Origin of the sequence: Pseudomonas helleri (assembly GCF_045830615.1) — a bacterium.
Lineage (GTDB): Bacteria > Pseudomonadota > Gammaproteobacteria > Pseudomonadales > Pseudomonadaceae > Aquipseudomonas > Aquipseudomonas helleri.
Window position 1 is genome coordinate 224,596 of the sequence record NZ_CP174501.1, and the last position, 55,134, is coordinate 279,729.

Consider the following 55,134-nt stretch of genomic DNA (forward strand, 5'->3'; position numbering starts at 1 on the left):
GCCAAAGGGTGGCGCTTAGACGTGAAGGCATTAGTCATGTTTTTTCTCCGGCCTTGGCATGTAGGCGGCGCTGAAGCGGTTTTCGGTGAGGTAGGTCGTGGCCAGTTGCTGGATGTCAGCAGGCGTCAGGGTTTGCAGGGCTTGTTCCTGTGCGTCGAGGGTCGACCAGGGCAGCCCGATGCTTTCCAGTTCACCTATTTCGCTGGCCTGCTTCTCGATCTGGTCGTGGGCGTACAGGCGTTTGGTGATGATCCTGCGCTTGGCGCGGTCCAGCGTTTGCGCACTGACCGGGGTGGTTTTGAGCGCTTTGAGCTGTGTCCAGATCAAGGCTTCAACGGCCTCCGGTGACTCGGTGCGTGACGGGCTGATTTCGGCCCAGATTCTGAGCAGGCCATCGCCCCGGTTCAGCAGGTCGTAATGGGAGTACGTCCCGGCCAGCACGCCTTGTTGATGCATCAGGCTGGCTTTGATGAGCGAGCTGTCGCTGCTGGCCAGCAGTTCGTTGAGCAGCAACAGGCCAAAGGCGGTTTGCGGGTCTTGTGCGGTGTTTAAACTGGGCACATTAAAGGCCATCACCAGCTTTGCATTGGGGCTGGGCAAGCGAAGGTGCAGCCCGCGTCGGCCCAGATGGGTCAATTCAATGGGGCGCTTGACCGTGGGCAAGGGGCGCGCAGCGATTGCGCCGAACTGTTGCGTCACCAGTGCTTTGGCCTGCTCCAGCGTCACATCGCCGACGATGACCAGCACGGCATTGTTGGGTGCATACCAGTCTTGATACCACTGCATGAGCAGCGGGTTGTTCAGCCGGTTGATGTCATGCATCCAGCCCAGCACAGGGTTCTTGTAGGTACTTGCCACATGACCAATGGTTTTGACCCGCTCATTGAGCAAGTTCCACAGGTTGCTGTCGACTGTCGAACGGCGTTCTCTCTGGATGATCAGCCGTTCGATGTTTAATTGGGCGTCACTCCAGCGTGCGCTGACCATTTGGTCTGCAAGGATTTCGAGTGACACCGCAAGGCGGTTGGTGGCCTGCAACTGTGTGTAAAGCGTTGCATCGGGGCGCGTGATTGCGTTGGCGCTGACGCCCAGCGATTCAAGCACTTTTAACGCTTCGCCCCGGGGCAGTTTGCTGCTGCCTTTGAACACCATGTGTTCCAGAGCATGGGACAAGCCGGTTTGCCCTTCCTGCTCATAACTGGCGCCGACTTTGTACCAAAGCTGCGAGGCCACCACGGGAGCGCGGTGGTCCTCGCGAACAATGACCTTTAGGCCGTTGTCGAGGGTAAACGTGTGGGTAACCGGTGCCGCGTGGGCGCAGGCGGTCGCTGGCAACCACAAGGTGATTAGCCAGCGAAACAAAAGAGAGGATTTCATCCGCAAGGATCCTTGAGTGTTCTGTGAATAAGGTCAGAACAGGTTGGATCAAGGCGGGTACTGCAAGGCGGTATATACGTAGCGCGCCTGGAGCATTCGGGTATCAGGCTTCGCGCGGCAAGCTGTGTGCGACGCTCAGGCGCTCCGGGCTGAAGTAGGTGTTGGCCACGCGCTGGATGTCATCTGCCGTGACGTTGTGGATCTGCCCGGCTTCGCTGTCGATCAGCGTCCATGGCAGGTCGATGGCGGCCAGGTTGCCCAGGATCGAGGCTTGTATTTCGAGGGTGTCTTGTTCTTCCAGGCTTTCAAGGGCCTGCTGTTGTCCGTACTTCAAGGTCTCGGCATCCAGTGCATGGGTTTTGAGTGATTCCAGCAGTTGTTTGATTTCCAGCTCTACCTGTTGCACCGACAGCAAGGTGTCTACGCCCAGGGTAGCCGCCAGCAGAAAGAGGTCATCGTTTCGGCGATAGGCCGGAAGACGGCTGATCACGCTGGACAGCGTGTGCTTGTCTTCAGACAACCGCAGTGGCAGCCATGCCTGCGGGCCTCTGGTCAGCAGGGCGCTGATGACTTGCAGGGCGCGGATGTCGCCGATGGCGCCCGGGGTTGCGAGGCTTGGCGTGTTAAAGGCCATTTGCAACCGTGGCAGTGGCGTATCGAGGTGTTGCACCAGCCTGCGTTCGTCGCCCGAAAACGAATGTGCGGGCTGCTCTGCCGGGGCAAAACCTTCGAAAGGTGCGAGGTCGGCAAACAGGTGCTGGATCAGCGGCTGGACGTCATCGAGCGCTATATCGCCTGCAATGACCAGAATCGAGTTGTTGGGTGCATAGCCTTCTTCATGCCAACTCAGCACGTCGGCCACCGTGATGCGTGCAAGGTCGTCGACATTGCCGAATTTGTACACGGTGCGTGCCTGGGGAAAAATCAGCTCCTCGAATGTCGAGGTAATCCAGTAATCGGAGCTGAAGTACGGTTCGCTTTCTTCGAGCTTGCAGGCGTGTTTAATGCCTTTATCGAGGCGCTCCTGGGACAGTGTTTGAGGCTCCATTCGGGCAGCGAGCAATTGCAGCACGGTGGCAAGCTCGGCACTGGGTGCTTCGAGGCTGTAGGCGCTGAGGTGGTAATCGATCCAGCCATTGGCAGTGGCGCCGATTTTTCGCTCAAGGTCTTTGTCCTTGAAGGTCGCGCCACCGGCCAGGTACGCCAGCCCGCGCTGGTTTGCGTGTTCATGGTCGGTGCCCGCCTTGTGGAACAGCGAGGCGCAGATGCCTGGCGTACGGTGGTCCTGGCGCAGGATCACCTGAAGGCCGTTATCCAGTGTGTAGGCGTGAGTGGGTTTTTCAGCAGTAATGGTCATGTTTCACATTCCGTTGTTTTTGAACACGCCAGCCGATGTGCGGAGGCACACGGGGCGAATGATCAGTGAGAACGGACAGAATGCGATGGCGCAGGGCGCGGGGTGCGGTACATAGATAGAGCAAGGGTGTGTGCAATCGTTGCCGTAATGCGCGGCAACGATTGCACAGATCAGCGGTTCTTATTGCGCTGCGGGTGCCTGAACCGCATCGCGCTGCCACAGGGCGTAGTTCACGCCTCCGGCTTTTTGCTCGCGGTGCAGACGCCAGTTGCCGGGCAAGCCCAACTCGGACGGGCGCAGCTCGCTTTCGGTGTAGATCCAGGCGTCATCTGTCAGCCAGCCACGCTGCTCCAGCAGGTCGCAGGCAGGCTTGAGCAGCTCTTTGTTAAACGGTGGATCGAGGAACACCACGTCAAAGGTATCGCTCGGGGTCGCGTCCAGGTAACGCAGGGCGTCCGTTTGCTGCACCTGGCCGGTGGTGCAGCGCAAGATGCCCATGTTTTCGCGGATGTTGGAGATGGCCTCACGGTTGCTGTCCAGGGCCAGGCCCTTGGCCGCACCGCGTGACAGGGCCTCCAGAAACAGTGCGCCGCTGCCGGCGAACACGTCCAGTACCCTGGCACCCTGAATGTACGGCGCGAGCCAGTTGAACAGCGTTTCACGAACACGGTCTGGCGTTGGGCGCAGACCTTCTACATGGGGGAAGTCGAGTTTGCGACTGCGCCATTCCCCGGCAATGATGCGTAGTTGACCTGCACCTGAGTGCGATGTGTTTTTTGGCTTTGCCATTAATGCTCCGGAACCCCAAGAGGTTGCTCTGAAGGTTTGTCGGTAGGAGGTGGCAGTGGTTTTTGCGGCACGGTTGGGCCGGCGGTCACTACGACCATTTTGTCGGCGCTCAAGTGCTTGCTCATGGCGTTCTTGACTTGCTCGGTGGTCAGATTCTGGGACTGCTCGCGGAGTTTTTCCAGGTAATCCAACGGCAGGTCATAGAAGCCTATCGCGCCCAGTTGGCCGACGATGGCGGCGTTGCTGGCGGTCGACAGCGGGAAGCTGCCGGCAAGCTCACGCTTGGCATCGTCGAGTTCTTTTTGTGTCGGGCCGTTTTTCAGGTAGTCAGCCAGGATGTCTTCGACCAGTTTGAGCGTGCCCTCGCTCAATTCGGCACGGGTTTGCAGATTGATCTGGAACGGGCCGCGGGCCTCCATCGGGCTGAAGTTGGAGTACACGCCGTAGGTCAGGCCGCGTTTTTCACGCACTTCGGTCATCAGGCGCGTCCCGAAGCCACCGCCACCCAGAACCTTGTTGCCCAGCACCAGCGCCGGGTAGTCAGGGTCATCGCGGCCAACGCCCAGTTGGGCCAGCAGCAAGTGGGTCTGCTTGGACGGGAACTCGATGTGGTTGACGCCTGCTTTGGGCTCAACCGGCTCGGCGATCTTGGCCACGGCCGGGCCTTTTGGCAGGGCTGCTGACACTTGCGACGCCATGGCCTCGGCCTCGGCACGGGACAGGTCTCCCACAATCGCAATCACCGCGTTACCTGCGGTGTAGGTCTTGTTGTGGAAGGCCTTGATCTGGTCGAGGGTAATGGCCGAGATGCTTTGCGCAGAGCCATCCGTTGGATGGGCGTACGGGTGGTTGCCGTACAGGCGGCTGAACAGCTCATTGCTGGCCAGTTTGCCGGGGTTTTGCTTCTGGACTTCAAAACCGGCCAGCAGCTGGTTTTTGATCCGCGCCAACGAGTCGGCCGGGAACGTCGGTTTGCCCACCACTTCGGCAAACAGGTTAAGCGCCGGGGTGCGTTTGTCTTTATCGCTCAGGCTGCGCAACGAGGTGATGGCCATGTCGCGGTAGGCGCCATTGCCAAACGCTGCACCGAGGCCTTCAAAGCCTTGGGCAATGGCGCTGACGTCTTTGCCGGCCACGCCTTCGTTAAGCATGGCGTTGGTCAGCACGGCGATGCCTGGCGTGTTGCCATCCTGGCTGCTGCCCGCCGCGAAGGTCAGGCTCAGGTCGAACATCGGCAGTTCCCGAGCTTCGACGAACAGCACTTTGGAGCCTTCGGCGGTTTGCCAGGTCTGGATGTCCAGTTTGCGGTTGGTCGGCGCCTTGCCGTCGAGTTCTGCCAGAGACTCAAGCTTGCGCTCGGTTTTGGCTGAATCCAGGGTTGGGCCGGCAACCGACTCGCTCGGGCTGATGAAGGAGTAGCCGAGTGCACCCACCAGAACCGCCGTGGTCAGGGCCAGCAGGGCGAAGCGTGGACCTTTACGCTCACTCATGGGTTTTCTCCTCGGGCAGTACGTGCGCAACGCTCAGACGGTCGCGAGTGAAATAGGTGCGTGCGGCCTGCTGAATATCGGCCGGGGTGACTTTTTGCAGGTCAGCCAGTTCGCTGTCCATCAGCTTCCACGACAGACCAACGGTTTCCAGTTGGCCAATCGAGGTGGCCTGGTAGGTAATGGAGTCGCGCTCGTACACCAGGTTGGCAATGACTTGAGCGCGCACACGCTCCAGTTCTTCGGCTGACGGCGGGGTCTTTTTCAGGTCGTCCAGCAGGCGCCACACACCGGCTTCTGTCTGGGCCAGGGTGACTTTTTTCTGGCTGTTGGGCATGGCTGTAATCAGGAACAGGCTGTCGCCACGGGTGAAGGCGTTGTAGTTGGACGAGGCGCCCGACACCAACTCCTCTTTGCGCTCAAGCTGCGAGGACATGCGCGCGCTGTAGCCGCCGTCCAGCAGCGCCGCGATCAGGCGCAGCGCGTTGGCGCTGAGCGGGTCTTTGGCGGTTGCGATACTCGGCACGTTGAAAGCCATCATCAGGCTCGGCAATTGAGTCTGCACGTTGATCTTGAGCAGGCGTTCGCCGGGCGTGGCCAGTTCAAGCGGCACTTTGGCAATCGGGATGTCACGTTTTGGCACCGGGCCAAAGTAGCGCTGGGCCAGGGCTTTGACTTCATCCGGGGTTACGTCGCCGACCACCACCAGGGTGGCGTTGTTGGGGGCGTACCACTCTTCGTACCAGGCGCGCAGTTCGGCAACGTTCATGCGCTCCAGGTCAACCATCCAGCCGATGGTAGGCGTGTGGTAGCCGCTGGACGGATAAGCCATGGCGCTGAAAATTTCGTACGCCTTGCTCATCGGCTGGTCGTCGGTGCGCAGGCGACGCTCTTCTTTAATCACCTCGATTTCGCGCTTGAACTCTTCGGGCGGCAGGCGAAGGCTGGCCATGCGGTCGGCTTCGAGCTCAAAGGCAACGCCCAGGCGGTCGCGGGCCAACACCTGGTAATACGCGGTGTAGTCATCGCTGGTGAAGGCGTTTTCCTGGGCGCCGAGGTCGCGCAGGATCAACGAGGCTTCACCGGGGCCGACTTTATTGCTGCCTTTGAACATCATGTGCTCAAGGGCGTGGGACAGGCCGGTCTTGCCGGGCGTCTCATAACTGGAACCGACTTTGTACCAGACCTGCGATACCACCACGGGTGCGCGGTGGTCTTCGCGCACGATGACCTTAAGGCCATTGTCCAGACGGAACTCATGGGTGGGTTGCGCATCGGCGGCAAAGGCCGATAGCGGGAGCAAAACGGTGCTGAGCAACAGGCCAGCAGCGCAGCGGGCGAGATGATTCATTCGTTTTTAAACCTGTTGGGCTGCCCGCTTGGCCTTAGCGTCTGCGGGGGAGGAGGTGCTAGGATACTGATCCGTTTTACTGGCGGCCACGCCTATCAAGCCCGCCACGATCAGACAACCTGTGATCGGGCAGTATAGGAGCCGACTTGGAAGTGTGGAGGTATCCCGGTAAATTTCCTTTTTTTGCCGTATTTCCCGTTCCATGTCCGAGATAAGACGAAGTTATAGAGGTGTTTCTTTACACCCTGAATAAGCTGTGTGCGAACGAGCTGACAAAAAAACAGTCTTTTTCACACCGAATATTATTTGCCGGGGCGCCACAGTGGCGCGTCGCTACGATGAGATAGCCGTCCTCCATGTTTGGTTCCAACGACGACAAGAAGAACCCAGCTGCGGCTGGCGAGAAGAAAGGCCTGTTCGGATGGCTGCGCAGAAAACCGCAGGAAACCGTCGTTGAACAGCCAGCGCCTGCGCCTGAAGTCACCCCCGAGCCGTTGATCGAAGCCACACCGGTGGTGGTCGAGCCCGTGCCAGAAGTGGTCGCTGCCCCTGTGGTTGAAGCGGCCAAACCTGAGCCATGGCCGCCGTTGCCGGTGCCCGAGGAGCCGGTTGCCCTGGTCGAAGACGTGGAAGCGCCGCACATCGTGCCGCCGATTCCAGAGCCAGAGTCTGTGGTTGCGGTGGTTGAAGTCGTTGAGCCGGTGCTTGAGGTGGTTGAGACCCTGCCTGAGCCTGAGCCTGAGCCGGTTGCTCCAGCTCCAGCTCCAGCTCCAGCGCCTATTGCCGCTCCGGTTGCCGTGGTGGCTGCACCTGCGCCTGTGGTCGAGCCGCCTGCACCTGCTCCTGTGGCAGAAGCCAAAGTTGGTTTCTTTGCCCGCCTTAAACAAGGTTTGTCCAAAACCAGCGCCAGCATTGGCGAAGGCATGGCCAGCCTGTTCCTCGGCAAAAAAGTCATTGATGACGACCTGCTGGACGAAATCGAAACCCGTTTGCTGACGGCCGACGTGGGCGTTGAAGCGACCTCGGTGATCATCAAAAACCTGACGCAGAAGGTCGCGCGCAAGCAACTGACCGACGCCGACGCGCTGTACAAGTCGTTGCAGGACGAGCTGGCCGCCATGCTCAAGCCGGTTGAGCAACCGCTGAAAATAGAAGCCCGCAACAAGCCGTTCGTGATTCTGGTGGTCGGCGTCAACGGTGCGGGTAAAACCACCACCATCGGCAAGCTGGCGAAAAAACTGCAACTGGAAGGCAAAAAAGTCATGCTGGCGGCCGGTGATACCTTCCGTGCCGCAGCGGTCGAGCAGTTGCAGGTCTGGGGCGAGCGTAACCACATCCCGGTGATCGCCCAGCACACGGGCGCCGACTCGGCCTCGGTGATCTTTGACGCGGTGCAAGCCGCCAAGGCGCGGGGCATCGACGTGTTGATCGCCGACACCGCCGGTCGTCTGCACACCAAAGACAACCTGATGGAAGAGCTGAAAAAAGTCCGCCGGGTGATCGGCAAACTCGACGAAGAAGCGCCGCACGAAGTGCTGCTGGTGCTCGACGCCGGTACCGGCCAGAACGCTATCAACCAGGCCAAGCAGTTTAACCAGACCGTGGCTTTGACCGGCCTGGCGCTGACCAAGCTCGACGGCACGGCCAAAGGAGGGGTGATCTTCGCCCTGGCCAAGCAGTTCAACATCCCGATCCGTTTTATCGGCGTCGGTGAAGGCATCGATGATTTGCGTACCTTTGAGTCCGAACCTTTTGTTCAGGCTCTGTTTGCGGAGCGGGAGCGTCCATGATTCGTTTCGAGCAGGTCGGTAAACGCTATCCAAATGGACACGTGGGCCTGCACGAGCTGAGCTTCCGGGTCCGTCGCGGCGAGTTTCTGTTTGTCACCGGCCACTCCGGCGCGGGCAAAAGCACGCTGTTGCGGCTGTTGCTGGCGATGGAGCGCCCTACCAGCGGCAAATTGCTGCTGGCGGGCCAGGACCTGAGCCAGATCAGCAACGCGCAGATTCCTTTTTTGCGTCGCCAGATCGGCGTGGTCTTCCAGAACCACCAGTTGTTGTTTGATCGCACGGTGTTCAACAACGTCGCGCTGCCGTTGCAGATTCTGGGCTTGTCCAAGCCGGAAATTGCCAAGCGCGTCGACTCCGCGCTGGACCGCGTGTCGCTGTCGGACAAAGCCGAGCTTTACCCCGGCGACTTGTCCACCGGCCAACAACAACGCGTCGGCATTGCCCGAGCCATCGTCCATCGTCCAGCCTTGCTGCTGGCAGATGAACCTACCGGCAACCTCGACCCGCGTTTGGCGGCGGAAATTATGGGCGTATTTGAAGACATCAACCGTTTGGGCACCAGCGTACTGATTGCCAGCCACGACCTGGCGCTGATCGCGCGCATGCGCCACCGTATGCTGACCTTGCAGCGTGGCCGATTGATTGGCGACGGGGAGGCCGGGCAATGAGTGCCACTCGCAGTTCCAAGGTGTCCGAACGCGTGGCACCCAAGGCGGCCGATCCACAGCCGCCGAAAAAGAAAAAACACGACGAAGACGACGGCCCCAGCTTTGGGATGTTGTTCCATGCTTGGGTCGAGTCGCACCGCGCCAGTCTGCTGGACAGCTTGCGCCGCTTGGGCAAGCAGCCGATTGGCAGCTTTTTTACCTGTTTGGTGATGGCCGTCGCCCTGAGCTTGCCGATGGGCTTGTCGCTGTTGCTGAACAACGTCGAGCGCCTGGGCGGTTCATGGCAGCGCGCCGCGCAAATTTCGCTGTACCTGCAAATGGACGCCAGCAACTCGCAGGGCGAGCAATTAAGCAATCAGATAAAAGGTATGCCGGGGGTCGCGGACGCTGAATTCATCAGCCGCGAAAAGGCTCTGGATGAGTTCCAGCAGCAGTCTGGCTTGGGCGAAGCGCTCAAAGAGCTGCCGGACAATCCGTTGCCGGGTGTGGTGCTGGTGACCCCCAATGAGGTCGATAAAGCCACCCTTGAAGCCCTGCGCGAGCGCCTTTCCGAGTTGCCGAAAGTGCAACAGGCGCAACTTGATCTAGTCTGGGTCGAACGCTTGGCGGCGATCCTCAAGCTGGGTGACCGTTTTGTGTTCGGGTTGACCGTTTTGCTGGTCTCGGCGTTGCTGCTGGTGATCGGTAACACCATTCGTCTGCACATCGAGAACCGTCGGATCGAAATTGAAGTGATCAAGCTGGTCGGTGGTACAGACAGCTACGTGCGTAGGCCGTTTCTGTACATGGGCGCGCTTTACGGGTTTGGCGCCGGGATTCTTTCCTGGGGGGTGTTGGCATTCGGTTTGAACTGGCTCAACGACGCGGTTGTCGGGCTGGCGGGATTGTATGGCAGCGATTTTGCGCTGGCCGGAGTGCCGGTAGCCGATGGTCTGTCGCTATTGCTTGGCGCGGTGCTGTTAGGGTATATCGGTGCATGGATTGCAGTCGCACGTCACTTACGTGAGCTTTCGCCTAAGTAATTGCTTTATACATGTTGACCTTTTCAGCTTTTTTCGGAACTTTTTTCACAGTTTCCGGTCAACTTTCGCAGTGCTGAACTGCACGAGTTATGTGAGACGGAGGTTTATTCGTATGACCACTTCTTTGCAACCTGCGTATGCGTTGGTCCCCGGTGCGAACCTGGAGGCCTATGTCAACACGGTGAACAGTATTCCACTGCTGACACCCGAGCAGGAGCGTGAACTGGCCGAGAGTCTCTACTATGAGCAGGATTTGGGGGCGGCTCGGCAGATGGTGCTCGCCCACCTGCGTTTTGTTGTACACATTGCCCGTAGTTACTCGGGTTATGGCCTGGCTCAGGCAGACCTGATCCAGGAAGGTAACGTCGGCCTGATGAAGGCGGTCAAACGCTTCAACCCCGAAATGGGTGTGCGTCTGGTGTCGTTCGCCGTGCACTGGATCAAGGCAGAGATCCACGAGTTCATTCTGCGTAACTGGCGGATCGTGAAAGTCGCGACCACCAAGGCCCAGCGCAAACTGTTCTTCAACCTGCGCAGCCAGAAAAAACGTCTGGCCTGGCTGAACAACGAAGAAGTCCATCGCGTGGCTGAAAGCCTGGGCGTAGAGCCTCGCGAAGTGCGCGAAATGGAAAGCCGCCTGACCGGTCAAGACATGGCCTTTGATCCGGCAGCAGAAGCTGACGACGACAGTGCATTCCAGTCGCCAGCCAACTACCTGGAAGACCACCGGTACGACCCGGCGCGTCAACTGGAAGATGCTGACTGGACCGACAACTCCAACACCAACCTGCACGAAGCGCTGGAAGTGTTGGACGACCGTAGCCGTGACATTCTGTATCAGCGCTGGTTGGCTGAAGAGAAAGCCACGCTGCACGACCTGGCGCAAAAGTACAACGTGTCTGCAGAGCGTATTCGTCAGCTGGAAAAAAGCGCGATGAACAAGCTCAAACTCTCGATCGCCGCTTAACGCGACTGTCAAAAAAACGCCCCGATCTGATCGGGGCGTTTTTGTTTGTGGGCAAATACCCTGTAGGAGCGAGCTTGCCTCGCGATCTTTTGATCTTGATCTAAGACGCCTCTCACCACGCCTCTCCCGAAGGAGAGGGAACCGATTGGGGGATGCTGAAGATATTCGGTAGCCTGTTTGCTGCGCGACAGCGCGGCGTCGAAGACGGTGCGGCAGTTCCAGTTGTTTTACTCCGCCCAGGGCTTGTCGCTGCGGGAGGTGTTCAGGGTGGTGAGGTAATTGTCGCCGCCCAATTGGCGCATTTGCTGGCGAATCCAGGCAGCGCGGCTGGCCACGTAGGGCGTCGGGTGGCTGGCGCTCCAGTTACGCGGGTTGGGCAATACGGCAGCCAGCTGGCTGGCCTGCTGGCGCGAGAGGTTTTTGGCGTCGACGCCAAAGTGATGCTGCGCCGCGGCCTGTGCGCCAAACACCCCTTCATCCCATTCGGCGCTATTGAGGTACACCTCAAGGATCCGCTGCTTGGGCCACAACAGCTCAATCAACCCGGTAAACCAGGCTTCGAGCCCTTTGCGCAGCCAACTGCGGCCCGACCACAAAAACAGGTTTTTCGACACCTGCTGGCTCAGCGTGCTGGCGCCGCGCACGGTGCCGCCCTTTTCGTTATGCACGAACGCCGCCCTGATCGCGCTGAAGTCAAAGCCCCAGTGCTCGGCGAATTTCTGATCTTCGCCGGCAATCACCGCCACTTTCAGCTCGTTGGAGATGTCATCCCAAGGCCGCCAGTTGCGTTGCAGGTCAATGGGCTGGCCGTCGAACCACGATTCAACCTTGCGCTCGACCATCAGCGCGGTGCCCGGCGGCGGCACCCAGCGGAAAATCAGCACCAGCAACGCACTGCCCGCTGCAAACCACAGCAGGGCTTTAAGGACGCGATGTAGAAGATTACGCAGCATAGATGGCTTGGCCGAACCCGTTGAGCGGGCCATTATACAGACCCTGCGCTATTCGATGACCCTGAAGGGAGTGAACCATGTTGCGTGTTTTCCTGATGTTGGCCGCCTTCTTTGGCTTTACCGGCGTTGCCCTCGGCGCATTCGCGGCCCATGGCCTGAAAGGCCGCCTGAGTGAGCAATACCTGGCTATTTTTCATACCGGTGTGACCTATCAACTGGTTCATGCCTTGGCCTTGATTGGCGTCGCGCTGCTGGCGACGCAACTGCAAAGCCGCTTGGTGACGTGGGCCGGTATCTGTTTTGCGCTGGGCATTGTGCTGTTCTCCGGCAGTTTGTACGTGCTGACAATGACCGGCATCAGCAAGCTGGGGATGATCACCCCCATCGGTGGCCTCGGCTTTTTGGCGGGCTGGTTATGCCTGGGGCTGGCCGCCTGGCGCGTTAGTTAAGTCTGTAGGACGAATGGCTTGGGTCGCCCTGACTGATCGGGCTAGAATGCTGACCCCTAAAAATGATGGCAGCGTCGCGCATGCACATTCAGTTGAACGGTGAATCCTTTGAACTGCCGGACGGCGAGACCGTCGCTGGCTTGTTGGCCCTCCAGGAACTGACAGGCCGCCGTGTCGCCGTCGAGCTTAACCTGGACATCGTGCCGCGCAGCCAGCATGGCGAAACGGTGCTCAAAGAAGGCGATCAGGTCGAAGTGGTTCATGCCATCGGTGGCGGCTAGTCAGCTGGCCCCGCTTCACCCCTGTCCACAGAGCACACAATCAGAAGAGGATTCCCGATGAGCAATGTTCGCAGCGACAAGCCTTTCGTGTTGGCCGGCCGTACGTACCAGTCGCGTTTGCTGGTAGGCACCGGCAAATACCGTGACCTGGAAGAAACCCGCCTGGCCATCGAAGCCTCGGGCGCAGAAATCGTCACCGTCGCTGTGCGTCGTACCAACATCGGGCAAAACCCCGGCGAGCCGAACCTGCTCGACGTGTTGCCGCCAGATCGCTACACCATCCTGCCGAACACCGCCGGGTGCTACGACGCGGTTGAAGCCGTGCGTACCTGCCGACTGGCCCGTGAGCTGCTCGACGGCCACAACCTGGTCAAACTCGAAGTGCTGGCAGACCAGAAAACCCTGTTCCCTAACGTGATCGAAACCCTCAAGGCCGCCGAAGTGCTGGTCAAGGACGGTTTTGACGTGATGGTGTACACCAGCGATGACCCGATCATCGCCCGCGAGCTTGAAGCCATGGGCTGCATCGCGGTCATGCCGCTGGCGGGCCTGATCGGCACGGGGTTGGGCATCTGCAACCCGTACAACCTGCGGATCATTCTGGAAGAAGCGAAAATCCCGGTGCTGGTGGACGCGGGCGTAGGCACTGCCTCCGACGCCACCATCGCCATGGAAATGGGCTGCGAAGCCGTGCTGATGAACTCAGCCATCGCCAACGCCCAGCATCCAATCATCATGGCCGAAGCCATGAAGCACGCCATTGTGGCGGGCCGTCTGGCGTATCTGGCCGGGCGCATGCCGAAAAAACTCTATGCCAGCGCCTCCTCGCCGCTGGATGGTCTGATCAAGTAAGAGCCACTGATGACTGAATCACTCGACACCCCAACCCTGGAAGAAGGCGACGACCGCCAGCACCGCCGCATCAAGAGCTTTGTGATGCGTGCCGGGCGCATGACCGAAGGCCAGCAACGCGGCCTGGATCAAGGCGCGCCGCTGTACGTACTGCCGCTGGCCGATGCGCCGGTCGATTACGACCAGGTGTTTGGTCGCTCGGCACCGCGCACCCTGGAAATCGGCTTCGGCATGGGTCACTCCCTGCTGGAAATGGCGGCGGCTTCGCCTGAGCAAGACTTCATCGGGGTCGAGGTTCACCGTCCGGGTGTGGGCGCGCTGCTCAACGGCGTGCTGACCCAAGGCCTGACCAACCTGCGGGTTTACGACTGCGACGCGATCGAAGTCCTGACCCGCTGCGTGGCTGACAACAGCCTCGACCGCCTGCTGCTGTTCTTCCCGGACCCATGGCACAAGAGCCGTCACCACAAGCGCCGCATCGTCCAGGCATCGTTTGCCGAACTGGTGCGTTCCAAGCTGAAAGTGGGTGGCGTGCTGCACATGGCGACCGACTGGGAACCGTATGCCGAGTACATGCTGGAAGTCATGAACGTCGCGCCGGGTTACCGCAACCTGGCCGAAGACGGCCAGTGCGTCCCACGCCCGGCCGAGCGCCCGGTGACCAAGTTCGAACGCCGTGGCGAACGTCTTGGGCATGGCGTGTGGGATTTGAAGTTCGAGAAGTTGGCGTAAGGATTTATTAAAGTGCCGGTTTCCCCCTGCTTGGAGGCCGGTTTCTAAGCCAAACGTAACGTGATTGCCCCGATTGCAATCACGCAAACGGACACACAACGCACGATCGTGATGTGTTCTTTCAGAATCAGCCACGAAATCACGGCTGAGAACAAAATTGACGTTTCACGCAGCGCGGCCACGACGGCTACGGGGGCCTGAGTCATTGCATATAAGGCCAGCCCATAAGAAACCAGAGTGCCAAGACCTCCGACAGCACCCAAGTGCCAATTGAGCCGCAGATAGTGACGCGTCTGCGACCATTGAGTGAGTGTTGCCCAGCAGACAATAGATGCGCCAGTAATCAGAAATATCCAGAGCGTGTAAGACGCTGGTGCTGCGGATAACCGTACGCCAATACCATCGACTAATGTGTAGCTGCTAATAACCAAAGCGTTTAATAGGGCGAGTATTAAACCTTCCCGACTCTTTTGCCCCCCGCTCCAGAGCATTATTAAAATACCCGAACAGATAATACAGACACCCAGCCAGGCAGGGCTGGACAAGGTTTCGTCGAGGAAAAGGGTACCGGCGAGAGCAACAATAAGCGGTGCCGCACCGCGCATTATTGGGTAAGTTTGGCTCATGTCTGCAATGCGATAGATCCTTGCGATCAGTGCAAAATAGACGATTTGCAGTGCTGCAGACAGCGCAATATAGGGCCAGCTTTCTGGGCTTGGGGAAGGAAGGACAGGCAGTAAAACAACAGCCCAAAGCGCCGCTGAAGCGGTCACCAGCACCATGGTTAATACCGTGTTCTTGCCAGCTTTAACAATGGCGTTCCATGACGCGTGTAGAACGGCGGCTACGATGACTATTTCAAATACCGTTAGTGACATAACTAAAGCCCGTGACTGCGTAAATTACGGAAGTTTGTCTGTTCAGTAGTGCTCTTTAACTTTGGCCATGGCGTGTGGGATTTGAAGTTCGAGAAGTTGGCGTAAAAAACGCAATCCTGTGTAGGAGCGAGCTTGTCTCGCGATCTTTTAAAAGATCAAAAGATCGCGAGGCAAGCTCGCTCCTACAGGGGGGCGGGGTTATCCGCGGCGATCTGCGACTACGCCGATCAACACCAGTACCACCAACAACACCGGCGCAAGGCTGTAGTTGTTGAATTGGCTCAGGCCGCGCTCAACCCATGGGGTGGCGTAGATCAGGGCGGCGCCGCTGCCGATCAGGCACAGCAGGGCCATCAAGGGAACGCGCAAGGCACCGGCGATGCTGCCCAGACGCTGTTCAACCCACCCTTTAAAGTCCGCACCAAACAGCACCAGCAGGCAGCCAATCAGGGCCAGGGATATCTCGGAGAGATGGCTGCGGCTCCAGCGTGACACGGTGGCAAGCAGGTCAAGTACCAAGTCCATTCGCGTTCCTTAGATCAGAAAGTGCTGTAACAAGTCGTTGAGAAACAACTGCCCTCGGGCGGTCGCCGCCAAGCGTGTCGGTTCGACCTGCAATAAGCCGCTTTGTTCTGCCGCCTGCCGTCCCTCGTTCAAACTCTCAAGAGGCAAACCGGTGCGCTGCGGGTAGAGCGATGAGTCGACGCCGTCGGTAAGACGCAAGGCGTTCATTAGAAACTCAAAAGGTAGCTCTTCCGCTGTCAGGGTTTTCTCACCGGCTTGAAAGTTTTTGGCTGGATTGAGGTAGTCCTTTGGAAGACGGGTCTTCCAGGTGCGGACAATTCGGCCATCAGGATGGCTCAATTTCCCATGAGCGCCAGCGCCAATACCGATAAAGTCACCAAAGCTCCAGTAGTTCAGGTTGTGCCGCGCCGGGCGACCCGGCTGGGCGTAGGCCGACACTTCGTACTGGGCGTAGCCGTGTTCGGCGAGCAACGCCTGGCCCGCTTCCTGGATGTCCCACAAGGTGTCGTCTTCGGGCAAATCAGGCGGCTTGTTCCAGAACACCGTGTTGGGTTCCAGCGTCAGTTGATACCACGACAAGTGTGTCGGTTTGAGGGCAATGGCCTGGCGCAAGTCGCTCAGGGCGTCTTCCAGGCTCTGATCGGGCAAGCCGTGCATCAAGTCGAGGTTGAAGTTATCAAAGCCCGCCTGACGCGCCATCCCGGCGGCGCGCACGGCTTCGTCACCGTTGTGGATACGGCCCAGTGCCTGGAGTTTTTCTTGCTGAAAACTCTGGATGCCAATCGACAGGCGATTGATCCCCAGTTGGCGGTAGGCCACAAACTTTTCTTGCTCAAACGTGCCGGGGTTGGCTTCGAGGGTGATTTCGATGTCGCTGGCAAACGGGATGCGCGCTTCGACCCCCTTGAGCAAGCGGCCCAGCGCCTGGGCGCTGAACAGGCTCGGCGTGCCGCCGCCAAAAAAAATCGAGCTCAGCTCGCGGTCATAGACCGCGTGCAGGTCTTGATCGAGGTCGGCCAGCAGCGCGTCGACGTATTCTTCTTCGGGCAGCACCGGGCTTGCAGTGTGCGAGTTGAAGTCGCAGTACGGGCATTTGCGCACGCACCACGGAATATGGATGTACAGCGACAGGGGTGGCAGTTGCGTCAGCGGCGCGCGCGGCGCCTGCTGAGTAAAGCCAGCCGCACCCAGATAGAGCGGCTGTGAAGGGGTGTCATGGGTCATTTCAGGCCCAAACGCTGACGCAGCAAGTCCATGGCGCGGGCGCGGTGGCTCAACTGGTTTTTCTCGGCCGGGCTGAGCTCAGCGCTGGAGCAGTTGCGCTCCGGCACCCAAAACAGCGGGTCGTAACCAAAACCGTGCTCGCCGCTGGCCGCGTGCAGGATGCGGCCGTGCCACAAGCCTTCGCAGATAATCGGCAGCGGATCGTCAGCGTGACGCACTAATGCCAGCACGCACACAAATTGCGCGCCGCGCTCGGCTTCTGGCACGTCTTTCAAGGCGTCGAGCAGCTTGGCGTTGTTTGCCGCATCGCCTTTGCCGTCGGCATAACGGGCCGAGTAGATGCCCGGTGCCCCCCCGAGAAAATCCACCGCCAGCCCCGAGTCGTCTGCCAGTGCCGGCAAGCCGGAGATACGTGCCGCGTTGCGCGCTTTAAGAATCGCGTTTTCAACGAACGACAAGCCGGTTTCATCCGGCTCGACGCTGTTGAATTCTCCAATCGAGCGCAACTGCACCGACTCGCCGAGCATGGCCTGAAGTTCTTTGAGTTTGCCGGCGTTGTGGCTAGCCAGGACCAGTTGCGTAAGGTTAATCATTGGAGCGGAGCGACCTCTTGGGAAAATTCGATGTCTTTGGTTTCGCCGTTGACCTTAAGCTCAATGGCGAACACATAGACTTTAGCGGGCTGGACCGGGAACTGGGCGAAGTAATCAATCGCCCCCTGGTCATTGATCACCTGTTTGAAGGTGAGCGGTTTAGCTTTTTTATCACCGGTTTCGCGGTAAGTGCCCTTGATCGTGCTGGCTATTTTTTGATCATCTTTGGACAGGTTGAAGTTCAGCGCACCCAGTCGCTCACTGCGTTGTAGGCCATACCTGGCGGTGATCTCAGGGCTCAGGAAGTTGGTCATGAAGGCGTTGTAGTTGACCACGGTGCCGCCCACCTGGGTGGCCCCCGCAGCCATCGCCTGAACGGCGAAGCACATCGACAGCAGCAGTAATCCAATCCGTCCCATAGCCCTTCTCCTTGTGAACCCTGATTTAAACCGCGATTTGATGATCCTGCAGGCCAGGACTGCTGACACGGTAAATGCCAATCTCACCCAACAGGTTAGGCCATAACTTACTCGCCCATCCGTGCCGGTGTTGTTGATCTACAGCAAGGCGGTTGATCACGCGGGCTTCGCGCTCACGGCACAGCTCTTCAAAGTCTTCGAAGGTGCAGAAGTGAATGTTCGGCGTGTTGTACCAGGTGTACGGCAGAAATTCGGACACGGGCATGCGGCCTTTGCTGGCCAGATACCAGCGGCAACGCCAGTGACCGAAGTTCGGAAAGGTGATGATGCACTGGCGCCCGACGCGCAGCATCTCGTCGAGGATCCGGTCAGGGTAGTGCACCGCTTGCAGCGCCTGGGTCATGACCACGATGTCAAAGCTGTTGCTGGCAAAGTTGCCCAGCCCTTTGTCCAGGTCTTGCTCGATCACGTTGATGCCTTTGGCCACGCACTCGGCGATGTTGTCCGGGTCGTTTTCCAGGCCGTAACCGGTGACTTGCTTGTTGTCGCGCAGCCAGCTCAGCAGTTCGCCATCACCACAACCGAGGTCGAGTACGCGGCTGCCAGCGGGGATCCAGTCTTGGATGATTTCCAGGTCGGCTCTCATGGCGTTCTCACAGGTCTATTCGGTTCATGTAATTGCTGAAGGCTTGCAGGTAACGCGGGATCGGAATCAGGAAGGCGTCATGGCCTTGCGGTGCATCGATCTCGAGGTAGCAAACGTCTTTTTTCGCCGCCATCAGCGCATCCACCAGCTCACGCGAGCGCGCCGGCGAGAAGCGCCAGTCGGTGGTGAATGACATCACGCAAAAGCGTGCCTTGGCCCCGGCAAAGGTTTTGGCCAGGTCGTCGTTGTAGTTGGCGGCCGGGTCGAAGTAGTCCAGCGCCTTGGTCATCAACAGGTAGGTATTGGCGTCGAAACGCCCGGAAAACTCCTCGCCTTGATAGCGCAGGTAGCTTTCTACCTGGAACTCGACGCTGTGGAAGTCGTAGTTGAGGTTTTCGTTCTTCAGGCCACGGCCGAATTTCTCGCCCATGGAGTCATCGGACAGGTAAGTGATGTGCCCGACCATGCGCGCCAGCATCAGGCCACGCTTGGGGATCACGCCTTGTTCCTGGAACGAGCCGCCGTGGAACTCAGGGTCGGTGAGGATGGCCTGACGCGCCACTTCGTTGAACGCGATGTTCTGCGCGGACAATTTGGGCGCCGAGGCAATCGCCAGGCAATGGCGCAGGCGATCCGGGTAGCTGATGCTCCACTGCAACGCCTGCATGCCGCCCAGGCTGCCACCGATTACGGCAGCCCACTGGTTAATGCCCAAACGGTCGGCCAGACGGGCCTGGCTGTGCACCCAGTCTTCCACGGTCAGCACCGGGAAATCGGCGCCAAACGGGCGGCCGGTTTCGGGGTTGAGGCTGCTTGGGCCGGTAGAGCCATTACAGCCGCCAAGATTGTTGAGGCTGACCACGAAGAACTTGTTGGTGTCGATCGGCTTGCCGGGGCCGATGCAGCTGTCCCACCAGCCGGGCTTGCGCTCGTCGGCACTGTGGTAACCGGCGGCATGGTGATGCCCGGAAAGCGCGTGGCAGATCAGCACGGCATTGCTGGCCGTGGCATTGAGCTGGCCATAGGTTTCGTAAATCAGATCATAGGCAGGCAGTGAACGGCCACAGGCTAACGCCAGCGGTTCGCTGAAGTGCGCGATTTGCGGCACGACCAGACCAACGGAATCGGGGGGAAAGGCAGCTGGCATTGACCCTGCTCTCATTCAAATGAGGCGTAAGTCTAATGAGCGGGGGGCAGAGCGGCAAGCAATGCTCAAACCTCTGTAGGAGCGAGCTTGTCTCGCGATCTTTTGATGTTTTAAAAGATCGCGAGACAAGCTCGCTCCTACAGGTTTTTTTCGTTAGATCAGGCCGAACAGCACGACCGGCATGCCGACGTACATCGCCAAAGGCGGGATGACGTAGCTTTGCAGCAACTGGATGACCATGAACGCCAGAATCGGCGAGATATCCAGGCCGCCCATGCTCGGCAGAATACGGCGGAACGGAGCCAGGGCTGGCTCGGTGATCTGGTTAACCAGCTCAGCGGCCGGGCTGGCGCCGCCCGGTGCAACCCACGAGAGGATCACGCTGATGATGATGGCGAAGAAGAACACCTTCAAAAACAGCGTAAATACGCCGATCAACGCCCAGGCCAGCAGCCCGAGGATGTTGAAGGACATGTAGCTCAGCGTCAGGACCACGGCGAAGATCACCATCTGCACCAGAATGGCCAGCACCAGCGATGACATGTCCAGCCCGAACAGGCTCGGGATCACCCGACGCATCGGCTTGAGCAGCGGTTGCGTGGCGCGCACGGTGAACTGGCACAGCGGGTTGTAGAAGTTGGCGCGGACCAGTTGCAGGATAAAACGCAGCAGCACGATCAGCAGGTAGAGGCTACCCAGGGTTTGAATCACAAAAATGGCAGCGCCATTAAGTCCAGACATCATGTGCTCCTTTATTGACCCAATTGTTCGGCCATTTCGGCCGAGCGGTGCGCGGCGGCACTCAATGCTTTTTCGACGATGGCTTCAAAGCCGTCTGCCTGGAACGACTTTATCGCCGCTTCAGTGGTGCCCGCGGGCGAAGTCACCCGGCGGCGCAACTCAGCCGCGTCGATGCCGCTGGACACGGCCATGTGGGCAGCTCCCAGCGAGGTGTGTTGCGCCAGTTGTTCGGCCACTTCACGGGGCAGGCCGAGTTTGACGCCAGCGGCGGTCATGGCTTCGATCAGCAGGAAGAAATACGCCGGGCCGCTGCCCGACACGGCGGTCACGGCGTCGATCTGTGCTTCAGTGTCGACCCATACCACGATGCCCACGGCAGACAGCAGCTCGTCGGCTTGCTGACGCTGTTCGGCGGTCACCGACTCAGTGGCGAACAGGCCGCTCACGCCCTTGCCCAGCAAGGCCGGAGTGTTCGGCATGCAGCGAACCAGAGGCTGTGCGCCGACCCAGTTCAGCAGGCTGGCGCTGGTGATGCCGGCAGCTACCGACACCAACAATTGATGCGGCTTGAGGTGCGGGCGCAGGTCCAGGCACACGGCCTTCATGGCTTGCGGTTTAACCGCAATTACAATCACGTCAGCGTCTTGCACGGCCTGCGCGTTGTCGGCGAATACCTCAATGCCGTGCTCGGCCGCGACCTTGGCCCGGGTCTCGGCGCCGGGATCGCAGGCGCGGATCTGTGCAGCATCCAGACCTTTGGCCCGCAGGCCGCCGATCAGGCTGGAAGCCATGTTGCCGGCCCCGATAAAGGCAATACGCGTTTTGCTCATAACCGATCCTTATAAAAGTTGGGCGAGTGTCTCAAGCCTGGCCGTAATCGCGGGCGCCAAACAACGCGGTGCCGATACGCACCCACGTCGCGCCTTGGGCAATGGCCGACTCCAGGTCGTGGCTCATGCCCATGGAGAGTGTATCGAGCCCCATGTTCAGGCTTTGTTGCAATGATCGTACCTTGGCAAACGCGGCGTCTTGCTCGGCGCGCACCTCGGTGGGTTCCGGAATCGCCATCAAACCGCGCAACGTCAAACGTGGCAACGCCTGGATTGCCGCCGCCAGAGCTGGCAAGTCCTCGGGCGTGCAGCCTGACTTGCTGGCCTCACCGCTGACATTGACCTGAATGCAGATATTGAGCGGGGGCAAGTCGGCCGGGCGTTGTTCCGAAAGGCGCTGGGCAATCTTCAAGCGGTCTACGGAATGCACCCACGCAAAATGCTCGGCGATCTCACGCGTCTTGTTCGATTGAATGGGGCCGATGAAGTGCCAACTCAAGGGCAGGTCGGTTAATTCGACCTGTTTGGCACGGGCCTCTTGCAGATAATTCTCGCCAAAATCGCGAATGCCGGCGGCGTACGCCTCGCGCAGGGCGGCTGCGGGTTTGGTCTTGCTGACCGCGAGTAAGTGAATGCTCGTTACATCACGTTGCACAGCCTCTGCCGCTGCACGGATACGCGCCTCAACCTGAGCAATGTTGCCTGCTATCGTGGACATTCAATTAAGCCCGCCGTTGTAAAAGTCTGCGGCATTCTACTGGAATTGGGAGGGGGTATGGATATCGCCGACCTGTTGGCGTTCAGCGTCAAACACGGGGCATCAGACCTGCACCTGTCAGCGGGCGTGGCGCCCATGCTGCGGGTGGACGGAGAAATACAGCGTAGCGACCTGCCGATGCTGGCCCCGGCCGCGGCGCGTGAACTTATCCACAGCGTGATGAATAGCGCACAGCGTTCAGCCTTTGAATCCGCCCACGAAGCTGATTTTTCGTACGCAGTGCCCGGACTGGGACGCTTTCGGGTCAATGCCTTTGAGCAGCAGCGCGGAGCCGGGGCGGTGTTTCGCAGCATTACGTCGCAAGTCCCCAGCCTGGAAGGGTTGGGGCTGGGTGAGGTGTTTAAAGGGCTCTGTGGCCTGTCACAGGGGCTGGTGCTGGTCACCGGCGCGACGGGCTCGGGCAAGAGCACCACCCTGGCCGCAATGATTGATCACATCAACGCAACCCGCCAACAGCACATCCTTACCATCGAAGACCCGATTGAGTACCTGCACGCGCCCCGCCAGTGCCTGATCAACCAGCGCGAAGTGCACCGCGACACCCATAGCGTGGCGGCGGCGCTACGGTCGGCGCTGCGTGAAGACCCGGACGTGATCATGCTCGGAGAACTGCGCGACCTGGAGACCATCCGCCTGGCGCTGACGGCGGCAGAAACCGGGCACTTGGTGCTGGCGACATTGCACACCGCGTCTGCGGCCAAAGCCGTCGACCGCATCATTGACGTGTTCGCCGCCGATGAAAAGGCCATGGTGCGCACGATGTTGTCTGAGTCACTGCAAGGGGTGATTGCGCAAACATTGGTCAAACGGGTGGGGGGAGGCCGTGTCGCGGCGCACGAAATCATGCTGGCCACGCCTGCGATTCGTAACCTGATCCGGGAAAACAAAGTGGCGCAGATGGTATCGGCGATCCAGACCGGCGCGGCGGCAGGGATGCAGACACTGGAGATGAGCCTGAAGCGGCTGAAGGAAAACGGCTTGATATAACCGTGTAGGAGCGAGCTTGCCTCGCGATCTTTTAAACAGTCAAAAGATCGCGAGGCAAGCTCGCTCCTACAGGCGGGGTTTAGCGCTGAGCGACCCGCAGGGTCTCTTTAGGCAACACGCGCTTGGCAACCACGTAGTGGCTCTGCCAGTAAGGCTTTTTCAGGGTGTCGATGGTCACCGACTTGCCGCGGCGCGGCGCGTGGATAAACCGGTCGTTGCCCAGATAAATGGCGACGTGGTTGACCTTGCGGCTCTTGATGTTGAAAAACAGCAAGTCGCCGGGCTTCAAATCCTTGCGATCAACTTTTTGCCCATGGCCGCTGGCCATTTCGCTGGAACTGCGCGGCAAATTGACGGCTTTAACGTCGTTAAACGCATATTTCACCAAACCGCTGCAATCAAACCCTTTACTTGGGCTGCTACCGCCCCAACGATAAGGAGTACCCAACACGTTCACGGCGCGGCTCAGTACGGCACTGCTTTGCTTGTTGGCGGCAGCCAAAGAAGCAGTGGCAATTTTGCCGGGGGCCTTGCGGTGGGCTTTACTCGCTGTTGGGCGTGATACAGCCTTGGTTTTGCTGTTAGTGGCAACATAAGGTGCACTCGCAGATGACTTTGCGGTGTAGCCAGTGAAGCCGGACGGAAGATGTTGCTCACGGTTGGTGGCGTGGGCGGCCAGTGGCATTAAAAGGCAAATGGTTAGCCATGTCTTGAATAAAGGACGCATTCGGCAGGGCTCAATGGTTATTAGCGCGAAACTTTATAACAGCTTTTTTGTCCTTTCTCAGGCCGTTTGTCGACTCGACTTGAGGGGCAAAAGGGCGTAGGACGGTGACAAATTGTCACAGGAAAACGGTACAGGTCAGGTAGGACAAGGCTTTGAGCGTTTTTTTGTAAGACACTTTTACCTGTTACGAGACAGTAAAAAAGTCACAAAAAAAATCAGAAATTTTTTCTATCACTGGCAAAGAGGGCATTTATGAGCGGCTATCGAGACGCAACACAGCATGATACCCACAGCAAAGTGCTGGGTTATTTGCTCTGGATTTTTGGTTTCTTGGGGGCGCACCGCTTCTATTACGGCAAGCCGGTGACCGGGACGATCTGGTTTTTCACGTTTGGTTTGTTGGGGATCGGCTGGCTGATCGACTTGTTCCTGATCCCGAGCATGGACCGTGAAGCCGACCTGCGGTTTACCGCGGGGAGCACGGACTACAACGTGGCGTGGATCCTGCTGACGTTCCTGGGTGTGTTTGGCGTGCACCGCATGTACATGGGCAAGTGGATCACCGGGATCCTTTACCTGCTGACGGGCGGTTTCTTCCTGATTGGCGTGCTGTATGACTTCTGGACCTTGAACGACCAGATCTCGATTGAGAACGCTGATCGTCGTTAAGCCAACGCCAAAACCTGTAGGAGCGAGCTTGCCTCGCGATCTTTTAAACAATCAAAAGATCGCGAGACGAGCTCGCTCCTACAAAGGTCAGAGGGTGGCTTAGCCCTCGTAACTGATCCGCCCATCCACCAGCGTGTAACGCACGGCGCCCGGCAGGCAGTGGCCGAGGAACGCGCAGTTGTCGCCCTTGGAATACCACTTCTCACCAGCCACGGTCGAAGCGGCCGGGTCGAACAGCACCAGGTCAGCCGGTGCACCCACCGTCAAGCTGCCAGCGGGCAGGCGCAAGGCCTGGGCCGGGCCCGCGCTGAGGCGTGCGAGCAAGGTCGGCAAGTCCAGCAAACCGTCTTCTACCAACGTCATTGCCAATGGCAGCAGCAGTTCAACGCTGCTCATGCCCGGTTCAGTCGCGCCGAATGGTGCCAGTTTGGCGTCACGCTCGTGTGGCTGGTGATGGCTGGAAATCGCCTGCACCACGCCCGATTTCACTGCTGCACGCAGTCCGTCGCGGTCTGCGCGGGTGCGCAGCGGCGGTTGCACGTGGTACACGCTGGAGAAATCCACCAGCGCCTCATCCGTCAAAATCAGCTGATACAGCGCCACATCGGCGGTCACTTTCAAGCCGCGTGCCTGCGCCTGAGCAATCAGCGCCACGCCGCGAGCACTGGTCAGTTGGCTGAAGTGCGCACGTACGCCGCTTTGCTCAACCAGCAACAGGTCGCGAGCCAGGGCCACGGTCTCGGCGGTTTCCGGAATGCCCGGCAAACCACGGAAAGCCGCCATCGGGCCGTCATGGGCGATGCCGCCTTCTGCCAGATCACGGTCCTGGGAGTGGAAGATCACCGTCAGGTCGAACGTCGCCGCGTATTCCAGCGCCCGGCACAGGGTGCGGGTGTTACTGAAGCTGTTGAGGCCGTTGCCGAAGGCCACGCAACCGGCGTCACGCAGGGCAATCAGCTCGGCCAGTTGCTCGCCGTCGAGGCCTTTGCTCAGGGCGCCAATCGGGAACACTTTGCAGTTGCCGGCTTCGCGGGCGCGGTCGAGGATCAGTTCGGCCACTGCCGAGGTGTCGAGCACCGGCTTGGTCTGCGGCGGGCAGCACAGGCTGGTCACACCACCGGCCGCAGCGGCACGGGTTTCGCTGGCGATGGTGCCTTTGCGGCTGTAGCCCGGTTCGCGCAGGGCGACGTTCAGGTCAACCAGCCCGGGCGCAGCCACCAGGCCTTTGGCGTCGAGGGTCTGGCTTGGGGTAAAGCCGGCAGGTGCGGCGCCAATGGCGACGATTTTGCCGGCTTCCAGGTGCAGGTCGGTGATTTGATCCAGTTGGCTGACAGGATCGATGACGCGGGCGCCGAGAATGCTGAGTTTCACTGGGCCTTCTCCTGTTCGATTTGGCGCTGGGCGGTTTGCCCGCTCATGGTCATGGACAACACCGCCATGCGCACCGCGATGCCGTAAGTCACCTGGTTGAGGATCACCGAGTGCGGGCCGTCGGCCACCGCCGACTCAATCTCCACGCCACGGTTGATCGGGCCGGGGTGCATGACAATGGCGTCCGGCTTGGCGCCTGCCAGGCGTGCCGTGGTCAGGCCGAACAGACGGTAGAACTCGCCCTCGCTCGGCAGCAGGCCACCTGACATGCGCTCGCGCTGCAGACGCAACATGATCACCACATCGACGTCTTTCAGGCCTTCGTTCATGTCGGTGTACACCTTCACGCCGTATTGCTCGATTCCGATCGGCAACAGGGTTTTCGGTGCGATTACGCGGATGTCCTGACAGCCCAGGGTTTTCAGGGCGATCATGTTCGAACGCGCCACCCGTGAGTGCAGAATGTCGCCAACAATGGCCACCGAAAGGTTTTCAAAGCCGCCTTTGTGCCGACGAATCGTGAGCATGTCGAGCATGCCCTGGGTCGGGTGCGCGTGGCGGCCGTCGCCGCCGTTGATGATCGCGACCTGCGGGCACACGTGCTCGGCAATAAAGTGCGCGGCGCCGGAGTCACCGTGGCGCACCACGAACATGTCGGCGGCCATGGCTTCCAGGTTGCGCAGGGTGTCGAGCAGGGTTTCGCCCTTGCTCGCCGACGAGGTCGACACGTTCAGCGTGATCACGTCAGCCGAGAGGCGCTGGGCGGCCATTTCGAACGTGGTGCGGGTGCGGGTCGAGTTTTCAAAGAACACGTTGCACACGGTCTTGCCGCGCAGCAGCGGGACTTTTTTAACCGCTCGGGCACCGACTTCAAGGAACGAGTCTGCGGTGTCGAGGATTTCAGTCAGCAACTCGCGGTTCAACCCGTCGAGCGACAGGAAGTGGCGCAGCTGGCCCTGATCATTGAGCTGTAGCGGGCGCTTGGCGTCTGGAGGCGTCATCGCAATGGTCTCTTAAAGGGCGGGTTCTAGAGATGAATCTTGAAGTTCGAGGGTCAGCGGCGCCGGGCCGGACAATTTCACCCGCTCGGTGGGCTTGAGTGACAAGGTCGCGCCGACCACGTTCGGGCGGATCGGCAGCTCGGCGGCGTTCAGGTCCAGCAGGCTGACCAGGGTCACGCTGGCCGGGCGGCCGTAGTCGAACAGCTCGTTGAGCGCGGCGCGGATGGTGCGGCCACTCATCAGCACGTCATCGATCAGCACCAGGTGCTGGCCTTCGATTTCGAATGGCAGGTCCGAGGGGCGCACTTGCGGGTGCAGGCCGTTCTGGCTGAAGTCGTCGCGGTAGAACGACACGTCCAGCGTGCCCAGCGGCGAGTCGCTGCCCAGCGCGCGCAGCAGCGCCTGAGCAACCCAGATACCGCCCGTGCGAATGCCGATAAAACGCGGCTCGGTGATGCCGCGACGTTCCAGATGAGACTTGAGGTCAACGGCCATCTGGGAGATCAGTTCAGCGGGGACAGGCAATATCATGGTGGCTCCTTAACAGGCCCGCGTGGCAAAGCGTGCGGCGGCGGGCGCAAACAATGGGGCGCGTCAGTGAGGCAAACGCAGCGTCAGGCTTGAGGTGGTGCCGGGTGTTCGTCGAGCCAGCCTTGCAGCACCAGTTTGGCGGCGATGGCATCGACGGGGTTGTCGCGGTAACTGCCACGCTGGCCACCCTGAGAGCGGCGTTCGCCCTTGGCTTCGAAGGTCGTCAGGCGTTCATCGTGGGTAAACACGGGCAGATTGAAGCGGCCATTGAGGCGATTGGCAAATTTTTGCGCGCGGGCGCAGAACTCGCTCGGGGTGCCGTCCATGTTCAGCGGCATGCCGACCACCATGGCGTCGGGCTGCCACTCTTTGATCAGCTTTTCGATCTCTTCCCACTTGGGAATGCCGTTTTCGGCTTTCAGGTTGCACAACTCGCGGGCCTGGCCGGTGACCATCTGGCCCACGGCGACACCGATGGAGCGGGTGCCGTAGTCGAAACCCAGCAATAAACGAAGGCTGGCCATCAGGAGTGGCCTGCTTGACTGGTTAACAAATTGAGGTTTACTCCCAAGTGTTTGGCGGCCGCGTCGAGGCGCAGTTCGCTGGAGGTTGCAAACAGAATGTCGCTTGAATACGGGCAGGTCAGCCAGGCGTTGTCGGCCAGTTCGGCCTCCAGTTGGCCGGCGTCCCACCCGGCGTAGCCCAGGCAGATCAGGCTGCGCTGCGGGCCGCGACCATCAGCAATGCTGAACAGGATGTCGACCGAAGTGGTCAGGGCCAGCCCGTCCTGCAGCTCGACGGTGGCGTCAAAGTTCATCGTGGCGGGGTGCAAGACAAAGCCGCGATCAACCATCACCGGGCCGCCGCCGTAGACCGGAATGTGCTGGCACAAAGGCGACGAAAGCACGTCGGGGCGCAACTGCTCAAGAATGTCCGCCAGATTCAGATCCATCGGGCGGTTGATCACCAGCCCCATGGCTCCATTGGCCGTGTGTTCGACGATATACGTCAACGTGTGGGCAAAGTTAGGGTCGGCCATATGTGGCATGGCCATCAGCAATTGGTGCTTGAGGTACGTTGGCGTGTGCTTTTTCATGGGCGTAAGTGTGGCGCTGACAAGGTGAACTGACAAGTTGGCGGATGATAAAAGCCTTTGTAGTCGCTGCCGAAGGCTGCGATGGGGCGCGCAGCGGCCCTCTGCTTTTGAATCAACAACGAAGCTCCTGCGGACCTTATCGCAGCCTGCGTCAGCGACTACAGAGTTCTGCCAAGGTTAATTACTCGACAACTGATCCCCCGGCCCGAAGCGCCAGGTACGAATGATCTCCAAACGGTCGATATCGGCCAGGTCGCCGGTAAACGGTGCAAAAGGTGCTGCCAGCCGCACGATGCGTTGCGCGGCCTGATCCAGCAGCGGTTGCCCGGAGGACTCAAGCACCAGCACCTCGTGCAACGAGCCGTCGCGGTTGATCGACACCAGCAGGCGCAGCTTGCCGTAGATTTTTTCGCGGCGGGCCTGCTCGGGGTAATTAAGGTTGCCCACGCGCTCGATTTTCTTGCGCCAGTCTTCTTTGTACCAGGCGCCTTTGTCGCGCATGGTCGAGGCCGCGCTCATGCGGTAGATCTTCGGGCGCTTTGCATACAGCTGCTGCTCGTTCGCCAGTTCGGCTTCGAGGCTGGAAATCTCGCTGGACAGCTGCGAGCTGTCGAACGTCGGAATATTGGCCTTGGGCGCCGCCTCAGTCTTGGTTTTTTGCGGCTCGCTCGGGGCTTTTTTAGGCTTGGGCGCCACGGTGGTCACGGCTGCTTTGGGCGCGGCCTTGGGTTGCTCCGGCTTGGCGGCCGGGGGCGGGGTGACCTTTTTGACAGTGTTGTCCTGGAACGGCGCCACTTCAGTGGTCTTGGGCACGGCTTTTTTGTCCAGCGTGCCGCTGCCTTGCTGATTGTCCTGCGCTAGAAAGTCAGCTTTCTCCGGGGCTTTTTCGCTCTTGAACGTCGAGAGGGTAATTTCCAGGGTTTTGCTGATTTGCTTGGGGTCGCTGGCGCTGAAACCCACGCCCACAATCACCGCGATATGCAGCAGGGCTGCGATAAACAGGGCAAAACCCAGGCGATCAGCTGCGCGCACGCCGGTGTGGCGCAGTTCAGGGGGCAGGTCGCTGGGGAGTGTCATAGCAAAAAGACCAACATCGCGGGTTTCACAGGCTGCGCATGATAGCGCAATGTTGGTCTTTTTCTGGAGGTCGCAGATCAGCGTGCGGCGAGTTTGCGCTCAATCGCGTCCATCAACAGTGCGCCGATGTTGGTACCAAAGGCGTTGTCGATTTCCCGGATGCAGGTCGGGCTGGTGACGTTGATTTCGGTCAGGTGCTCACCGATAACGTCCAATCCTACAAACAACAGGCCCTTTTCACGCAGGGTTGGGCCGACTTGGGCTGCAATCCAGCGGTCCTTTTCGCTCAGCGGGCGGGCTTCGCCACGGCCGCCAGCAGCCAGGTTGCCACGGGTTTCGCCCTGTGCCGGGATTCGCGCCAGGCAATAAGGCACCGGCTCGCCGTCGATCATCAGAATGCGCTTGTCGCCATCCTTGATGCCCGGCAAGTAGCCTTGCGCCATGATTTGCTGGGTGCCATTGGCAGTCAGGGTTTCGAGGATCACCGACAGGTTGGGATCACCGACCCGGTGGCGGAAGATCGAGGTGCCGCCCATGCCGTCCAGCGGCTTGAGGATCACATCGCCGTACTGGGCCGCGAATTCACGCAATACGTCGGCGCGACGGCTGACCACGGTTGGTGGCGTGCACTGGGTGAATTGGGTGGCGAACAGTTTTTCGTTGCAGTCACGCAGGCTCTGCGGCTTGTTGACGATCAGCACACCGTCGCGCTCGGCTTGTTCGAGCAGATAGGTGGTGTACACAAATTCCATGTCGAAGGGCGGGTCTTTGCGCATCAGGATCACGTCCAGATCGCTCAGGGCAGTGTCGGCCTCGGCCTCCAGCTCAAACCACTTCTCAGGGTTGGCGAACACTTTCAGCGGCTTCATGCGCGCGCGGGCCTTGCCTTCGGTCAGGTAAAGGTCTTGCTGCTCCATATAAAACAGGGTCCAGCCACGTGCCTGTGCGGCCAGCAGCATGGCCAGCGAGCTGTCCTTTTTATAGGAGATGTCCGCAATGGGGTCCATGACAATCCCGACTCGAACGCTCATGGCAAATTCCTCGATTAAATAGTGGGCAAAAGGCGAAATGCGATTAACCGTAGGAGCGAGCTTGCCTCGCGATCTTTAAAAAGATCAAAAGATCGCGAGGCAAGCTCGCTCCTACAGGTCATCTGCTGACTCACAAAATTGGCGCAAGAGTGGCGCTGACTGCGGTGGATGGTCAAGGAAAAACCGTCCGATAGATTGCAGGTCGCGACTGTGCTAAAAAGGCTCGCACAGTGCTTACAGCCCTTGTCCTTCAAGGATTTGCGGTTTTAGGCGACACAGTTGTAACAAAACGGGTCGCCGTGGCGATGGTAGGGCACATATGGACACGCATTCCAGCGCCTTGAAGGTGATGGTGATCGATGACTCGAAAACCATTCGCCGGACCGCTGAAACCTTGCTGAAAAACGTGGGCTGCGAGGTCATTACGGCCATCGACGGTTTTGATGCGTTGGCCAAGATTGTTGATCATCATCCACACATTATTTTTGTCGACATCATGATGCCGCGCCTGGATGGCTATCAGACGTGCGCCCTGATCAAGAACAACCGGGCGTTCAAAATGACCCCGGTGATCATGTTGTCCTCCAAGGACGGTTTGTTTGACAAGGCCAAGGGACGCATTGTCGGCTCTGATCAATTTTTGACCAAGCCCTTCAGCAGAGATGAACTGCTGAATGCGATCAAGGCCCATGTACCGGGTTTTGATATCGTCCCGAACGTTCAATGACGCTCGGCCCCGAGGGCCGATTACCTTTTAGATGGGGAACACCATGGCTCGCATTCTGATCGTCGATGACTCGCCGACCGAAATGTTCAAACTGACCGGCATGTTGGAAAAACATGGTCATGTCGTGCTGAAGGCTGAAAACGGCGCAGATGGCGTGGCTCTGGCCCGTCAGGAAAAACCCGATGCGGTGCTGATGGACATCGTGATGCCCGGCCTTAATGGGTTTCAGGCCACGCGCCAACTGAGCAAAGACCCGGAAACCAACCATATTCCGGTCATCATGGTGACCACCAAAGACCAGGAAACCGACATGGTCTGGGCAACGCGTCAGGGCGCCAAGGCTTACATCACCAAACCGGTAGACGAACAAAAGCTGATCCTGACGCTCAAGAACGTGCTGGCTTACAGCCGCCCTCAATGACGGCCTGCCAATGCCTGACTCACTGACCGCCTTCGAACTGCTGTTTGAGATAGACCAACGCTGCCGCGCTTTGGCAGCAGGTCTGGCGCCGGTGCAGGCACAAGCCGGGAGTTGGAGCGGCATCGGTTTTCGGATGGGCGAGCATTGTTTTGTGGCGCCCATGGGCGAAATCGCAGAGATCCTCCACGAGCCACGGTTTACCTTGCTGCCTGGGGTAAAGCCGTGGGTTAAAGGGGTGGCCAACCTGCGTGGGCAATTGCTGCCGATCATTGATCTGTGCAGCTTTTTCGGGCTTGAGCCGTCGCCCCTGCGCAAGCAACGGCGGGTGATGGTGCTGGAATACAAAGACGTGTTTGTCGGCTTGCAGGTGGATGAAGTGCTGGGCATGCAGCACTTTGATCAAACTGAGCTGGACACCCACGTGCAGGCGTTACCCAACCTGATGTTGGTGCCTTTTATCCAGGGACGCTTTGCCGGCCAGCCAGAGTGGTGGGTGTTCAGCCCGTTTGTGCTGGCCCAGGCGCCCCAGTTCTGGGCCGTCGCGGTGTGAGTGGGGCACGCGTTTTACCTTTTGCTTTACTACGGGATGCCAAGGCCTGACTGATGAGCACAGCCAATACCGCTAAACCACTGGAAGGGTCGCGCAGTCGTTCGCAGATCATCGTGCTTTTTATCGCCCTGATCGTGTTCATCATGCTGTTGTTCGCCAACTTTGCTTACCTCAACACCCAGTCCAACTACGACAAGCAATACATCAGCCACGCGGGCGAGCTGCGCGTGCTGTCCCAGCGCATCGCCAAAAACGCCACCGAAGCTGCCGCTGGCAAAGCCGCCGCGTTCAAGTTGCTGGGCGATGCGCGCAACGACTTCAGCCAGCGTTGGGAGTACTTGCAAAAAGGAGACCCCAGCACCGGCTTGCCGCCAGCGCCGGTAGCGGTGCGCAAAGAAATGCAATCGGTTCAGCGCGACTGGGACCAGTTGCTGGGCAGCACCAACGCGATTCTGGCCAGCGAGCAAACCGTGCTGTCGTTGCACCAAGTGGCGGCTACCTTGGCCGAGACCGTGCCGCAGCTACAGGTTGAGTACGAAAAAGTTGTCGAAATTTTGTTGCAGCGCGGCGCCCCGGCCAGCCAGGTGGCATTGGCCCAGCGCCAGTCGTTGCTGGCCGAGCGCATATTAGGCGCGGTCAACACGGTGCTGGCGGGCGATGAAACGGCGGCGCAGGCGGCCGATGCGTTTGGCCGCGATGCCAACCGCTTCGGCCAGGTGCTTAATGCCATGCTCGAAGGCAATGACGGGCTGCGCATTCCTAAAGTCGAAGACAAGGACGCCCGCGCCCGCCTGCTGGAGATTTCCGAGCTGTTCCAGTTTGTCTCGGGCTCGGTGGATGAAATTCTCGAAACCTCGCCCCAGTTGTTCCACGTGCGTGAAGCCGCCAACACCATTTTCAGCCTGTCGCAGACCCTGCTCGATGAAGCCTCAACCCTGGCCAACGGTTTTGAAAACCTGGCCAACGGTCGCTCGCTGGACATCATCGGTGGCTACGTTCTGGGCCTGCTGGCGCTGGCGTCGATCATCCTGATCGGGCTGGTGATGGTGCGCGAGACCAATCGCCAACTGCGTGAAACCGCTGAAAAGAACGAGCGCAATCAGAACGCGATCATGCGGCTGCTCGACGAAATCGAAGACCTGGCCGACGGCGACCTGACCGTGACCGCCTCGGTTACCGAAGACTTCACCGGGGCGATTGCCGACTCCATCAACTATTCCATCGACCAACTGCGCGAACTGGTGGCTACCATCAACCTGACAGCAGGCCAGGTGGCGGCCGCCGTGCAGGAAACCCAGGCCTCGGCCATGCAACTGGCGGAGTCTTCGGAGCATCAGGCGCAGCAGATCGCCGAGGCGTCCGGGTCGGTGCAGCATATGGCGCAGTCGATTGATCAAGTGTCGGCCAACGCCTCTGAGTCCTCGGCGGTGGCCGAGCGTTCAGTGGCGATTGCCAACAAAGGCAACGAAGTGGTTCACAACACCATTCGCGGCATGGACAACATTCGCGACCAGATCCAGGACACGGCCAAGCGCATTAAACGGTTGGGCGAGTCTTCGCAGGAAATCGGCGACATTGTCAGCCTGATTGATGACATTGCCGACCAGACCAACATTCTGGCGTTGAACGCCGCTATTCAGGCGTCCATGGCCGGTGATGCCGGGCGCGGGTTTGCCGTGGTGGCGGACGAAGTGCAGCGTCTGGCTGAGCGCTCGTCGGCGGCAACCCGGCAAATCGAGACGCTGGTGCGGGCCATTCAGGCCGACACCAATGAAGCGGTGATTTCCATGGAGCAAACCACCACCGAAGTGGTGCGCGGTGCGCGCTTGGCCCACGACGCCGGGGTGGCGCTTGAAGAGATCGAAGGGGTGTCGCAAAACCTCGCAGACCTCATTCAGCGCATTTCCAACGCCGCGCAAGAGCAAACCAGCTCGGCTGCGCAGATCTCCCTGACCATGAACGTGATTCAGCAAATCACCCATCAAACTTCGTCCGGCTCGACCGCCACCGCTGACAGCATTGGCAACCTGGCCAAGATGGCCAGCCAACTGCGCCGCTCGGTGTCCGGTTTCACCTTGCCCGCCTCGCCAAAACCCCGAGAGCCGCAGTAGTGCGACATTCAGACTGGAGTTGTTATGGTTGACCGGCGCGACTACGTAGCCCTCGAATGGGTTAAAGACGAGATTGCCGACACCTTGAAACAGGCGCGCACGGCGCTGGAGGACTATGTCCTGCAGCCCGCTGCCGAGGCGCTGGAGCAGTGCCTGGCGTGTATTCATCAGGTGCACGGCAGCCTATTGATGGTGGAGTTTTATGGCGCCGCCCTGCTGGCCGAAGAAACCGAACACTTAGTCGTCGCCCTGCACAAAGGCCGGGTCAGCCAGAGCGAAGAGGCCCTGCGCCTGTTGATGCAAGCCTTCAATCAGTTGCCGCTGTACCTGGACCGCGTTCACACGGCCCGGCGTGACTGGCCGCTGGTGGTGCTGCCGTTAATCAACGATTTACGCACCGCCCGAGGCGAAAGCCTGCTGTCAGAAACCAGCCTGTTCAGCCCCGATTTACAGACATTGCCGACACTGGACCAAGCCGCCCTCGCGCACTTGATCCCCGCCGAATGGCCGCGCCAGATCATGACCCTGCGCCACGCCCTGCAAGCCGCGTTGAACGGTTTGCAGGGTGAGGAAGACGTGCGCGGCAATCTGGAGCGCCTGGCCAATGTCTTCAGCCAACTTGAAAGCCTGTGCCAGGGCGCGCCCATCAATGCGTTGTGGAAAGTCGCCTCGGCCTTGCTGGACGGCATGTTGCGCGGCCGTGTGGCCAATAGCCCGGCGTTGCGCAGCTTGCTCAATGAGTCCGACAAAGAACTCAATCGCTTGCTGGCGCAAGGTATTGAGGGCGTCAACCAGCCAGCGCCGGATGAGCTGCTCACCAGTTTGCTGTTTTACATCGCCAAGGCCGAACAGCCGACCACCAAGATGCTCGCGCTGAAAAACCGCTACGAGCTGGACGAAGCCATGCCCGATGCGGCCATGGTCGACGAAGAGCGGGCGCGGCTGGCGGGGCCAGACCGTGACGCCATGCGCTCGGTGGTGTCGGCCCTGTGCGAAGAGCTGGTGCGGGTTAAAGAGCGCCTCGACCTGTTTGTGCGCAGTGACCGTGTGCACGTGTCCGAGTTGAGCAGCCTGATGGCGCCGTTGCGCCAGATCGCCGACACCTTGGCAGTGCTCGGTTTTGGCCAGCCGCGAAAAGTCATCATCGACCAATTGGCGGTGGTCCAGGGCATCGCCCAAGGGCAGCGTGAGCCGACAGACGCGGTGTTGATGGATGTGGCCGCCGCCTTGCTGTACGTCGAAGCCACGCTGGCCGGGATGGTCGGCAATGTCGAGCCGTCTTCGCGAGAAGAAAGCCGCCTGCCCACCACGGACCTGATTCAAATTCACCAACTGGTGATCAAAGAGGCGCGCATTGGCCTTGAAGAGGTCAAAGACCTGATCACTGATTTTCTGGCTGACGGCCACGACCGCCAACACCTGCAACCGTTGCTGGGCTTGCTGACGCAGATTCGTGGCGCGCTGGCGATGATCCCGCTACGCCGGGTTGCTGGCTTGCTCAACAGCTGCCACGATTTTGTCGAAGAGCATCTGTTGGCGGGCCCGCTGCCCGCCGACGCGCAGCTTGATCAACTGGCGGATGCGTTGATCAGCATTGAGTACTACCTGGAACGTTTGGCGCTGGACCCCGGCGCCGCGAGCGAGAAGGTGCTGGAGCGCGCAGAAAAGAGCCTGACAGCGCTGGGATACGCGCCCGCCAAGCGCAATGTGCTAGTGCTCGATGAGTCGCTGAGTTTGCCTGCCGCCAAGGCCAAGCCTGTGGTGCAGACCCCGCAAGACCCGCAGGTCATGCAAAACCTGGCGCAGGTGTTGGCCGGTCCGCTGCCGTTGAATCCCCCCGCGCAGCACATCCCGCAGAGCTTGTTGCCGCCGCCGGTAGACGAAGAACCGGTGGACGAAGAACTGCTGGAAGTCTTTCTGGAAGAGACTGACGAAGTCTTGATTGCCCTGCACGACGCCTTGCCGCAATGGGTCGCCAACCCGGCCGACAGCGCTGCGCTGGCCGAACTGCGGCGTGCCTTCCATACGCTCAAAGGCAGCGGGCGCATGGTGCGTGCGCTGGTGCTGGCGGAACTGGCCTGGGCCGTTGAGAACTTGCTCAACCGGGTGATCGAACGCAAGGTCGCGCCGTCCCCTGCGATTGATCAATTGCTGGAAGAGGCGCTGGTACTGCTGCCGCAATTGATCCAGGAATTTGCCGACCACAGCCAGCGTCAGCATCATGATGTCGACCAGCTCGCGGCCCGCGCCCACAGCCTGTCCAAGGGGCGCCCGCAGCCGCTCCAGATCGAGCAGCAGAGCGCCAGTTTTGATCCGCAATTGCTCGATATCTTCCGCCAGGAAGCGCAAACCCACCTCAACAGCCTCAACCACTTTCTGGACCTGGCCAGCGAGCACGTGCCGCTGTACGCCACTGACGATTTGCAGTTGGCCATGCACACCCTCAAAGGCAGCGCGCACATGGCGGGCGTGCTGAGAATGGCCGAGCTGGCGGCGCCGCTGGATTACCTGGTACGTGAGTACAAGGCCCATCACCTTGAGCTGGACGTCGAAGAAATCGACTTGCTGCTTGAGGCCGACAGCTTGCTGCATCGCGGCCTCAAGCAGTTGGACCTCGACCCGCTGGCCGAGATCCGAGGCGCCCGGGCCTTGATCGAACGCACCGGGCAATGGGTCAGCAAACGCCTGGACATGGCCCTGAATGCGCCTTCGGGCACGTTGACGGCCCCGCGGGACCCGCAGCGTATCAGCGAGTTTTTGGGCCAGAGCATGGACATTCTGTTCGAGGCCGAAACCCTGTTGCGCCATTGGCGGCAACACCCCCATGAGCGCGACGGCCTCCAGCGTCTTCTGGACCAACTGACCGACTTGGGCGAGTCGGCCTTTTTGCTCGACCTGCAACCCGTCGATGCGCTGTGCGAAGCCTTGCTCGACCTGTACGGCGCGGTAGAAGAAAGCAGCCTGGTGGTCAGCGAGCGGTTCTTTCAGGAGGCCGACGAGGCCCAGGAAGCGCTGATCAACATGCTCGACCAATTGGCCGCCGGGCAAGAGATCACCCCACAACCGCAACGCATCGACGCGCTACAGGCGCTGCTGCATGAAGGTTTGGCGCCGGACGCCACCGGCTTGATCCGCCGTGAAGGCAATCAGACCCTGGACATCACAGAACTGGGCGCCGCCACGGCGCAGCTGGATGCCGAGCAGGACGACGCGCAGGACGATGAAATCGTCGCCATCTTTATCGAAGAGGCGGTGGATATCCTCGACAGCACCAGGCATGCGTTGCGGCGCTGGATCAATGAGCCCGACAACCTGGCGCCGTTGTCCTCGCTGCAACGCGACTTGCACACGCTCAAGGGCGGCGCGCGCATGGCCGGTATCGTACCGATTGGCGACCTGGCCCACGAGCTGGAGCACTTATACGAAGGGCTGCTGGACCGCCGCTTGAGCGAGAGCCCGACGCTGGCGCGCCTGCTGGAACTCTGCCATGCGCAACTGCTGGTGATGCTCGAACAACTGCGTCACCACACGCCTCTGGACGAACCCACTGAACTGATCGAGGCCATTCGTACCCTTCGGCACAGCAGCGCGGCCTCTGTAGAGCCGAGTAACGCCACGCCAGCGACAACGCCTGCCGGGCCGCAAAACGGCATCGACCCGGAGCTGCTGGATATCTTTCTGGAAGAGGCGTTTGACCTGCTGGAAAGCTCCGGTGCGGCCTTGGTGCGTTGGCAGGCCGAGCCGCAAAACACCGTTGAAGACGAAAACCTGCTGCGCGACCTGCACACCCTTAAAGGCGGGGCGCGGATGGTCGAAATCAGCGCCATTGGGGATTTTGCCCACGAGCTGGAAACCCTGGTTGAAGACATTTCGTTGGGTTTTCTGTCACCCAGCGCTGAATTGTTTACCTTGCTACAACGCAGCCACGACCAGTTGGCGCAGATGCTCGACGCCCTGCGCAGCGGCCAGCCGGTGCCGTCGCCGCAGGTGTTGATCGAGCATATCCAGCGGGTTGAGCGCAGCGTCCGGCAAGCCGTCCAGAGCCCTGCGGTGAACAAGCCTGACCCCGCCGCCGGGTTGCTTCCCGAAGCCGAGCGCACGGGGCTGGACATGCTCAAGGTCCCGGCCGAACTGCTCGAAGACCTGGTCAACCTGGCGGGCGAAACTTCAATGATTCGCGGGCGCCTGGAGCAGCAGGTCAATGACGGCAAAATCGCCCTCAACGAAATGCAGACCACCCTTGAGCGCATGCACGACCAGTTGCGTCGGCTCGACACCGAGACCCAAAGCCGCATTCACAGCCGTCAGCACGCCGAAGTCGATGGCCTGGCTTACGACGAATTTGACCCGCTGGAAATGGACCGCCATTCCCAGCTGCAACAGCTGTCGCGGGCGCTGTTTGAGTCAGCCTCGGACTTGCTCGACCTCAAGGCCACCCTGGCGGCGCGCAATCAGGACGCCTACAGCCTGTTGCAGAAACAGGGGCGGGTGAACACCCAATTGCAGGAAGGCCTGATGGGCACCCGCATGGTGCCGTTCGAACGGGTGTTGCCGCGCCTCAAACGCGTGGTGCGCCAAGTAGCCTCCGAGCTGGGCAAGCAGGTCGAGTTCAGCGTGATCAACGCCGAAGCTGAAATCGACCGCAATGTACTGGAGCGCATGGTCGCGCCGCTTGAACACATGCTGCGCAACGCCGTGGACCACGGGCTTGAGCCTACTGACGTCCGCGAGGCCAGCGGCAAACCGGCGCAGGGGCTGATTACCCTGGAGCTGTCCAACGAAGGCGGCGACGTGGTGTTCGACATTCGCGATGATGGCGCCGGGGTACCGCTCGAAGCGGTGCGGCGCAAGGCCATCCTGCGCGGTTTGTTGGACCCGCAAATGATGCTCAGCGACCGTGACGTGTTGCAGTTCATCTTGCAGCCGGGCTTCTCTACCGCTGAAAAAATCACCCAGATTTCCGGGCGCGGCGTCGGCATGGACGTGGTTCACGAAGAAGTGCGCCAACTGGGCGGCAACATGACCATCGACTCGGTGCCGGGCCAAGGGGTGCACTTTCAGATCCGCCTGCCGTTCAGCGTGTCACTCAACCGTGCCTTGATGGTGCAGTGCAGCGACGAGCAATACGCCATCGCGCTTAACACTGTTGAGGGCCTGGTGCGCGTGATGCCCAACGAGCTTGAAGACTATTACCAGCTCGACCCGCCCATGTACCACTACGCGGGCCAGGATTACGACCTGCGTTACTTGGGCGAACTGCTGCAAACCGTGGGCAAGCCCCAACTGATCGGGCAAAACCATTCGCTGCCGGTGTTGCTGGTGCATTGCAATGACCAGCGGGTGGCCTTGCACGTGGATGCGCTGGCGGGCTCGCGTGAAATCGTGGTCAAAAGCCTTGGGCCGCAATTTACCGGGGTGCAAGGTGTGTCAGGGGCGACCATTTTGGGCGATGGCCGTGTGGTGCTGATCCTTGACCTGTTGGCCTACCTGCGTGCGCATCAGGCGCGTCAGCCCTTGCAGCAGGCGATCAATGAAGCCAACGGCGTACTGGAATTCACCCCGGCGGTGCGCCCGCCGCTGGTTTTGGTGGTCGACGACTCAGTGACCGTACGCAAGGTGACCAGCCGTTTGCTGGAGCGCAACGGCATGAACGTCATCACGGCCAAAGACGGCGTCGACGCCATGAGCGTGCTCGAAGACCACATCCCGGACCTGATGCTGCTGGACATCGAAATGCCGCGCATGGACGGCTTTGAAGTGGCCACCCACGTGCGCAACAGCCCGCGTCTCAAAGACCTGCCGATCATCATGATCACCTCGCGTACCGGGCAAAAGCACCAGAACCGCGCGATGGCGATTGGCGTCAACGACTACCTGGGCAAGCCGTATCAAGAGTCGGTGTTGCTGGAGCGCATTGCCTACTGGAGCAACTTCCATGCTTGATCACCGCGTTGGCAGCCTGACCTGCTTGCTCTTGCCGTTGGCCGACCGCTACCTGCTCCTGCCCAACGTGGCGATTGCCGAACTGATTGACTGGCAGCGTGGTGAACCGAGCATCGACTCACCGTCCTGGCACGTCCGGCAAATCAACTGGCGCGACCGCGAACTGCCCCTGATCAGCTTCGAAGCGGCCTGCGGCGGCCCCTTGGTCATCGGCGAGCGCGCGCGCATCGTCATCCTCAACACCCTGAGCGGCGACCCGCGCCTAAAATTCATCGGCCTGGTGGTGCAAGGCATCCCGCGTTCCTACCGACTCGACAGCCAACTGAGCTTCGTCGACGTGCCCCTCAGCCCGTTCGAACGGGCGGCGGTGCAAGTGGGCGAGAGCGTGGCAAAAATCCCGGATTTACTGGGGTTGGAGAGGCTGGTGCTGTCGGGTAGCGAGCCCGAAACGCCGGACCCTCTGTAGGAGCGAGCTTGCCTCGCGATCTTTTCAAAGATCAAAAGATCGCGAGACAAGCTCGCTCCTACAGGGGTGGCAGCCGAGCGCAGGTTAGCAGACCGGAACGTTAGGGACCCGGCGCACCCGAAGGTGCCCTGCGCACGACCACCATAAAATTCAGACCAAAAGTAGCGCCTGATTTGAAGGGGGGCGATAAACGCCTAACGTTGTCCGAGCTGCTAAACCCGGCCGCTGTTTTTTTCAGCGGCAGGGCGAGACTAGGCGCGTAAACGTTCAGGCGCAATGCGTGCGGGATTGTCTCGGAAAGTTCGGGCAAGGGAAAGGGACGCGTCCGATATAGCGTGCAATGGGCTTGTTTTGTCGGATGGCTTGATAAGTCCCAAAAAGGGACCTGTCGTTCCCTTTTTGGGACTGTTTATCGGTTGTACTCATGCGCTTGAAATGTCAGGTCAGGAATAACCCCGTCTCGATTTACCCCCCTTGCCCTTTAAGGTCACGACCTTGGCCCTTATGTTGTAACAAGTGGCACAGTCGCACTATCGGCTATTGAGGATGTTGCACATGTATCACGGGGAAAAGCTCAACGCCTGGACCCATTTGGTGGGGGCTGTGGCGGCTGCGGCAGGCAGTATCTGGTTGTTGGTGGTGGCGTGTCTGGACGGGAGTCCGCAAAAAATTGTCAGCGCGGCCATTTATGGCGTGACGCTGGTGCTGCTGTACAGCGTGTCGACGGTTTACCACAGCGTGCGTGGGCGTTCGAAGGTGATCATGCAGAAGTTTGATCACCTGTCGATTTACTTGTTGATTGCCGGCAGTTACACGCCGTTTTGCCTGGTGACGCTGCACGGACCGTGGGGCTGGTCGTTGTTCGGGATTGTCTGGGGCATGGCGGTGATCGGCATGCTGCAAGAGATCAAGCCGCGTTCTGAAGCGCGCATTTTGTCGATCGTCATTTACGCGGTGATGGGCTGGATTGTGCTGGTGGCGGTCAAGCCTTTGCTGGCTGCGCTAGGGACCGCGGGCTTTATCTGGCTGGCCACGGGCGGGGTGATGTACACCGTGGGGATTATCTTCTTTGCCCTCGATCACCGCCTGCGGCATGCCCACGGCATTTGGCACCTGTTCGTCATCTGCGGCAGCCTGCTGCACTTTGTGGCTATTGCGCATTACGTGATTTAGGCGACTGTAGGCGCCCGCTTGTCTTGTGAACTTTTAAAAAGATCAAAAGATCGCGAGACAAGCTCGCTCCTACAGATTTGCGTTGCTGCGATCGGGCGCGCAGCGGCCGTAAACCCGCTCAATAGCCAAGATCAAAAGGCCGTATTACGCTTTTTTCAGCGGCTTTTTGGTGTCGCTGCGGATTTGCGCGTGGCTGATCAGGGCGAAGATAAAACTGCCGCCGATGATGTTGCCGGCCAATGTCGGGCCGGCAAAGATCAACCAGAAGTCTTTCCACGGCAATTCTCCCGCAAAGACCAGATAGGACACCTCAGCGGTGCCGACCACGATGTGGGTAAAGTCACCGAGCGCCATCAGGTAGGTGATGAGGATGATGATCCACATTTTGGCGCTCTCCATGGACGGGATCATCCAGACCATGGTTGCAATCATCCAGCCAGAGACAATGCCTTTGGCGAACATTTGGCTGACGTCGTTTTCCATGACCTTGCGCCCGATTTCCAGAAAGGCCTCGTCGGTCGGGGTATCGAAAATCGGCAAATGCAGCATCACGTAGGCCACCAGAAAAGTACCCATCAGGTTGCCGATCAGCACCACGGACCAGAGCCGGAACAACCGCCCGAAGTTATTCAGGGTGGGTTTGCTCATGATCGGCAATACCGCCGTCAGGGTGTTCTCAGTGAACAATTGCTGGCGAGCGAGAATGACTGCCAAAAAGCCCGCGCAGTAACCAAAGCTGGCGATGACCTTGAACCCTTCGGCGTCGGGCAGGCGAGAGTTGAGCAAGCCCATGGCCATCAACGACAAGCCCATGGTCAGGCCCGCCGCCAGGGCTGACCAGAACAGGGCGGCAATGCTGCGCTCCAGCTCCTGATCACCTTGCAGACGAATGATTTCGTGCAGGACAGCGGCACGCGGGGGCTGGTTTTTGCTGATGTCGTGCTTTTCATCAGGCGACAGATTGGGCGTTTTACCGCTGTTTTCAGTGTTCATGAGCGCATGACCGGTGGCGTGTATAAGCGTACGACACGCGCCATCGGTAGCTGTTCACTCAAAACCTGTAATCGCTGCCGCAGCCCGCGGCAGCGGGGACAAGGTCAAAGGTAATCAGGCCTGATTTTCATCCTGGAACTGGTCTTTGACGTACTTGATCTCGGTGCGGCCGTGCGGTGCTGGCAGGCCGTCTTCACCGAGGTTGACGAAGACCATTTTGTCGACCGTCAGGATGCTTTTGCGGGTGATCTTGTTGCGCACTTCACAGGTCAGGGTGATCGAGGTGCGACCAAACTCGGTGGCGGTGATGCCCAGCTCGATGATGTCGCCCTGGCGCGAGGCGCTGACAAAGTTGATTTCGGAGATGTACTTGGTCACGACGCGCTGGTTGCCCAACTGAACAATGGCGTAGATCGCCGCTTCTTCGTCGATCCAGCGCAGCAGGCTGCCACCGAACAGGGTGCCGTTGGGGTTGAGGTCTTCGGGTTTAACCCATTTGCGGGTGTGAAAATTCATGTTCGCTCCTGACCGTCTTGCCTTAGATGCCGGCCATGATGTCAGACCTCGGCGCTCAGCTCTATTAACCTTGGACTATGGTCTCGATTAAGCAAATAAAAAAGCCTTGGATAAACCCTTGGGAACCCAGGCGCGGATGGCTATAATCTCCCTCGCTTCAAAAACGGTCATGTTCACCCGGTACCGTTTTCCCGCCACCTGTCCGAGGGGCGCTGCAGCAGGTTTAACCTGTCAGGCTCGGATGGGGCGTTGTTTGTTCAGGGTTCCCTGGGCAAGCACTAAACGCACAACGGCGCCCATTCGCGATTAAACGAATGGAGGCTCTTAATGAGCGCTGTAAACACGCCTGCAGGTTTTACCGACTATAAAGTCGCTGATATGTCCCTTGCCCAATGGGGCCGTCGCGAAACCTTCATCGCTGAATCCGAAATGCCGGCCCTGATGGGTCTGCGTCGTCGGTATGCCGCAGAACAACCGCTCAAGGGCGCGAAGATTCTGGGCTGCATCCACATGACCATCCAGACTGCCGTACTGATCGAAACCCTGGTTGCCCTGGGTGCCGAAGTGCGTTGGTCGTCGTGCAACATCTTCTCGACTCAAGACCAGGCCGCTGCCGCTATCGCTGCTGCCGGTATCCCGGTATTTGCCTGGAAAGGCGAGACCGAAGAAGAGTACGAGTGGTGCCTGGAGCAAACCATCTTGAAAGATGGCCAGCCTTGGGACGCCAACATGATCCTCGACGACGGCGGCGACCTGACCGAGCTGCTGCACAAGAAATACCCGGCCATGCTGAAAAAGATCCACGGCGTGACTGAAGAAACCACCACCGGCGTACACCGTCTGCTGGACATGCTGGCCAAAGGCGAGCTGATGATCCCGGCGATCAACGTTAACGACTCGGTGACCAAAAGCAAAAACGACAACAAGTACGGCTGCCGTCACAGCCTGAACGATGCGATCAAGCGTGGTACTGACCACCTGCTGTCCGGCAAGCAAGCGCTGGTCATCGGCTACGGTGACGTGGGCAAGGGTTCGGCCCAGTCCCTGCGTCAGGAAGGCATGATCGTTAAAGTCTCCGAAGTTGACCCGATCTGCGCCATGCAAGCGTGCATGGACGGCTTTGAAGTGGTTTCGCCGTTCATCAACGGCCAGAACGATGGCACCGCAGCCAGCATCGATGCTGCACTGCTGGGCAAGATCGACCTGATCGTGACCACCACCGGTAACGTCAACGTGTGCGACAAGAACATGCTGGCTGCGCTGAAAAAACGCGCTGTGGTGTGCAACATCGGCCACTTCGACAACGAAATCGACACCGCTTTCATGCGCAAAAACTGGGCATGGGAAGAAGTGAAGCCACAAGTGCACAAGGTACATCGCACTGGCGCTGGCGAGTTCGACCCACAGAACGACGACTACCTGATCCTGCTGGCCGAAGGCCGTCTGGTAAACCTGGGCAACGCCACAGGTCACCCAAGCCGCATCATGGACGGTTCGTTTGCCAACCAGGTACTGGCGCAGATCTTCCTGTTCGCCCAAAAATACGCTGACCTGCCTGCCGAACTGCAAGCTGAGCGTCTGACCGTAGAAGTACTGCCGAAGAAACTGGACGAAGAAGTGGCCCTGGAAATGGTTCGCGGCTTCGGTGGCGTGGTCACTCAACTGACCCAGCAACAAGCTGACTACATCGGCGTGACGGTTGAAGGTCCGTTCAAACCTGAAGCGTACCGTTACTGATTGGATCGCCAAGCCCGCCCCCTGATGGGGGCGGGCTTGTATTCGGCTTTTGTATTGCCAAGGATTTGACCATGTCCCAAGACCGTCGTTACAGCTTCGAGTTCTTCCCGACCAAGACCGATGCTGGACATGAAAAACTGATGAACACGGCTCGCCAACTGGCGACCTACAACCCGGATTTTTTCTCCTGCACCTATGGTGCCGGTGGCTCGACCCGTGACCGCACGATCAACACCGTGCTGCAACTGGAGAGCGAAGCCAAGGTCCCTGCGGCCCCGCACTTGTCGTGTGTCGGTGACAGCAAAGATGACTTGCGTGGCCTGCTGACCCAGTACAAGGGTGCAGGTATCAAGCGTATTGTCGCGCTGCGTGGCGACCTGCCTTCGGGTATGGGGATGGCCAGCGGTGAGTTGCGCTATGCCAATGACCTGGTGAGCTTCATTCGTGAGGAAACCGGCGACCACTTCCATATTGAAGTGGCGGCATACCCTGAGATGCACCCTCAGGCACGCAATTTCGAAGACGATATCAGCAACTTCGTGCGCAAGGCCAACGCTGGCGCCGACAGTGCGATCACCCAGTACTTCTTTAACGCCGACAGCTACTTCCGCTTTGTTGAGCGCGTACGTGCGGCCGGCGTCATGATCCCGATCGTGCCGGGCATCATGCCGATCACCAACTACAGCAAGTTGGCGCGCTTCTCCGACGCTTGCGGTGCAGAAATCCCACGTTGGATTCGCAAGCAACTGGAAGCCTACGGCGATGATGCGACCAGCATCCAGGCGTTTGGCGAGCAAGTGATCAGCGAAATGTGCGAGCGTTTGCTCGATGGCGGCGCACCGGGCCTGCACTTCTACACCTTGAACCAGTCTGAGCCGAGCCTGGCGATCTGGAACAATCTGAAGCTGCCACGCTAAAACCGTGTAGTCGCTGCCGCAGGCTGCGATGGGCTGCGCAGCGGCCCCGGCGTTGATGCAAACAGCGAAGGCCCTTCGGGCCTTATCGCAGCCTGCGGCAGCGACTACAGGTTTTTGTCATGTGGCTTGTGCCCCTACAAAACCGTTGAGCAGCATGAAATCGGCGCGCCGTGATTGCTCTGTTATACTCCGGGTTTTCCGCCAGGCTTACGCCCGGCCGCTCGTCCTTGTACCCGGCATTCAACCCCGTGACTGCGCAGCTTCCAGCCCGCGCGAGCGATGTGAATGAGCCTCAGGACTGGAGCAGGACCGGACGGGATTGCGTCACCTTAAACGCCATTCACGCCAGGCAAGACTATCCCTTTGGGCCAAGCCCTAACTAGAACAGGATTACTCATGTCCTTTGCTTCCCTCGGTCTCTCCGAGGCTTTAGTCCGCGCCATTGAAGATGCGGGCTATACCGAGCCTACTCCGGTGCAACAGCGGGCCATTCCCGCCGTGTTGCAAGGTCGCGATTTGATGGTTGCGGCCCAGACAGGTACTGGTAAAACCGGCGGCTTCGCTCTTCCGATTCTGGAAAAGCTGTTTCCCAACGGCCACCCGGACAAATCCCAGCGTCACGGCCCACGCCAACCTCGCGTGCTGGTCCTGACCCCGACTCGCGAACTCGCAGCCCAAGTGCACGAGAGCTTCAAGCTCTATGCCCGCGACCTGAAGTTCGTCAGTGCCTGCATCTTCGGCGGCGTCGGCATGAACCCGCAGGTTCAAGCCATGTCCCGCGGTGTTGACGTGCTGGTGGCGTGCCCGGGTCGTTTGCTCGACCTGTGCGGCCAGGGCAGCGTTGACCTCTCTCACGTAGAAATTCTGGTGCTCGATGAAGCCGACCGGATGCTCGACATGGGCTTTGTCCATGACGTGAAAAAAGTCCTCGCGCGTTTGCCTGCCAAGCGTCAGAACCTGCTGTTCTCGGCGACGTTCTCCAAGGACATCACCGATCTGGCCGGCAAGTTGCTGCGCAACCCTGAGCGCATTGAAGTGACGCCGCCCAACACCACGGTTGAGCGCATCGAGCAGCGTGTTTTCCGCCTGCCTGCGACCCACAAGCGTGCCTTGCTGGCCCACTTGATCACCGCAGGTGCCTGGGAGCAGGTGCTGGTATTCACCCGCACCAAGCACGGTGCCAACCGTTTGGCTGAATACCTGGACAAACACGGCCTGAGCGCTGTGGCCATCCACGGTAACAAGAGCCAAAACGCGCGTACCAAAGCCCTGGCCGACTTTAAAGCCGGTTCTGTGCGCATTCTGGTTGCCACCGACATTGCAGCGCGTGGCCTGGACATCGACCAGTTGCCGCACGTGGTCAACTTTGAACTGCCGAACGTAGATGAAGACTACGTTCACCGTATCGGCCGTACGGGCCGTGCCGGTCGTTCGGGCGAAGCGATTTCCCTGGTCGCACCCGACGAAGAAAAACTGCTCAAAAGCATTGAGCGCATGACCAAACAGAAGATCGCTGATGGCGACCTGATGGGTTTTGACGCCAGTGCCGTAGAAGCTGAAAAGCCTGAAGTGCGCGAGCGTCCGGATGTGCGTAACCCGCGCAACCCGCCACGTGGCCCACGCGGCGACGGTCCGGGTAATCCGGGCGGTGGCGGCGGTCGTAAAGACAAAGGCAAAGACAAGGGCAAAGAAAAACCTGCAGCGGCACGCGGCGAGCGTCCAGCCCGTGAGCAAAAGCCACGCAGCGCCCAGCCTGCCCGTGAGCAGCGTCAACCAACCCCTCGTGCCGACGCCAACCGTGCGCCGGACGAGTTCCGTGATGACGATGTGGATAACTTTGGTAACCGCGCTGATTACGTCAGCCCGTACCAAAACAAAAACAACCAGGGCCGCGACCGTCGTCCGGGCGCTCCGGCGCAAGGCGCTGGCACTCCGGCCCGTTCGGGTGGTCGTCAAAACGGCCCGCGTACCGGCAGCGGCGCCAGCACTGGCACCCCGCCAGCCAAGCGCAGCGGCCCACGCAACGGCGCGCCACGTGATGGCCAGGCCCGTCGCGACAACCGCCCGGCGCGTGATACTGCGCGTCAAGAGCCAGCGGTTAAAGGCCCACGTGAGAACCAGCCGAAGATCATGCACAAAGAGTCCAAAAGCGATCGCTTTTTGACCCCTGAGCAGCTGGATCAACTGCCGAACCGCCCTCGCGGCGAGAAGCCTGCACTGCTGACTCGCAACCGCTGAGTTAACGCTGCACAAAAAACGCCCCGGCTCTCGCAAGCCGGGGCGTTTTTTTTAGCCATCTAAAAGCGCTATTACTTGGCCTTCACGCCTTCCAGCGAGATGTCCAGGTCCAGTGTTTGAGCGGTTGGGCCCGGGCCTTTGATGCCGAAGTCGTTCAGGTTCAGCGTGGTGGTAGCGTTGAAGCCAGCACGTTCGCCGCCCCATGGATCCTTGCCTTCGCCGTTGAATGTGGCCTTAAAGGTCACAGGCTTGGTCACGCCGTGCAGCGTCAGGTCGCCGGTAACGTCAGCTGTCTTGTCGCCAGTTGGCACCACTTTGGTCGACTTGAAGGTCGCTTCAGGGTATTTGGCGACGTCCAGGAAGTCTTTGCTGGCGATGTGCTTGTCACGTTCTGCGTGGTTGGAGAACAGGCTGGCGGTTTGCAGAGTGATGTCAATTTTGCTGTCGGCAGGTTTGGCCGCATCCCACGAGAAGGTGCCTTTCCAGTCCTTGAACGTGCCGTGCACGAAGCTGTAGCCCAAGTGGCTGATTTTCCAGTCGATGAAAGCGTGCTGGCCTTCTTTATCGATGGTGTAGTCGGCAGCCATGGCTTGACCGGCGGTCAGCAGAGCAGTCCCAAGTGCCAGAGCAGCGAGCGTCTTTTTCAACATGCGTTCTATTCCTTTTGAATTGAGGTTGAGCATCAGGCTTTGCGGCCCAGCATACGTTTTAGGGTCGCATCACGGTCAATGAAGTGGTGTTTAAAGGCAGCCAGACCATGCAGAACAGCAAAGATCACCACGGTCCAGGCCAGCCACAGGTGCACAACGCCAGCAACATCAGCCTGATTGGGCAGGCTGGAGATCAGTGCCGGTACTTCAAACAGACCGAAGACAGGGATACCCACGCCTTCGGCCGTCGAGATCAAATATCCCGCGATCATGAGGGCAAACAAGCTCAGGTACAGAAAAGCGTGACCGAACTTGGCGCCGATACGGGTTGCAGGGCTATACGTTTCTAAAGCAGGGGGTGGCGGGCTGATGAACCGCCAGACAACACGGATCAACATGACCGCCAACAGCGTCAGACCGATACTTTTATGCAGGTCCGGCGCTTCTTTACGCCAAGGGTCATAGTAGTCGAGACCGACCATCCACAAGCCCAATGCGAACAACCCAAACACGGCCAGCGCGACTGACCAGTGCAGGAAAATACTCACGGCACCATAGCGAGAAGACGAGTTACGTAGCTGCATTGCCAACATCCTGTGGGAATTGACGTTAAGACTAATGGTTTACCTATCGAATGAAAGCGCATTTTTTTGCTGCAAAACATCGATAAATACGATCTGTAGCCTGGGGATCATGCATTAAGCAAACGTTAACAATAGCCGTATGCGTCTTTTATGCCGAGCCGTGCCTTGAATGTAAATATGCGTGTCTATGGATAAACGTAATGACTTGTGACGAGCCTGCGCATTGCATAGGCTTGCAGGCTTGTTTGCCCGCAGACGCCGGGAACCAGCGCCAGGAGAGTGGAAATGGGCCTGAATAATCAATGGATGCAGCGCGATCTTGCCGTGTTGTGGCACCCCTGCACCCAAATGAAAGATCACGAACAGTTGCCGCTGATCCCCATCAAGCGCGGTGAAGGCGTGTGGCTCGAAGACTTCGAAGGCAAACGCTATCTGGATGCCGTGAGTTCCTGGTGGGTTAACGTGTTTGGCCACGCCAATCCGCGTATCAATCAGCGCATCAAGGACCAGGTCGACCAGCTGGAGCACGTGATCCTCGCGGGGTTCAGCCATCAGCCGGTGATCGAGTTGTCCGAGCGCCTGGTCAAGATGACCCCTGAGGGCCTGACGCGCTGCTTCTATGCCGACAATGGTTCGTCGTGTATCGAAGTCTCGCTGAAGATGAGCTTTCACTACTGGCTCAACCGCGGCCAGCCTGACAAAAAGCGCTTCGTAACGCTGACCAACAGCTACCACGGCGAAACCATGGCCGCGATGTCGGTGGGTGACGTGCCGCTGTTCACCGAAACCTACAAGGCGTTGCTGCTCGACACGATCAAAGTGCCGAGCCCCGATTGCTACTTGCGCCCTGAAGGCGTGAGCTGGGAAGCCCACTCGCGCACGATGTTCCAGGCCATGGAACAGACCCTGGCCGAGCACCATGCCACGATTGCGGCGGTGATTGTCGAGCCGCTGATTCAGGGCGCGGGCGGTATGCGCATGTACCACCCGGTGTACCTCACGTTGTTGCGTGAGGCCTGCGACCGATATGGCGTGCACCTGATCCTCGACGAAATCGCCGTGGGCTTTGGCCGTACCGGGACAATGTTTGCCTGTGAACAGGCCGGCATCACGCCAGACTTCCTGTGCCTGTCCAAAGCCTTGACCGGTGGCTACTTGCCGCTGGCGGCATGCCTGACCACCGATGAGGTGTACAGCGCGTTCTACGACGACTACCCGACCCTGCGCGCCTTCCTCCATTCCCACAGCTACACCGGCAACCCGCTGGCGTGTGCGGCGGCGTTGGCCACGCTGGATATTTTTGAAGACGACAACGTCATTGAAAACAACAAGGCACTTGCCCAACGCATGGCCAGCGCAACGGCCCACCTGGCCGACCATGCCCATGTCTCGGAAGTGCGTCAGACAGGGATGGTGCTGGCAATAGAAATGGTCCAGGACAAAGCCACTAAAACGGCTTACCCGTGGCAGGAACGACGCGGCCTGAAAGTCTTCCAGCACGCGCTGGAACGGGGTGCGTTGTTGCGCCCGTTGGGCAGTGTGGTGTATTTCTTGCCGCCTTACGTGATTACCCCCGAGCAGATCGACTTTCTGGCTGAAGTGGCCAGCGAAGGGATCGACATCGCGACGCGCACGGACATCAGCGTGGCCGTGCAGGCGAACTTCCATCCAGACTTCCGCGACCCGGGTTAATTTTAATCCCCTGTAGGAGCAAGCTTGTTTCGCGATCTTTTTTAAAGCCAAAAGATCGCGAGGCAAGCTCGCTCCTACAGAGGGCTTTTTCAGAGAATTTAAATGAGATTGTCCCGCTTCTTTATCGACGCCCCATTGAGCCTCGGTGAGCATGAACTGCCTGAAGCCCAGGCGCATTACATTGGCCGCGTGCTGCGCATGGCCGAGGGCGATGCCCTGCAAGTGTTCGACGGCTCGGGTCAGGAGTTTCTGGGGCGCTTGCTGGAAGTCGGCAAAAAACGTGTGCGCGTGGTGCTCGACGAAACCTTTGCCGGGCAAGTTGAGTCGCCGTTGGCCATTCACTTGGGCCAAGGGTTGTCCCGTGGCGAGCGCATGGACTGGGCGATTCAAAAGGCCACTGAGTTGGGCGTGACGCAAATTACTCCGATCATGAGTGAGCGTTGCGAAGTGCGGCTCAAGGACGAGCGTGCTGACAAACGCCTTATGCATTGGCGGCAAGTGGCGATCAGTGCGTGTGAGCAGTGCGGCCGTTCGCGGGTGCCGGTGATTCACCCGCCGGTATTGCTCAGTGACTGGATCAAAACCACCGAGGCCGACCTCAAGCTGGTGCTGCACCCGGTGTCAGCGCCGCTGACCAGCCACGCCAAGCCTGCGCGCCTGGCGTTTTTGATCGGCCCGGAAGGCGGGTTGACCGACAACGAAGTGGAGCACGCTCAAACGGCAGGCTTCCAGCCGGCCCGCCTCGGTCCGCGGGTGCTGCGCACCGAAACGGCGCCCGTAGTCGCGCTGGCCGTGGCCCAGCAACTGTGGGGTGATTTCTAAACGATTGACCTGTAGGAGCGAGCTTGTCTCGCGATCTTTTGATCTTTAAAAGATCGCGAGGCAAGCTCGCTCCTACAGGAATACTCGTTACGCCATCACCGCGAAGTTCGCCCGGAACTGCTGCGGCGACACGCCCAGCCTGCGCATGAACACGCTGCGCAGGTGATGCGCATCGCGAAAACCGCATTCGTAGGCCACGGTCTTGAGGGCCAGCGCCGGGTTTTCCAGTAAGGCGCGGGCCGCATCCACCCGCGCACCTTCAACAAATTGTGCCGGGGTAATACCGGTGTCACGGGCAAATACCCGAGAGAAGTTGCGCGGGCTCATGTTGGCCGCTTGCGCCAGTTCACCGATGGTCAGATCCGCACGCAGGTTGGCCTGCACAAACCGTTGCACCGCCGCCACCGGCGAATCGTCCGGGGTAGTCGCTGTCAGAAACGGGCTGAACTGCGACTGCCCGCCCGAACGCTGGGTAAACACCACCAGCCGTTTGGCCACGCTGAGTGCGACCTCGGGGCCATGATCCTGGCACAACACATACAGCGACAGATCAATCCCGGCCGTCACCCCGGCCGACGTAAACACGTTGTCGTCCTGCACATACAAGCGATCGGCTTCCATTTTGGCGCTCGGGCACAGGCGCGCCAAGGCTGCGACATCGCCCCAGTGGGTGGTCACACGTCGGCCGTCCAGCAAGCCTGCGCGAGCGAGCATCAACGCCCCGTTACAGATCGAACCAAAGCGTCGCGAGCGGCGGCACAGCGTGCGTAACCAGCTATAAAACGCCGGGCCAAAATCCTGATCGGGCAGGGCCGGGCCGCCCGCGCACAAGACCAGGTCGTAGGCCGTGCTGGCCTCGGTGAAATGCCGATGGGCCTGGATCGTCAAGCCGTTGGAGCAGGCCAGCAAGCCTGCCTCCAGACCCAGCACCTCCAGTTGATAGCGCTGAGCGGGCGGCAGAAACACATTGGCCTCGGCGAACACATCCATGGGGCCGGTCACATCCAGGGCCTGCACGCCGGGGAAAACGATCAATGCGATCTTCAAGGTCATCAGGGTTCGCCGTCTGAGGGGTGATACATCAAATACCGCCGCCGCCCGGTGTGGCAAGCCTGTTGAAAGGGGTGGCCGGCATTGCCACCTGATTGGCACGAATCGCACCTGTATGACGATTGTTGCCATGGAGGGGGCGGTCCACACTGAACTCAGCAGCGCCACCCCGGCGCTTGATCGAGGAGTTCGCCATGAGTCAGACCATCGCAGGCATCGTCATTCCGGACAGCGCCTTGGCCAAAGCTACGACCGAATACATCCGTGATGTGGAGTCCGATCTGCTCTATAACCACTCTCGGCGGGTGTTCTTGTTTGGCGCGCTGAGCGGCCAACGCAAGCAATTGGCCTATGACCCGGAGCTTTTGTACGTGGGGGCGATGTTCCATGATCTGGGCCTGGTTGAAGGCCATCGCACAGACACCGAGCGTTTTGAAGTCGACAGCGCCAACAACGCCAAAGCTTTCATGAAACCCTTTGGCCTGAGCGACGATGATGTCGAGCAAGTCTGGTTGTCCATTGCCCTGCACACCACGCCGGGCGTGCCGCAACACCTTCGGCCGAACGTGGCGCTGGTGACGGCGGGCGTAGAAATGGACGTGCTGGGCATTGATTATGCGGCGTTCCCCACTGAGCAACGCGAAGCCGTGGTGCATGCGCACCCGCGTGGCGAAGGCTTCAAGGAATGCATCCTCTGCGCCTTCGCCAACGGCTTCAAACACCGCCCCGACACCACCTTCGGCACGGTTAACGCTGATGTGCTGGTGGACATCGACCCAAGCTTCAAGCCACTGAACTTCGTCGAGATCATCCGCACGTCGCCGTGGGTGTCGTAAGCCTGGGGTTTACTCCACCGGATCGCTCACTGGCTTGGCGATGATTTGTTTCAGTTCGGCGGTCATCGGGAACTCCAGGTTCAGGCCATTCGGTGGAATAGGCTGCTCAAACCAGCGCTGATAGATGCCGTTGATCTCGCCCGACTGGTACAGATCCGCCAGCGCCTGGTTCACCACAGCCAGCAACTGCGGATCGTCCTTGCGCACCATGCAGCTGTAGATTTCACGCGACTGCTCGTGACCCACCACCACCCAGTTGTGTGGGTCGCGGGCTTTGGCGCGTTCGCCGTAGAGCAGCGCGTCATCCATGTAAAAGGCCACGGCACGGCCGGTTTCGAGCATCTTGAACGCCTCGCCATGGTCTTTGGCACTGATCACGTTCATGTTCATCTTGTGGTCGGCGTTGTAGCTCTTGAGAAAGCGCTCATTGGTGGTGCCCGCCGTGGTCACGACGTTCTTGTCGCGCAGGTCGTCAAAGCCCTTGATGCCGCTGTTTTTGGCGGTCAGCAACTGGCCTTTGACGTAGATAAAGCCATACGAAAACGCCACCTGTTTTTGCCGCTCGGCCGTCACGCCGGTTGAGCCGCACTCCAGATCAACCGTGCCGTTTTGCACCAGCGGGATCCGGGTTTGCGAGGTCACCAGGTTGTATTTGACCTTCAGTGGCGCGCCGCCGACTTGCTGCTGGATGCGCTCGACGATTTTGTTCGCCAGCTCCACCGAATAGCCCATCGGCTTGCCTGTGTTGTCGCCTACGTAGGAAAAAGGCACCGAAGCATCGCGATAACCCAGGGTTATGCTCCCGGAGTCAGCGACTTTTTTGAGCGTGCCCTGCAACGGCGCTTCGCTGGCGTGCAGTGAGTGGCTGAGCAAAAGGCCCAGCGTGCAACTGATCAAGGTGAGCTTTTTCATCTTCTTATTCTCCGGTTTCAAGCTGATTAGCGACGGGCAGCAATCACGCTGATTTCCACCAGCACCTGCGGCCGGGCCAGTTGCGCTTGCAGCGTGGTGCGCGTCGGCGCCTTGCCCGCAGACAGCCAGGCAGACCACACCGCGTTCATGGGCGCGAAGTCGCGCTCAATGTTTTGCAGGTAAATCGTGGCGTTGAGGATGTGGTCCTTGCTGCTGCCGGTTTCGGCCAACAAGGCGTCGATCTTGCTCAGGACTTCTTCGGTCTGCGCGGTAATGTCCTCGCTACCGGTCGGCACTTGCCCGGACAGAAACACCAGCGCCTCATAGGTCGCAGCGGCGCTTAAACGGTCATTGCTGTGAATGCGGTGAATCGTCATCGGGCATTTCCTTAAGGTGTGGGTCAATGGTCAGGCGGCGTGCAAGGCCAGACCTTGCAGGTCAATGGAGGTT

General features: G+C 59.5%; 56 protein-coding genes and 1 riboswitch (2 of these 57 cut by a window edge). Of the genes, 23 read left to right on the plus strand and 33 right to left on the minus strand.

All coding sequences use genetic code 11. From position 1 onward, the window contains the following. From ACJJU9_RS01050 to ACJJU9_RS01075, 6 genes are all read right to left on the minus strand, one after another. Positions 1-38 carry the 5' end (the start) of a M16 family metallopeptidase gene (locus tag ACJJU9_RS01050; protein WP_407729875.1) on the minus strand. The gene continues 1,396 nt to the left of window position 1, outside the view, so the window shows 38 of its 1,434 coding nt (coding positions 1-38); it begins with the start codon at positions 36-38; its stop codon lies off the left edge, out of view. Further along, positions 31-1,377 carry a pitrilysin family protein gene (locus ACJJU9_RS01055; RefSeq protein WP_048385110.1) on the minus strand — a complete coding sequence of 449 codons (1,347 nt, stop codon included), beginning with the start codon at positions 1,375-1,377 and terminating at the stop codon, positions 31-33. The genes ACJJU9_RS01050 and ACJJU9_RS01055 overlap by 8 nt, the downstream gene beginning before the upstream one ends. 103 nt (positions 1,378-1,480) lie before the next feature. After that, positions 1,481-2,734: a M16 family metallopeptidase gene (locus tag ACJJU9_RS01060; protein ID WP_407729876.1), complete on the minus strand. Its 1,254-nt coding sequence runs from the start codon at positions 2,732-2,734 to the stop codon at positions 1,481-1,483. Positions 2,735-2,914: 180 nt separating this feature from the next. After that, complete coding sequence (rsmD, locus tag ACJJU9_RS01065; RefSeq protein ID WP_048385106.1) at positions 2,915-3,523, minus strand: 16S rRNA (guanine(966)-N(2))-methyltransferase RsmD; 609 nt, start codon at positions 3,521-3,523, stop codon at positions 2,915-2,917. Then, positions 3,523-5,013 (minus strand): M16 family metallopeptidase, encoded by a 1,491-nt coding sequence (locus ACJJU9_RS01070; protein WP_407729877.1) that lies wholly within the window; start codon positions 5,011-5,013, stop codon positions 3,523-3,525. The genes rsmD and ACJJU9_RS01070 overlap by 1 nt, the downstream gene beginning before the upstream one ends. Further along, complete coding sequence (locus ACJJU9_RS01075; protein WP_048370991.1) at positions 5,006-6,361, minus strand: pitrilysin family protein; 1,356 nt, start codon at positions 6,359-6,361, stop codon at positions 5,006-5,008. Before ACJJU9_RS01075 ends, ACJJU9_RS01070 begins: the two co-directional genes overlap by 8 nt. A gap of 356 nt (positions 6,362-6,717) precedes the next feature. Here ACJJU9_RS01075 and ftsY point away from each other — a divergent pair, with 356 nt between their 5' ends. The 4 genes from ftsY to rpoH all read left to right on the plus strand — a co-directional run bounded on the left by ftsY (position 6,718) and on the right by rpoH (position 10,808). Beyond that, positions 6,718-8,151: a signal recognition particle-docking protein FtsY gene (ftsY, locus tag ACJJU9_RS01080; RefSeq protein ID WP_407729878.1), complete on the plus strand. Its 1,434-nt coding sequence runs from the start codon at positions 6,718-6,720 to the stop codon at positions 8,149-8,151. Then, a complete protein-coding gene (gene ftsE / locus ACJJU9_RS01085) occupies positions 8,148-8,819 on the plus strand; it encodes a cell division ATP-binding protein FtsE (RefSeq protein WP_048370989.1) in 672 nt (223 codons plus the stop codon). The genes ftsY and ftsE overlap by 4 nt, the downstream gene beginning before the upstream one ends. Continuing rightward, on the plus strand, positions 8,816-9,841 hold the full coding sequence (gene ftsX, locus ACJJU9_RS01090) for a permease-like cell division protein FtsX (RefSeq protein WP_048370988.1): 1,026 nt from the start codon (positions 8,816-8,818) through the stop codon (positions 9,839-9,841). Before ftsE ends, ftsX begins: the two co-directional genes overlap by 4 nt. 112 nt (positions 9,842-9,953) lie before the next feature. Beyond that, positions 9,954-10,808 carry an RNA polymerase sigma factor RpoH gene (gene rpoH, locus ACJJU9_RS01095; protein ID WP_048370987.1) on the plus strand — a complete coding sequence of 285 codons (855 nt, stop codon included), beginning with the start codon at positions 9,954-9,956 and terminating at the stop codon, positions 10,806-10,808. Positions 10,809-11,035: 227 nt separating this feature from the next. Here the strand turns inward: rpoH and mtgA are convergent, their stop codons facing one another. Continuing rightward, complete coding sequence (gene mtgA / locus ACJJU9_RS01100; protein ID WP_194289384.1) at positions 11,036-11,761, minus strand: monofunctional biosynthetic peptidoglycan transglycosylase; 726 nt, start codon at positions 11,759-11,761, stop codon at positions 11,036-11,038. Between the two features lie 77 nt (positions 11,762-11,838). On the opposite strand from mtgA, the gene ACJJU9_RS01105 reads away from it, so the two are divergent. From ACJJU9_RS01105 to trmB, 4 genes are all read left to right on the plus strand, one after another. After that, positions 11,839-12,210, plus strand: coding sequence for a DUF423 domain-containing protein (locus ACJJU9_RS01105; protein WP_048370985.1), 372 nt, complete (start codon positions 11,839-11,841; stop codon positions 12,208-12,210). A gap of 80 nt (positions 12,211-12,290) precedes the next feature. Then, on the plus strand, positions 12,291-12,491 hold the full coding sequence (thiS, locus tag ACJJU9_RS01110) for a sulfur carrier protein ThiS (RefSeq protein ID WP_048371198.1): 201 nt from the start codon (positions 12,291-12,293) through the stop codon (positions 12,489-12,491). A 57-nt stretch (positions 12,492-12,548) separates the two neighbouring features. Continuing rightward, positions 12,549-13,343: a thiazole synthase gene (locus ACJJU9_RS01115; protein WP_048370981.1), complete on the plus strand. Its 795-nt coding sequence runs from the start codon at positions 12,549-12,551 to the stop codon at positions 13,341-13,343. A 9-nt stretch (positions 13,344-13,352) separates the two neighbouring features. After that, on the plus strand, positions 13,353-14,075 hold the full coding sequence (gene trmB / locus ACJJU9_RS01120; protein WP_048370979.1) for a tRNA (guanosine(46)-N7)-methyltransferase TrmB: 723 nt from the start codon (positions 13,353-13,355) through the stop codon (positions 14,073-14,075). 44 nt (positions 14,076-14,119) lie between these two features. Here trmB and ACJJU9_RS01125 read toward each other — a convergent pair whose 3' ends face one another. From ACJJU9_RS01125 to ACJJU9_RS01170, 10 genes are all read right to left on the minus strand, one after another. Further along, entirely contained in the window at positions 14,120-14,953 is an 834-nt protein-coding gene (locus ACJJU9_RS01125) for an EamA family transporter (RefSeq protein WP_407729879.1), read from the minus strand. Positions 14,954-15,151: 198 nt separating this feature from the next. Next, positions 15,152-15,478, minus strand: a complete 327-nt coding sequence (locus ACJJU9_RS01130; protein ID WP_019409176.1) for a DUF3392 domain-containing protein — start codon at positions 15,476-15,478, stop codon at positions 15,152-15,154. Positions 15,479-15,487: 9 nt separating this feature from the next. Beyond that, the gene (hemW, locus tag ACJJU9_RS01135; RefSeq protein WP_331368090.1) at positions 15,488-16,702 is read right to left on the minus strand and encodes a radical SAM family heme chaperone HemW; all 1,215 of its coding nucleotides are present in this window, start codon (positions 16,700-16,702) and stop codon (positions 15,488-15,490) included. Beyond that, positions 16,699-17,295, minus strand: coding sequence for an RdgB/HAM1 family non-canonical purine NTP pyrophosphatase (rdgB, locus tag ACJJU9_RS01140; protein ID WP_407729880.1), 597 nt, complete (start codon positions 17,293-17,295; stop codon positions 16,699-16,701). The genes hemW and rdgB overlap by 4 nt, the downstream gene beginning before the upstream one ends. Beyond that, positions 17,292-17,714 carry a DUF4426 domain-containing protein gene (locus ACJJU9_RS01145; protein ID WP_407729881.1) on the minus strand — a complete coding sequence of 141 codons (423 nt, stop codon included), beginning with the start codon at positions 17,712-17,714 and terminating at the stop codon, positions 17,292-17,294. Before ACJJU9_RS01145 ends, rdgB begins: the two co-directional genes overlap by 4 nt. A gap of 25 nt (positions 17,715-17,739) precedes the next feature. Beyond that, the gene (gene metW / locus ACJJU9_RS01150) at positions 17,740-18,360 is read right to left on the minus strand and encodes a methionine biosynthesis protein MetW (protein ID WP_048370967.1); all 621 of its coding nucleotides are present in this window, start codon (positions 18,358-18,360) and stop codon (positions 17,740-17,742) included. Between the two features lie 7 nt (positions 18,361-18,367). Further along, a complete protein-coding gene (locus ACJJU9_RS01155) occupies positions 18,368-19,507 on the minus strand; it encodes a homoserine O-acetyltransferase (protein ID WP_048385090.1) in 1,140 nt (379 codons plus the stop codon). Positions 19,508-19,660: 153 nt separating this feature from the next. Then, positions 19,661-20,248 carry a YggT family protein gene (locus tag ACJJU9_RS01160; RefSeq protein ID WP_048385088.1) on the minus strand — a complete coding sequence of 196 codons (588 nt, stop codon included), beginning with the start codon at positions 20,246-20,248 and terminating at the stop codon, positions 19,661-19,663. A gap of 11 nt (positions 20,249-20,259) precedes the next feature. After that, positions 20,260-21,078: a pyrroline-5-carboxylate reductase gene (gene proC, locus ACJJU9_RS01165; RefSeq protein WP_048385087.1), complete on the minus strand. Its 819-nt coding sequence runs from the start codon at positions 21,076-21,078 to the stop codon at positions 20,260-20,262. A 31-nt stretch (positions 21,079-21,109) separates the two neighbouring features. Then, complete coding sequence (locus ACJJU9_RS01170) at positions 21,110-21,796, minus strand: YggS family pyridoxal phosphate-dependent enzyme (RefSeq protein ID WP_048385085.1); 687 nt, start codon at positions 21,794-21,796, stop codon at positions 21,110-21,112. A gap of 57 nt (positions 21,797-21,853) precedes the next feature. On the opposite strand from ACJJU9_RS01170, the gene ACJJU9_RS01175 reads away from it, so the two are divergent. Beyond that, the gene (locus ACJJU9_RS01175) at positions 21,854-22,843 is read left to right on the plus strand and encodes a type IV pilus twitching motility protein PilT (protein WP_407729883.1); all 990 of its coding nucleotides are present in this window, start codon (positions 21,854-21,856) and stop codon (positions 22,841-22,843) included. A 79-nt stretch (positions 22,844-22,922) separates the two neighbouring features. Here the strand turns inward: ACJJU9_RS01175 and ACJJU9_RS01180 are convergent, their stop codons facing one another. Then, complete coding sequence (locus ACJJU9_RS01180; protein WP_048385081.1) at positions 22,923-23,570, minus strand: C40 family peptidase; 648 nt, start codon at positions 23,568-23,570, stop codon at positions 22,923-22,925. A gap of 252 nt (positions 23,571-23,822) precedes the next feature. On the opposite strand from ACJJU9_RS01180, the gene ACJJU9_RS01185 reads away from it, so the two are divergent. After that, a complete protein-coding gene (locus tag ACJJU9_RS01185; protein WP_048370954.1) occupies positions 23,823-24,239 on the plus strand; it encodes an NINE protein in 417 nt (138 codons plus the stop codon). A 99-nt stretch (positions 24,240-24,338) separates the two neighbouring features. On the opposite strand, the gene ACJJU9_RS01190 is transcribed toward ACJJU9_RS01185, so the two are convergent. From ACJJU9_RS01190 to gshB, 7 genes are all read right to left on the minus strand, one after another. Then, a complete protein-coding gene (locus ACJJU9_RS01190; RefSeq protein WP_407729884.1) occupies positions 24,339-25,610 on the minus strand; it encodes a dihydroorotase in 1,272 nt (423 codons plus the stop codon). Continuing rightward, positions 25,607-26,611 carry an aspartate carbamoyltransferase catalytic subunit gene (locus tag ACJJU9_RS01195; protein WP_407729885.1) on the minus strand — a complete coding sequence of 335 codons (1,005 nt, stop codon included), beginning with the start codon at positions 26,609-26,611 and terminating at the stop codon, positions 25,607-25,609. The genes ACJJU9_RS01190 and ACJJU9_RS01195 overlap by 4 nt, the downstream gene beginning before the upstream one ends. Positions 26,612-26,623: 12 nt before the next feature. Beyond that, complete coding sequence (gene pyrR, locus ACJJU9_RS01200) at positions 26,624-27,142, minus strand: bifunctional pyr operon transcriptional regulator/uracil phosphoribosyltransferase PyrR (protein WP_048385077.1); 519 nt, start codon at positions 27,140-27,142, stop codon at positions 26,624-26,626. Positions 27,143-27,225: 83 nt separating this feature from the next. After that, on the minus strand, positions 27,226-27,666 hold the full coding sequence (ruvX, locus tag ACJJU9_RS01205) for a Holliday junction resolvase RuvX (protein ID WP_048370946.1): 441 nt from the start codon (positions 27,664-27,666) through the stop codon (positions 27,226-27,228). Then, the gene (locus tag ACJJU9_RS01210; protein WP_048385075.1) at positions 27,666-28,238 is read right to left on the minus strand and encodes a YqgE/AlgH family protein; all 573 of its coding nucleotides are present in this window, start codon (positions 28,236-28,238) and stop codon (positions 27,666-27,668) included. The genes ruvX and ACJJU9_RS01210 overlap by 1 nt, the downstream gene beginning before the upstream one ends. A gap of 177 nt (positions 28,239-28,415) precedes the next feature. After that, entirely contained in the window at positions 28,416-29,315 is a 900-nt protein-coding gene (locus ACJJU9_RS01215) for a TonB family protein (RefSeq protein WP_407729887.1), read from the minus strand. Between the two features lie 77 nt (positions 29,316-29,392). Next, positions 29,393-30,346, minus strand: coding sequence for a glutathione synthase (gene gshB / locus ACJJU9_RS01220; RefSeq protein WP_048370940.1), 954 nt, complete (start codon positions 30,344-30,346; stop codon positions 29,393-29,395). 319 nt (positions 30,347-30,665) lie between these two features. On the opposite strand from gshB, the gene pilG reads away from it, so the two are divergent. From pilG to ACJJU9_RS01255, 7 genes are all read left to right on the plus strand, one after another. Next, complete coding sequence (pilG, locus tag ACJJU9_RS01225; protein ID WP_048370938.1) at positions 30,666-31,073, plus strand: twitching motility response regulator PilG; 408 nt, start codon at positions 30,666-30,668, stop codon at positions 31,071-31,073. A gap of 43 nt (positions 31,074-31,116) precedes the next feature. Continuing rightward, on the plus strand, positions 31,117-31,494 hold the full coding sequence (gene pilH / locus ACJJU9_RS01230) for a twitching motility response regulator PilH (protein ID WP_407729888.1): 378 nt from the start codon (positions 31,117-31,119) through the stop codon (positions 31,492-31,494). Between the two features lie 10 nt (positions 31,495-31,504). Further along, positions 31,505-32,044: a chemotaxis protein CheW gene (locus ACJJU9_RS01235; RefSeq protein ID WP_048385074.1), complete on the plus strand. Its 540-nt coding sequence runs from the start codon at positions 31,505-31,507 to the stop codon at positions 32,042-32,044. A gap of 53 nt (positions 32,045-32,097) precedes the next feature. Beyond that, a complete protein-coding gene (locus ACJJU9_RS01240; RefSeq protein ID WP_048385072.1) occupies positions 32,098-34,155 on the plus strand; it encodes a methyl-accepting chemotaxis protein in 2,058 nt (685 codons plus the stop codon). A 24-nt stretch (positions 34,156-34,179) separates the two neighbouring features. Further along, positions 34,180-40,098 (plus strand): Hpt domain-containing protein, encoded by a 5,919-nt coding sequence (locus ACJJU9_RS01245; protein ID WP_407729889.1) that lies wholly within the window; start codon positions 34,180-34,182, stop codon positions 40,096-40,098. Further along, the gene (locus ACJJU9_RS01250) at positions 40,091-40,564 is read left to right on the plus strand and encodes a chemotaxis protein CheW (protein WP_048370927.1); all 474 of its coding nucleotides are present in this window, start codon (positions 40,091-40,093) and stop codon (positions 40,562-40,564) included. Before ACJJU9_RS01245 ends, ACJJU9_RS01250 begins: the two co-directional genes overlap by 8 nt. A gap of 555 nt (positions 40,565-41,119) precedes the next feature. Then, the gene (locus tag ACJJU9_RS01255) at positions 41,120-41,737 is read left to right on the plus strand and encodes a PAQR family membrane homeostasis protein TrhA (protein ID WP_048370921.1); all 618 of its coding nucleotides are present in this window, start codon (positions 41,120-41,122) and stop codon (positions 41,735-41,737) included. Between the two features lie 144 nt (positions 41,738-41,881). Here ACJJU9_RS01255 and ACJJU9_RS01260 read toward each other — a convergent pair whose 3' ends face one another. Both ACJJU9_RS01260 and ACJJU9_RS01265 read right to left on the minus strand, forming a co-directional pair. Beyond that, entirely contained in the window at positions 41,882-42,730 is an 849-nt protein-coding gene (locus ACJJU9_RS01260) for a formate/nitrite transporter family protein (RefSeq protein ID WP_048370919.1), read from the minus strand. Between the two features lie 114 nt (positions 42,731-42,844). Then, a complete protein-coding gene (locus tag ACJJU9_RS01265; RefSeq protein WP_047279442.1) occupies positions 42,845-43,246 on the minus strand; it encodes an acyl-CoA thioesterase in 402 nt (133 codons plus the stop codon). A 198-nt stretch (positions 43,247-43,444) separates the two neighbouring features. Further along, a riboswitch (S-adenosyl-L-homocysteine riboswitch) is annotated at positions 43,445-43,551 on the plus strand. 22 nt (positions 43,552-43,573) lie between these two features. Here ACJJU9_RS01265 and ahcY point away from each other — a divergent pair. The 3 genes from ahcY to ACJJU9_RS01280 all read left to right on the plus strand — a co-directional run bounded on the left by ahcY (position 43,574) and on the right by ACJJU9_RS01280 (position 48,138). Continuing rightward, positions 43,574-44,983 (plus strand): adenosylhomocysteinase, encoded by a 1,410-nt coding sequence (gene ahcY, locus ACJJU9_RS01270; RefSeq protein WP_048370915.1) that lies wholly within the window; start codon positions 43,574-43,576, stop codon positions 44,981-44,983. 71 nt (positions 44,984-45,054) lie between these two features. Further along, on the plus strand, positions 45,055-45,900 hold the full coding sequence (gene metF, locus ACJJU9_RS01275; RefSeq protein ID WP_407729890.1) for a methylenetetrahydrofolate reductase [NAD(P)H]: 846 nt from the start codon (positions 45,055-45,057) through the stop codon (positions 45,898-45,900). A gap of 396 nt (positions 45,901-46,296) precedes the next feature. Then, positions 46,297-48,138 (plus strand): DEAD/DEAH box helicase, encoded by a 1,842-nt coding sequence (locus ACJJU9_RS01280; RefSeq protein ID WP_123750819.1) that lies wholly within the window; start codon positions 46,297-46,299, stop codon positions 48,136-48,138. A gap of 71 nt (positions 48,139-48,209) precedes the next feature. Here ACJJU9_RS01280 and ACJJU9_RS01285 read toward each other — a convergent pair whose 3' ends face one another. Together ACJJU9_RS01285 and ACJJU9_RS01290 are read right to left on the minus strand one after the other, a co-directional pair. Next, positions 48,210-48,788: a YceI family protein gene (locus tag ACJJU9_RS01285; RefSeq protein WP_048370909.1), complete on the minus strand. Its 579-nt coding sequence runs from the start codon at positions 48,786-48,788 to the stop codon at positions 48,210-48,212. 32 nt (positions 48,789-48,820) lie between these two features. Continuing rightward, complete coding sequence (locus ACJJU9_RS01290; protein WP_048370907.1) at positions 48,821-49,372, minus strand: cytochrome b; 552 nt, start codon at positions 49,370-49,372, stop codon at positions 48,821-48,823. 285 nt (positions 49,373-49,657) lie between these two features. Between ACJJU9_RS01290 and ACJJU9_RS01295 the strand changes: the two genes are divergently transcribed. Further along, complete coding sequence (locus tag ACJJU9_RS01295; RefSeq protein WP_407729891.1) at positions 49,658-51,064, plus strand: adenosylmethionine--8-amino-7-oxononanoate transaminase; 1,407 nt, start codon at positions 49,658-49,660, stop codon at positions 51,062-51,064. Between the two features lie 102 nt (positions 51,065-51,166). Further along, on the plus strand, positions 51,167-51,886 hold the full coding sequence (locus ACJJU9_RS01300) for a 16S rRNA (uracil(1498)-N(3))-methyltransferase (protein ID WP_153329411.1): 720 nt from the start codon (positions 51,167-51,169) through the stop codon (positions 51,884-51,886). An 87-nt stretch (positions 51,887-51,973) separates the two neighbouring features. Here ACJJU9_RS01300 and ACJJU9_RS01305 read toward each other — a convergent pair whose 3' ends face one another. Then, positions 51,974-52,939, minus strand: a complete 966-nt coding sequence (locus tag ACJJU9_RS01305) for a GlxA family transcriptional regulator (protein WP_407729893.1) — start codon at positions 52,937-52,939, stop codon at positions 51,974-51,976. Positions 52,940-53,130: 191 nt separating this feature from the next. On the opposite strand from ACJJU9_RS01305, the gene ACJJU9_RS01310 reads away from it, so the two are divergent. Then, the gene (locus ACJJU9_RS01310; protein ID WP_123750823.1) at positions 53,131-53,772 is read left to right on the plus strand and encodes an HD domain-containing protein; all 642 of its coding nucleotides are present in this window, start codon (positions 53,131-53,133) and stop codon (positions 53,770-53,772) included. 9 nt (positions 53,773-53,781) lie between these two features. Here the strand turns inward: ACJJU9_RS01310 and ACJJU9_RS01315 are convergent, their stop codons facing one another. The 3 genes in view from ACJJU9_RS01315 to ACJJU9_RS01325 are tightly spaced (at most 30 nt apart) and all read right to left on the minus strand, a layout consistent with a single transcriptional unit that may run on beyond the window. Then, on the minus strand, positions 53,782-54,684 hold the full coding sequence (locus tag ACJJU9_RS01315) for a transporter substrate-binding domain-containing protein (protein ID WP_407729894.1): 903 nt from the start codon (positions 54,682-54,684) through the stop codon (positions 53,782-53,784). Positions 54,685-54,710: 26 nt separating this feature from the next. Continuing rightward, positions 54,711-55,061, minus strand: a complete 351-nt coding sequence (locus tag ACJJU9_RS01320) for a RidA family protein (protein WP_153368256.1) — start codon at positions 55,059-55,061, stop codon at positions 54,711-54,713. Positions 55,062-55,091: 30 nt separating this feature from the next. After that, on the minus strand, positions 55,092-55,134 hold the end of the coding sequence (locus ACJJU9_RS01325; protein WP_407729895.1) for a D-amino acid dehydrogenase. Its footprint extends 1,283 nt past the window's final position; only the last 43 of its 1,326 coding nucleotides appear in the window; its start codon lies off the right edge, out of view; its stop codon occupies positions 55,092-55,094.

Coding starts and splice junctions, on each gene's coding strand:
- mtgA (WP_194289384.1), bottom strand. CDS start 11,761: ATGCTGCGTAATCTTCTACATCGCGTCCTTAAAGCCCTGCTGTGGTTT.
- thiS (WP_048371198.1), top strand. CDS start 12,291: ATGCACATTCAGTTGAACGGTGAATCCTTTGAACTGCCGGACGGCGAG.
- ACJJU9_RS01130 (WP_019409176.1), bottom strand. CDS start 15,478: ATGGACTTGGTACTTGACCTGCTTGCCACCGTGTCACGCTGGAGCCGC.
- rsmD (WP_048385106.1), bottom strand. CDS start 3,523: ATGGCAAAGCCAAAAAACACATCGCACTCAGGTGCAGGTCAACTACGC.
- ACJJU9_RS01255 (WP_048370921.1), top strand. CDS start 41,120: ATGTATCACGGGGAAAAGCTCAACGCCTGGACCCATTTGGTGGGGGCT.
- ftsE (WP_048370989.1), top strand. CDS start 8,148: ATGATTCGTTTCGAGCAGGTCGGTAAACGCTATCCAAATGGACACGTG.
- ACJJU9_RS01125 (WP_407729879.1), bottom strand. CDS start 14,953: ATGTCACTAACGGTATTTGAAATAGTCATCGTAGCCGCCGTTCTACAC.
- ACJJU9_RS01070 (WP_407729877.1), bottom strand. CDS start 5,013: ATGAGTGAGCGTAAAGGTCCACGCTTCGCCCTGCTGGCCCTGACCACG.
- ACJJU9_RS01265 (WP_047279442.1), bottom strand. CDS start 43,246: ATGAATTTTCACACCCGCAAATGGGTTAAACCCGAAGACCTCAACCCC.
- ACJJU9_RS01280 (WP_123750819.1), top strand. CDS start 46,297: ATGTCCTTTGCTTCCCTCGGTCTCTCCGAGGCTTTAGTCCGCGCCATT.
- ACJJU9_RS01055 (WP_048385110.1), bottom strand. CDS start 1,377: ATGAAATCCTCTCTTTTGTTTCGCTGGCTAATCACCTTGTGGTTGCCA.
- ACJJU9_RS01245 (WP_407729889.1), top strand. CDS start 34,180: ATGGTTGACCGGCGCGACTACGTAGCCCTCGAATGGGTTAAAGACGAG.
- ACJJU9_RS01210 (WP_048385075.1), bottom strand. CDS start 28,238: ATGAAAAAGCACACGCCAACGTACCTCAAGCACCAATTGCTGATGGCC.
- ACJJU9_RS01180 (WP_048385081.1), bottom strand. CDS start 23,570: ATGCGTCCTTTATTCAAGACATGGCTAACCATTTGCCTTTTAATGCCA.
- ACJJU9_RS01185 (WP_048370954.1), top strand. CDS start 23,823: ATGAGCGGCTATCGAGACGCAACACAGCATGATACCCACAGCAAAGTG.
- metF (WP_407729890.1), top strand. CDS start 45,055: ATGTCCCAAGACCGTCGTTACAGCTTCGAGTTCTTCCCGACCAAGACC.
- ftsX (WP_048370988.1), top strand. CDS start 8,816: ATGAGTGCCACTCGCAGTTCCAAGGTGTCCGAACGCGTGGCACCCAAG.
- pyrR (WP_048385077.1), bottom strand. CDS start 27,142: ATGATATTGCCTGTCCCCGCTGAACTGATCTCCCAGATGGCCGTTGAC.
- ruvX (WP_048370946.1), bottom strand. CDS start 27,666: ATGGCCAGCCTTCGTTTATTGCTGGGTTTCGACTACGGCACCCGCTCC.
- ACJJU9_RS01145 (WP_407729881.1), bottom strand. CDS start 17,714: ATGGGACGGATTGGATTACTGCTGCTGTCGATGTGCTTCGCCGTTCAG.
- ACJJU9_RS01250 (WP_048370927.1), top strand. CDS start 40,091: ATGCTTGATCACCGCGTTGGCAGCCTGACCTGCTTGCTCTTGCCGTTG.
- ACJJU9_RS01295 (WP_407729891.1), top strand. CDS start 49,658: ATGGGCCTGAATAATCAATGGATGCAGCGCGATCTTGCCGTGTTGTGG.
- ACJJU9_RS01075 (WP_048370991.1), bottom strand. CDS start 6,361: ATGAATCATCTCGCCCGCTGCGCTGCTGGCCTGTTGCTCAGCACCGTT.
- trmB (WP_048370979.1), top strand. CDS start 13,353: ATGACTGAATCACTCGACACCCCAACCCTGGAAGAAGGCGACGACCGC.
- ACJJU9_RS01300 (WP_153329411.1), top strand. CDS start 51,167: ATGAGATTGTCCCGCTTCTTTATCGACGCCCCATTGAGCCTCGGTGAG.
- ACJJU9_RS01155 (WP_048385090.1), bottom strand. CDS start 19,507: ATGCCAGCTGCCTTTCCCCCCGATTCCGTTGGTCTGGTCGTGCCGCAA.
- ACJJU9_RS01315 (WP_407729894.1), bottom strand. CDS start 54,684: ATGAAAAAGCTCACCTTGATCAGTTGCACGCTGGGCCTTTTGCTCAGC.
- ACJJU9_RS01290 (WP_048370907.1), bottom strand. CDS start 49,372: ATGCAGCTACGTAACTCGTCTTCTCGCTATGGTGCCGTGAGTATTTTC.
- ACJJU9_RS01160 (WP_048385088.1), bottom strand. CDS start 20,248: ATGTCTGGACTTAATGGCGCTGCCATTTTTGTGATTCAAACCCTGGGT.
- hemW (WP_331368090.1), bottom strand. CDS start 16,702: ATGACCCATGACACCCCTTCACAGCCGCTCTATCTGGGTGCGGCTGGC.
- ACJJU9_RS01115 (WP_048370981.1), top strand. CDS start 12,549: ATGAGCAATGTTCGCAGCGACAAGCCTTTCGTGTTGGCCGGCCGTACG.
- ACJJU9_RS01235 (WP_048385074.1), top strand. CDS start 31,505: ATGCCTGACTCACTGACCGCCTTCGAACTGCTGTTTGAGATAGACCAA.
- ftsY (WP_407729878.1), top strand. CDS start 6,718: ATGTTTGGTTCCAACGACGACAAGAAGAACCCAGCTGCGGCTGGCGAG.
- metW (WP_048370967.1), bottom strand. CDS start 18,360: ATGAGAGCCGACCTGGAAATCATCCAAGACTGGATCCCCGCTGGCAGC.
- ACJJU9_RS01305 (WP_407729893.1), bottom strand. CDS start 52,939: ATGACCTTGAAGATCGCATTGATCGTTTTCCCCGGCGTGCAGGCCCTG.
- pilH (WP_407729888.1), top strand. CDS start 31,117: ATGGCTCGCATTCTGATCGTCGATGACTCGCCGACCGAAATGTTCAAA.
- ACJJU9_RS01310 (WP_123750823.1), top strand. CDS start 53,131: ATGAGTCAGACCATCGCAGGCATCGTCATTCCGGACAGCGCCTTGGCC.
- pilG (WP_048370938.1), top strand. CDS start 30,666: ATGGACACGCATTCCAGCGCCTTGAAGGTGATGGTGATCGATGACTCG.
- rpoH (WP_048370987.1), top strand. CDS start 9,954: ATGACCACTTCTTTGCAACCTGCGTATGCGTTGGTCCCCGGTGCGAAC.
- ACJJU9_RS01195 (WP_407729885.1), bottom strand. CDS start 26,611: ATGACGCCTCCAGACGCCAAGCGCCCGCTACAGCTCAATGATCAGGGC.
- rdgB (WP_407729880.1), bottom strand. CDS start 17,295: ATGATTAACCTTACGCAACTGGTCCTGGCTAGCCACAACGCCGGCAAA.
- ACJJU9_RS01060 (WP_407729876.1), bottom strand. CDS start 2,734: ATGACCATTACTGCTGAAAAACCCACTCACGCCTACACACTGGATAAC.
- ACJJU9_RS01285 (WP_048370909.1), bottom strand. CDS start 48,788: ATGTTGAAAAAGACGCTCGCTGCTCTGGCACTTGGGACTGCTCTGCTG.
- ACJJU9_RS01320 (WP_153368256.1), bottom strand. CDS start 55,061: ATGACGATTCACCGCATTCACAGCAATGACCGTTTAAGCGCCGCTGCG.
- ACJJU9_RS01170 (WP_048385085.1), bottom strand. CDS start 21,796: ATGTCCACGATAGCAGGCAACATTGCTCAGGTTGAGGCGCGTATCCGT.
- ACJJU9_RS01105 (WP_048370985.1), top strand. CDS start 11,839: ATGTTGCGTGTTTTCCTGATGTTGGCCGCCTTCTTTGGCTTTACCGGC.
- gshB (WP_048370940.1), bottom strand. CDS start 30,346: ATGAGCGTTCGAGTCGGGATTGTCATGGACCCCATTGCGGACATCTCC.
- ACJJU9_RS01175 (WP_407729883.1), top strand. CDS start 21,854: ATGGATATCGCCGACCTGTTGGCGTTCAGCGTCAAACACGGGGCATCA.
- proC (WP_048385087.1), bottom strand. CDS start 21,078: ATGAGCAAAACGCGTATTGCCTTTATCGGGGCCGGCAACATGGCTTCC.
- ahcY (WP_048370915.1), top strand. CDS start 43,574: ATGAGCGCTGTAAACACGCCTGCAGGTTTTACCGACTATAAAGTCGCT.
- ACJJU9_RS01260 (WP_048370919.1), bottom strand. CDS start 42,730: ATGAACACTGAAAACAGCGGTAAAACGCCCAATCTGTCGCCTGATGAA.
- ACJJU9_RS01215 (WP_407729887.1), bottom strand. CDS start 29,315: ATGACACTCCCCAGCGACCTGCCCCCTGAACTGCGCCACACCGGCGTG.
- ACJJU9_RS01240 (WP_048385072.1), top strand. CDS start 32,098: ATGAGCACAGCCAATACCGCTAAACCACTGGAAGGGTCGCGCAGTCGT.